Raw genomic sequence first — 51,213 nt, forward strand, 5'->3', positions numbered from 1 at the left:
CGAGGTCGAGCCGGCCGCGCAGCGCGGCTTCGAAGGGGCGCGCCGGACCCACGCCACGCGGCTGCTGCGCGGTGAGGTCGAGCTGCACGGCTGGGCCGGCGGTGAGGCGCGCCTCGGCCCTGAGCGCCTCGCCCTGCAAGCGGGCCGTGGCGGTGAGCTGGCCGGGCGGGAGTTGCGGCGCCTGGGGCGCGCGCAGCGCCTCGGCCCGCAGCGTGGCCTCAACCTGGGGCGCGGCGAGGCTGCCCGACGCTGTGGCCTGGGCGCTGGCCGTGCCGGTTACGGCGCCTTCGCTGTAGGCGGCAAGCGGCAGCGCGGACATCTCCGCCCGTCCCTGGATCTGCCCCCCCTGGAGCCCCCCCTGCAGGCTGAGCGCGCCGCCGCGCCGGCTCGCGAGCCGCGCGCTTTCGAGCGCCACATCGCCCGCCCGGGTGATGGTCAGGCGCGTGGGCGCGGCCAGCGTCAGCGCATCCTGGCCCGTGCGCGCCTCCAGCCGGTTCAGGGCGATCCGCGCCGTCTCGCCCGCCAGCGCCATTTCGCCCGCCAGGTTCAGCCCGCCTTGCGGCGCCGTGACGCCCAGGCGGAAGCCCAGCGCATCGAGGCTGCCATCGGCCTCCGCCTGGAGATCGGCGCGGAAGGCGGGCGTGCCGAGGCCCGTGCCCTCCAGACGCAGCCGGATGCCCTGTGCGGCCCATCCGCCCGCATCGGGCTGCGCGGTGGCGCTGAGTTCGGCGTCCAGGCGGCCCACGAGGCCCAATCCCCACTGGGCGAGATCGGGCGCGCCGAGCCGGATGTCGCCGCTGAAGGGGCCGGCAGGGAGGTTGCCCTGGGCGCGGCCCGTGAGGGTGGCATCGGCGAAGCGCGCCTCCAGCCGTTCCAGGCGCAGCGCATCGCCATCGCGACGGGCTTCGAGGTCGAGGCTCAGCGGGCGGTCCTGGAACCGGCCCTCCGCCGTCACGCGCGCCGCGGTGAGCGAGGCCTCCAGCGCGAGGCGGACCGCCTCCAGCGCCTGGCCCTCGGCCTCCAGCCGGTCGGCGGCAAGCTGCGCCTGGATCCGCGGCGCCTCGGGCGTTCCGGTGATGCGCCCCTGGGCGGCGATGGCACCGCCCAGGCCCGGCGGATCCTGCGCGGTGAGGCTGAAGCTGACGTCGAGCGGTGCCTGGATCGGGCCGGCGACGCGGGCGGTGAGGCGCTCGCCGGTGAGCTGCGCGTCCAGGCGCGCCGGGGTGATGGCGGCCTGGAGGTGGAGGGTTTCGCCCAGCCAGGCATCGGCCTGGCCGAGCCCGGCGGGGCCTTCCATGTGCAGCGTCATATCCAGGGCGGGCGCGGCGAGCGTGCCCGTGACGCGGCCCTCGGCGCCGAGCGCGCGCCAGCCCAGGCCGTCCGGCAGCCAGGTGGCGAAGGTGGTGGGCGGCGCGATGGTCAGCCGGAAGCTGGCCGCGAGGCGTTCATCGGCGCCGAGCCGGCCCTCGGCCTGGACCTCGCCCGCGGGCGCCGCGAGGGCCAGGCGCGGCAGGGCCAGCGCCCCATCGGCCGCGCGCGTGAGCGCCCCATCCAGCCGGAGGGTGGCGGCGAGCGGCGCGAATTCGGCGGGGAGCAACCCGGCCGGGCTGGCGGTGCCGGCCAGGGTCAGCGCGATCTCGCCCGCGGGCGTGAGGCTGGCCTCACCGCTGAAGCGCGCTCCGGCCTCGCCGAGGGTGGCATCGAGGCTCCAGGCCGCGCCGGCGGCCGGGCCATCCAGCGTCAGGTCAAGCCGGAAGGGGGCGCCGGGCAGGCCGGCCAGGGTGGCGACGAGGCCGCCCGGCGGCTCGCTGGCCGCGATGCGGGCGCTGAGCTGCCGGCCATCCAGCCCCAGGGCCACCGTCGCGCGGCCGGGTGCATCCAGCCGCTCCAGCGCGAGAGCCGCCGTGAGGCGCGCGGCCTCCAGCGCCAGATCGCCGCGCAGCGAGAGCGCGGCTTCCTGGCCCAGCAAGGGCTCGCCCAGTTCCAGCCGCGTGAGGTCCAGCCGCTCGATGCGGATGGGCAGCGGCAGATGCGGCAGTTGCGGCACGGCAAGCGGTGCCGGTTCGGACGGCGCGGCGGGCGGCAGGCGGTGGAGCGCGATGCGTTGCGCCGTCACCGCCTCCAGGCGCAGCCTCCAGGAGAGAAGCTCGCGCCAGGCGAGGCGCAGTTCGGCGCCCTCCACCTCCAGCCATGCGCCCTGTTCGTCGCTCAGGCTCAGGCGTTCGACGGCGAGGCGCGCGGGGAGCCGCCCGGCGATGCCCTCGACGCGCAGCCCCGGTACGAAGCCGGCCGCGACGCCGAGCCCCCATGAGGTGCCCCAGGGCGTCAGCAGCGTGCCCACCGCCAGCACCGGCAGCAGGAGCAGCACGAGGAGAAGGCGGAGCAAGCGGCGCATCAGAAGGCCTGCCCGATGCCGACATAGAAGCCGAAGGAGCCGCTGCCCTGCTGCTGGATCAGCGGGATGGCGAGGTCGGCACGGATCGGCCCGATGCCGGTGTAGTAGCGAAAGCCAAGCCCCACGCCGACGCGGATCTCATCCATCGAGGCGAAGGATTGCGTGCCGACGGAGCCGACATCCACGAAGGCGACGGCGCCATAGCTCTCGCCGAAGCGCTGCCGCCATTCGATCGAGCCCTCGACGAGGCTGGAGCCGCCGGCGGGCTTGCCCTGCGGTGTGCGGGGGCCGATGGACTGGTAGTCATAGCCGCGCACCGAGCCGCCGCCGCCCGCATAGAAGCGCTGGCTGGGGGGCACGTTGGGCGCGGTGGTGTTCACCAGGCTCCCAACCACGCCGCGCAGGGCCAGGATGCTGCGCCCATCGCCCGTGATGTCGAAATAGGTGGAGCCCTGCAGGCGCAGCGGCAGATAGGCCGTGCTGTCCTGGAAGGCGTAGGAGGGGATGAGGCTGGCCTGGGCCCGGAGGCCGGAGCGCGGGTCGAGCAGGCTGTCCGCGCTGTCGAAGCGCGCCTGGAAGGCCCAGCCGGCGAGCTGGTAGGGCGTGAGCGGATTGCCCGGCGCGGCGCTTTCGCCGATTTCGGCGATGGGGCCGGTGGTCAGCGTCCAGCGGTCGCCCAGGCGGCGCTCATAGCCCAGGTTGAAGACGAAGGCGTTGCGGTCGTAGCTGTCGAGACGGTCCCGCACGAGCGATGGCCCGCCCACCAGCGTGCCGTCCCAGCCGAAGGGCAAGGGCTGGCGCCAAGTGAGCGCTGCGCGGGCGTTCAGCAGGCTGGGGTCGGTGCCGATGCGGCTGGCTTCCAGGTCGAGGCGCAGATTCTCGGCGTTGCCCAGCAGGTTGCGATGCTGCCAGGAGAAGCGGACCGAGGCGCCGTAATTGGTCTCATAGGCGGCATTGGCGCTGATGACGCGGAAGGGCCGTTCGCGCACCGTCACCGTCACCGGCAGGCGGCCCTGAGCGTCGAGCGCCGTTCCCGTGTCGATCCTCACCGAGGCGAAGGGGCCGAGTGCGGCGACATCGGCCCGGGCGCGGGCGATGCGTTCGGGGCTGTAGCTGCGCTCGGCGAGGCGCAAGGCCGCCACGCGGCGCACCACCTCGGGGTTCACGCGCTCGGTGCCGGTCACCACGGGCTCGGCGAAATCGGCGCGCGGGCCGGGCTGCACCTGGAAGGCGAGGTCCATGGCCTGGGCCGGGTGGTCCACCGTGGCCTGGCGTTCGATGCGGGCCAGCGGGTGGCCCTCGCGGCGCAGGCGGGCCAGCAGCGCGGCCTCGGCCGCCAGCACATCCTCGGCGCGGGCGGGCTGGCCGGCGGCAAGGTCGGGCGCGGGCTCGCCCTCCACGGTGATGTGGCGCAGCGTATAGAGCGGGCCCGGGGTGACGCGGATCTCCACCTGCTCGCCCTGCTGCGTGATCGCGAAGCGGGCAGCCCAATAGCCCTCGGAATCCGTCACCGGGCGCAGGCGCTCGGGCTCGGCGGCGATGCGCGCGGCCAGGCCCTCGGCATCGGTGGGGGCCACTTCCTGCAGGGCGATCAGGTTGGAGGTGGCGCGCAGCAGCCCATCCAGCGCGTCATCGCCGGTGGGGATCAGGCGCGCGCGATAGGGCGTGCTGGGCGGCTCCTCCGTCGCGGCTTCGGCCGGGCCCGTCGCGGCCGCTTGCGGGAGGGGTTGCGGCCGGGAGGGCGGCGCCAGGCACAGGGCCAGGGCGAGGATGCCGCCGATCTGCCAGTGAAGTCCCCCGCGCAAGAGCTGTTTCCGTCAGTGCCGGGCCGGGCTGGCCCGCCCCACTATGCGCATGGACCGGCGGCTTTGTCTCGCGGCAGCGGTTACAGCGCCTCGCCCGCGCCGGTGCCGGTGTGGGGGGTGGGGATGCACCATTCCGTGCCGCGCTCGGTGGTGACGTATTCCGGCCAGCGGAGGTCCACCGGCGGGTCGAAATCCGCCGGCAGCAGGGGCGGCACCCAGGCGGGCGTGCCGATGCCGCTGCGCTCGCGGAATTCCGCTTGTGCGGCGGCGAGCGTGGCGGGTTCGGTCGCGAGGTCGACATAGGTGAGCGCCATGGTGCGCGCGGCGACGAACATCCCCGGATCCACCGCCTCGGGCAGGCCGCCCAGCGCCAGATAGGCCCAGTTGGGGTAGTTGAAGCCGGGCGAGGGCGGGCGCAGGCGCGGGCGGGCGGCGAGCAGGCGCACGGTGGGCGCATGCCAGCAGAATTCGACATAGTCGTCGGCGCTGAGATGCTTCTGCCAGGAGGGCAGGCCGGCGCGCAGCCGGGCCTCGTTCTCCTCGGGCGGCGTGAGCCGGCTGACGCTCGGGATGAAGGGGTCCTCCATCGGCGTGAGGCCCATTTCGCGCTGGATGGCCCGGCCGAATTCCAGCGCGGCCTCGGAATAGACCGGCGCGCCCACGGCCTGGAGGTTCTTCCAGGTCAGGTCCGTCATCACCTGGTTGGGCAGGCCGACGCGCGTCTTCGTCACCCAGCGGACGAAGGCGCGGCAGCCGGTGCTGGCCGCCGCGTGGCGGGCATTGTTCGCCAGCACGCGCCAGATCTGCTCCTGGATGCCGAGGTTCGAGGCGCGCCAGGAATACTGGATCTGCGAAAAGCGCGGCGCGAGATTGTCGGAGGTGGCACCCCCATCGCCCAGGACGAATTCGTTCAGCGTCCAGGAGCCGGCATGGGGGAACATCGCCTCCTTGGTGTATTTCGTCGTCGTGTACATCAGGCAGAGCGCATCCAGCGCGCCGGGGCAGCGGGCGTTGGCGTGCGCGCCCTCGATGGGCACGAGCGTCGGGTCGATCCAGTTCTCCGGATCGGCGGCCTCGAAGGTGATGACGCAGGACCAATAGGCGCCGAATTGCGTGTCCGAGGTGACGGTGTTGGACGGCCAGGGGTGCCAGACCACGGCGGCGTCGAGGTCGTTGTAGTAGCCCTTGGCCGCATGCACGGGCTTGGAGCCGCAGACCTTCTCCGCCGGTTCGCCGAAGAGCTTCAGCGTGCCGGGTATGCCGTGCTTCTCCATGGCCGCGCGGGCAGCGAGCATCGCGACGAGGGATGCGGTGCCGAGCACCGAATGCGGGTCGGTATGGCCGGCGGCATAGGGGTGCACGCCCTCGCGCGGGGCCTCGCGGGGGACGACCTGCTGCGAATTGCCGGGCACGGCGTCGTATTCGGAGAAGCCGGCCAGCACCGGCTTGCCGCTGCCCCAGGATGCCACGAAGGCCGTGGGCATGCCGCCGGAGCCGGCCTCGACCGTGAAGCCCTCGGCGCGGAGGAGTTCCACGTAGTCGCGCGCGGATTTGTATTCGCGCCAGGCGGGCTCGGCATGGGCCCAGATGCGCTGGCAGAATTCGGAGAAGCGGGTCTCGTTCGCGCGGATGTAGTCGAGCGCGGTGTCGCGGGGGCTGCTCATGTGCGGCGGACATTCCAGAAGGTGGAGAAGCCTTCCAGCACGCCCGTGAGGTTCGAGCGGAAGACGGTGGGCTGCATCACCTGGCCAAGCGGGTAGTAGGGCACCTCGCGCATCGCCGCGAGCTGGATGTCACGGCAGATGGCCTGTTGCGCGGCCTCATCCGGCGCGGCGAACCAGGCGTCACGCAGCGCCTCGATGCGCGGCATGTTCGCCCAGCCGGCATAGCCCTGCTCGCCATTGCCGCGCAGCGCGATATGGCCCGCGGGGCTGAGCCAGTCGGAGCCCGACCAGTTGGTGACGAAGGCGCTCCAGCCGCCCTCGCTCACCGGGCCGCGGCGGTTGCGGCGCTGGAGCATGGCGTTGAACTCGACGGCATAGACCTCGACATTCATCCCCGCCCGCTTGAGCGTATCCGCCATCACCTCGCCCTGGAGGGAGAGCGAGGAGGAGTTGGTCGGAATCATCAGCAGCACCGTCTCGCCATTGTAGCCGGCGGCGCGCAGGGCGCGCTGGACGGCGGCCATGTCGCGCGGCCCGCGCAGCGGCTCGAGCCCGGCCTCAGAGGCCATGGGTGTGTTGGGGCAGAAGAAGCCGAGCGGCACATGGTAGAGGCTGGTCTCGGAGGGGCCGACCAGCGCATGCATGCAGGCCGTCTGGTCGATGGCGCCCCAGAGCGCGCGGCGGATGGCCGGGTTGTTGAAGGGCGGCTGCAGATGGTTGACCCGCAGCATGGAGACATAGCCCGTCGGGTCCAGCGTCTGCATGCGCAGGTTGCGGGCGCGGCGCAGCAGCGGCAGGTGGTTGAGCGAGGCGTATTCCTGCCAGTCCTGCTCATTGTTCAGCATGGCGGAATTGGCGGTGGAGGCATCGGGCATCGAGTTCCACTCGACGCGGTCGAAATGCACGACCTTCGGCCCGGCGGTCCAGCTCGGCGTGCCGCCGCTGCGCGGCACATAGCGCTCGAACTTGGTGTAGACGATCTTCGCCCCCGCCACGCGCTCATCCGCCTTGAAGCGGAAGGGGCCGCTGCCGACCATCTCCGGCACCTGCTGGAAGGGGTCGGTATTGGCGAGCCGCTCGGGCATCATCGCGCAGACGGGCACCGAGGCCTTGCCGAGGGCGACGGGCAGCAGCGGGAAGGGGCGTTTCAGGCGGAAGCGGATGGTGCGGTCATCGGGGGCGGAGAGTTCGTCCGTCACCTCCATCAGCGTCGCGCCGAAAGGGTCGCGCCGAGCCCAGCGGCGGATGCTGGCGACGCAATCCTTGGCCAGCACCGGCGTGCCGTCATGGAACCAGAGATTCTCGCGCAGGCGCAGGTTCCAGAGCCGGCCGTCATTCTCGATGGTATGGCCTTCCACCATCTGCGGCGTCGCCTGGAAGCGATTGTCCATGCCGTAGAGCGTGTCGAAGACCATGTAGCCGTGGTTGCGCGTGATATAGGCCGTGGTCGTCACCGGATCGAGGACGATGAGGTCCTGCTGCGGGATGAAGCGCAGCGTGGTGGCCGATTGCGCGCGGGTGGCGGCCGGGGCGGCGAGGGATGCGGCGAGAGACGCCTGCATCAGCGAACGACGTTGCATCATGGGCCGGGCCCTCCTTGCGCGTGCGTGCAGCGCAGCATGGGCGCCCGCGCACGGCCTTGTCGAGTCTCAGGCCGGCTTGCGCATCAGCACGATGCCGACGACGAGCGCCGGCAGGCCGCAGACGGCAAAGCCCAGGCCATGGCTGCCGGTGAGCCAGAGCAGCGCGGCATAGATCAGCGGCAGCAAGAGCCCGCCCATCTGTCCGAAGGAGAGCACGCCGCCCGTGGCCCCGCCGCGCATGCCAGGGGGTGCGAGGCGCGCGGCCTCGGCCAGCAGCACGCCATGCCAGGACATGGCGGTGGCGCTGAGCACGCAGGCGACGAGGCCGATGAGGAAGAGCGGCCAGCCAGGGCCGTAGAAGCCCATCACCAGCGTGCTCGCCGCCATGCCGAGAGCGAGGCCGCCCATCATCGCGCGCGGTGTCACCACCGTGCTGCCCATCCAGCCCCAGAAGATGCGGCAGGGAACGGCCACGAACATGGCCACCGCGAAAATGAAGCCCGCCCCGCTCAGGCTGAGGCCGAGGTCCACGAGGTAGATGATGAAATAGGAGGTGAAGACCGTCTGCAGCCCGTTGAAGGCGAAGCAGGCGAAGGAGAGGTTGCGCAGCTCGCTCGTCGCCAGGACGGCGGTGATGGTCGTCTTGAAGTCGGAGAGATGGAATTGCCGGCTGGGCACGCGGTCGGCGTCGAATTCGCGGCGCGTCGGTTGCAGCATCAGGGCGAAGATCAGGCAGGCGAAGGCCGCGACATCGAGCGCCAATCGCCATCCGCCCCAATGGGTGATGGCGGGGCCGAGCAGCCCGGCCAGCAGCAGCCCCGCCGGCACCGCCGTCTGCTTCACGGAAAACACCAGCGGCGCGTATTTCGGCGGCGAATAGCGCCCCAGCAGATGCGAGCTGGCCGGCGTGGAGATGGCCGAGCCGCCGCCGCCGATGATGGCGGAGAGCGCCAGCAGCACGATCCAGCCGGAGGAAGCGGCGAAGAGGCCGAGTGCGAGCAGCACCAGCGCCACCTGGCTCATGCGCAGCGCGCCATGCCGGATGATGAAGCTGCCGCAGCCAAGCTGGAAGGCCAGCGCCGAGATCGCGATCAGGCTGACATAGACGCCGACCCAGGCCGGATCGATGCCGAGATCGGTGATGATGGCCGGCGCGATGACGCTGGGCAGGCTGCGGCCGAGCGAGGCGAAGCTCTGCTGCACGAACATGGCGCCCAGCGCCAGCAGCAGAAGATTGGTCTCGCGCCCCCAGCGCATCCGCCTCGTCCTGTGATCCGGGGCGGCCAGCATGGGCCTGTCGTGCCTGCGCCGGAAGAGGGTGCGGCGTGATTGACAGCGGGGGGCTTTGCTCTTGAAGTCCCCGACGGACCGGCCGCCAAGCGCCGGCGAGGAAGCAGCATGGCCGAGAGCCCCATCACCATCCGCGCCGAGATCGGCGCCTCCGTCTGGAAGATCTTGGCGACACCTGGCGCCGCGGTCGGCGAGGAGGAGCCCATCCTCATCCTGGAATCCATGAAGATGGAGATCCCGGTGGTGGCGCCGCATGACGGCGTGGTGGTGGAGATCCTGGTGGCGGAAGGGCAGCAGGTGGAGGAAGGCCAGGCCGTCGCCACCTTTCGGCGTTGAGCGGGCCGGTCCTCATCGCCAATCGCGGCGAGATCGCCGCCCGCATCGCGCGCAGCTGCCGGCGGATGGGCTGGCCCAGCATCGCCGTCTTTTCCGATGCGGATGCGACCGCGCTGCATGTCGGAGCGGCGGATCGCGCCGAGCCTGTCGGCGCCGCCCCTCCGCGCGAGAGTTATCTCAGCATCCCGGCGCTGATCGCGGCGGCCGAGCGCAGTGGCGCGCGCTACGTCCATCCGGGCTATGGCTTCCTCTCGGAGAATGCGGAGTTCGCCGAGGCCTGCGCGCGGGCCGGCCTGATCTTCGTCGGTCCTCCGCCCTCGGCCATCCGCGCCATGGGCGGCAAGGCCGAGGCGCGGCGGATCGCGGAGGCGGCGGGGCTGCCTTGCCTGCCTGGGGCGGATGACGCGCTGGAGGAGGCGGCCGCGCGCATCGGCTTCCCGGTGATGGTGAAGGCGGTGGGCGGCGGCGGCGGGCGCGGCATGCGGCGCGTGGGGCGCGCGGAGGATCTGCAGGGCGCGCTCGATGCTGCGCGGCGCGAAGCGGCGATCTTCGGAGATGACCGGCTGATGCTGGAAAAGCTGGTCGAGAAGGCGCGGCATATCGAGGTGCAGATCCTCGCCGATGCGCACGGAAATGTGCTGTACCTGCATGAGCGCGACTGCACGCTGCAACGCCGGCATCAGAAGTTGATCGAGGAATGCCCCGCGCCGGGCATGGATGCGGCGCTGCGTGCCGAACTGGGCCGCCGCGCCTGCGACCTCGCGCGCGCCGTCGGCTATGTCGGCGCGGGCACGGTGGAGTTCATCGCCGAGGCGCCGCTCCAGGCCGATCGCATCTGGTTCATGGAGATGAACACGCGGCTGCAGGTGGAGCATCCGGTGACGGAAATGGTCACGGGGCTGGACCTCGTCGAATGGCAGCTCCGTATCGCGGCGGGCGAGGCGCTGCCCTTCGCGCAGGCCGACATCACGCTCGATGGCCATGCGGTGGAAGCGCGGATCTGCGCCGAGGATCCGGCGCGGCAGTTCCTGCCTTCGCCCGGGCGGATCACGGCACTGCGCTGGCCCGAGGCGGGGCCGGATCTGCGGGTGGATGCGGGCTTTGGCACGGGCGATCTGCTGACGCCGCATTACGACTCGCTGCTCGGCAAGATCATCGCCCATGGCGCGACGCGCGAGGTGGCGCTGGGGCGGCTAGCCCTGGCGCTGGACCAATGCGCGGCCGAGGGGGTGCGGATCAATGCGGCCTTCCTCGCCGCGGCGCTCCGCTCGCCCGAGATGCGCGCGGCCGAGATCAACACCGGCTTCCTCGAGGCGGCGCGCAAGCGCCTGGTCGAGGCGAGCATGAAGGAACAAGCGGCATGACCTGGCAACCCGAACTGGACGAGCTGCGCGCGCGCGAGGCGGAAGCGCGCAAGCTGGGCGGCGCCGACAAGATCGCGCGGCAGCATGCGGGCGGGCGGCTCACCGTGCGCGAGCGCATCGAAGGCGTGGTGGACCCGGGCAGCTTCCATGAGGTGGGCGCCATCGCGGGCCAGGCGGAATACGCGCCGGATGGCACCCTCAAGCGCCTGACGCCGTCGAATTGCGTCATGGGCCGCGCCCAGGTGGATGGCCGCCCGGTGGTGGTGGTGGGCGACGACTTCACCGTGCGCGGCGGCTCGGCGGACGCGACCATCCGCGAGAAGCCGATCATGGCGGAGCGCATGGCGCATGATCTGCGGCTACCGATCATCCGCATCATCGAGGGTTCGGGCGGCGGCGGTTCGGTGAAGACGATCGAGACCACGGGACGCGCCAACCTGCCGGGCGGCGTGGGTGGCACGCAGCTCTATCACTACACCGGCGCCAATCTCAGCGTGGTGCCGGTGGTGGGCTTGGGCCTCGGTTCCGTCGCGGGGCTCGGCGCCGCGCGGCTTGCGGCCAGCCACTATTCGGTGATGACCAAGGAGACCTCGGCCATGTTCGTGGCCGGGCCGCCGGTGGTGAAGCGCCTGGGCGAGGATCTGACCAAGCAGGAGCTGGGCGGTTGGGAGATCCAGACCAAGGCGGGCGCCGTGGACCATGCGGTGGAGAGCGAGGCTGAGGCCTTCGACTGCGCGCGGCGCTTCCTCTCCTACCTGCCGGCCTCCGTGCATGCGCTGCCGCCCGTCACCACGCCCACGGATGACCCGGCGCGGCGCGAGGAGAAGCTCTTCACCCATATCCCGCGCGACCGGCGGCGGGTCTATCAGATGCGGCCCATCATCAACGCGGTGGTGGACCAGGGCAGCTTCTTCGAGATGGGCCGGATGTTCGGCCGCAGCATCATCACCGGCCTCGCGCGTCTCAACGGCAAACCGGTGGCGCTGATGGCGAGCGATCCCTTCTTCTATGGCGGTTCCTGGACGGCCGATGCCTGCGCCAAGATCATCCGCTTCGTGGACCTGGCGGAGACCTTCCACCTGCCGGTCGTGTATCTGCAGGACTGCCCGGGCTTCATGGTGGGCCTCGCCGCCGAGAAGGCCGCCACCATCCGCCTCGGCGTGCGGGCCATGGCGGCGGTGAACCAGACGACGGTCCCCTGGTGCACCATGATCATCCGCAATGCCTTCGGCGTCGCGGGCGTCGTGCATCAGCCGGCCAACCGCTATTCGCCGCGCTATGCCTGGCTTTCCGCGCGCTGGGGCTCGCTGCCACTGGAGGGCGGGATCGAGGCCGCCTATGCCGCCGACATGGCGGAGGCCGAAGACCCGGCGGCGAAGCTCGCCGAGATCGAGGAGCGCCTGAACCGGCTGCGCAGCCCCTTCCGCACGGCCGAGGCCTTCTGGGTGGAAGAGATCATCGACCCACGCGACACGAGGAGGTTGCTATGCGAATTCGCCGACCTGGCCTGGCCGCTGCTTACCCCCGCCCCGAGTGGATTGCGCATGCGGCCATGAGGCGCCTTCTCCTGCTGGCCGCGCTGCTGCTGGCGCCGGGCCTCGCCTTCGCGCAGCCGCGCATCCTGGTGGGCTTCGCGCCCGGCGGCACGGGCGATCTCGTCGCGCGGCTGATCGCCGAGGGCCTCAGCCAATCCGGCGGCGCGCGCGTGGTGGTGGAGAACCGCACGGGGGCGAATGGCATGATCGCGGCCGAAGCGGTGGCGCGGGGTGCGGCGGATGGCAACACGCTGCTGCTCTGCCCCATGGGCACGATGACCATCGGGCCGGAGATGCCGGGTGCCAACCTCGCCATTGATCCCCGCACGGAATTGGTGCCGGTCGCGAATGTCGCGCTCTCCAGCTACGGCGCGGTGACCGGCGCGCGCGGCCCCTATCAGAGCATGGGCGACCTCATCGCGGCTGCCCGCGCGCGACCGGGCAGCGTCACCTATGCGAGTGCCGGCGTGGGGTCGGCGCAGCATCTGACCGGCGCGCGGCTTGCGGCCATGGCGGGGCTCGATCTTGTGCATGTGCCCTATCGCGGGGCGGCGCCGGCGGCTCTCGATGTGATCGCGGGGCGGACGGATCTCCTCATCACCAATCTTGGCGACGTCATGCGGCAGATCCAGGGTGGCGAGCTGCGTTTGCTGGCGCTGGCCGATGCCGAGGGCGTGCCGGAATTCGCCAGCGCGCCGCGTCTGTCGCAAAGCGTGCCAGGGCTGGAGGTGGCGGGCTGGTTCGGCCTGTGCGGTCCGCGCGGGATGCCCGAGGCCGTGACGCGGCGCTGGGCGGAGGCGGTGGCGACCGCGTTGCGCGACCCCATGCTGCGGCAGCGCCTGCTGGAGAACGGGCTGACGCCGATCGTGGAGGGGCCGGAGGGTTTCGCCGCGCGCATGCAGCGCGACCGCGCGGGCTGGGCCGAGGCGATCCGCCGCGCCAATATTCGCGCGGATTGACCCGCCCGCCCGGCGTGGCAAAGCTTCGGCCCCCAGCCGGAGCGACCCATGCCTGACGCCAACCCCCGTATCCCCTTCCAGATGGAGAGCGACCAGCATCCGCTGCCGCCCTACAAGGGCAAGCGGGTCATCGTGAACGTCGCGGTCAATGTCGAGCATTGGCCCTTCGACCAGCCCATGCCGCGTGCCATCCTGCCGCCGCCGCACGGCATCCGTGCCGTGCCGGACGTTCCCAACTTCACCTGGGTGGAATACGGGCTGCGCGTCGGCATGCCGCGCCTGCTTGATTTGTGCGCAGGGCTCGGCATCCGAGCCTCCAACCTTTCCAACGCGCAGATCTGCACGCATTACCCGCGCCTCGCGGAGGCGATGCTGAAGGCCGATTGGGAATTCGTGGGCCACGGCCTCTACCAGAAGGCGCTGGCCACCATCGAGAACGACGCGGAGGTCGTGGCAGAGTCGCTTGGCATCATGCGCCGCTTCTCCGGGCAGAAGGTGCGCGCCTGGCTGGGGGCGGGGCTGAGCGAGAAGGCCGATACGCCCGAGGTGCTGCGGCGGAACGGCGTCGAATTCCTGCATGACTGGCTGGTGGATGACGTGCCGGCGTGGATGACCACCGAGGCCGGCCCCATGCTCTCCCTGCCTTACACGGTCGAGCTGAACGACGTGCCGATCTATGTGGTGGGGCAGCACGCCTCGGCCGCGCTGGCCAATCGCATCCGCGACAGCCTGGCCTATTTCGCGCGCGATGGATTTTCCCGCACGCGGGTGATGACGGTGGCGCTGCACCCGCATGTGATCGGCGTGCCGCACCGGATGGAGAGCTTCACCGCGGTGATGCAGGAGTTGGCGGCGCACCCGGAGGTGGCCTTCGCCACCTCCTCCGAGATCGGCGACTGGTATGCGGGGCTGGTGCCCGCGCCGGGCTAACGACCCTCGGCCAAAGCCGCGAGTTGCTCAGCCACGTGGGTCCAGCCCCTGTGGAAGCCCATGGCCTCATGCTGGGCCTGGGTCTCGGCATCCCAGAGGCGGGCGGCGGCGCGGTAGCGCGTGCCCACGCCCTCGGGCGCGAAGCTGAAGAGGCCCACCATGAAGGGCTTCTGCGGCACCCATCCCGCGGTGAAGGCGTTGGTGAAGACGATGCTGCGGTTCGGGATGAACTCCAGCACCACGCCCTCCATCTCCGAGACTGCGCCCTCTGGCCCCGTCATGCGCAGGGCGCTGCGGCCGCCGGGGCGCCACTCCTGTTCGATGATCTTCGTCCGCCAGGGCCTGGGCGCCCACCATTCGGCGAGGCGGGCCGTCCAGACCTGAAAGACGCGCTCCGGCGGGGCGGCAATGTGGCGCTCGATCGCGAGTTCGAAGCCGGTGGTCATGCCGATCCCGCGTTGATGGCCGAGGTTAGTCCAGCGTGACATTCGCCTCGCGCGTCAGGCGGCCCACCAGCTCCTGCTGCTCGCGCACATAGGTGGCGAAGGCCGCACGGGGCGAGGCGACCGGCAGCATGCCGATGGCGCCGAGGCGTTCGCGCACGGCGGGCTGGGCCAGGGCCTCGCGAATCACGGTGTTGAGGCGGTCCAGGATCGCATCGGGCGTGCCGGCGGGGGCGAAGACGCCGCCCCATTCGGTCCATTCATAGCCGGGCATGCCGCTTTCGTTCAGCGTCGGCGTGTCCGGCAATTGCGGGATGCGCTCGCGCATGGTCACCGCATAGCCCTTGAGCTGACCGTTCTGGACGAGCGCGGTGGAGGAGGCGGCGGTGCCCATGTGGAACTGCACCGTGCCCGACAGCAGCGCCTGCACGGCGGGCCCGCCGCCGCGGAAGGGCACATGCGTGGCTTCCCAGCCCGCGCGCTGGAGAAACAGCACGGCCGCATAATGCGCGGCCGAGCCATTGCCGGAGGAGGCATAGGTCAGCGGCTGCCCCGCCGCCGCCCGCGCCCTGCCGAGGGCCAGGAACTCCGCGATGGTGTTGGCCGGCACGGAAGGATGCGCCACCAGGATGAGCGGCACGGAGGTGAGCTGCGTCACCGGCGCGAAGCCGGTCGCGTAGGAGAAGTTCAGGTTGCGCACGAGATGCGGCGCGGAGGCATGCGTCGAGGCATCGAAGAGCAGCGTGTAGCCATCGGGCGCGGCGCTCGCCACCGCCGCGCCGGCGATGGTGCCGGTGGCGCCGGTGCGGTTCTCGGTGACGATGGGCTGGCCCAGGCTCTCGGAGAGGAAGGGGGCGATGAGTCGCGTCGTGGTGTCGATCGCGCCGCCGGGCGGGAAGGAGACGATGGCGCGGATCGGCCGGTTGGGCCAGGCGGGCTGGGCAAGGGCGGGCAGCGGCAGGGCGGCAGCCCCGGCCAGGAGCGTGCGTCGGGCAAGCGGCATGAGACGTCCTCTTCTCGATTGCGGGCATGATGCGGCCCGCGCCGCGCGGGGCCAAATGAAATCGCGCGCTGCGCTTGTGCGCCGCCGCGTCCGGCGGAAGGATGCGCGGCCTGGAGGAGTGCCGAATGCCGAGGATCGTCACCCGCAACCTTGGTGCGCCGCAGGGCGGCTATGATCCTGCGCGGCGCCCGGCGGATTTCGAGGGTGCGCGTGCCGCTTTCGTCGCGGGCACGGATACGCCCCGCGCCCTGCTGGAGCGCGGGCTGGAGGTGATCGCCCTGCGCGAGGCGGAGCTGCGGGCCTTCGCGCATCTCGACATCGCGGGCGCGCGAGCGGCGGCGGACGCTTCGGCGGCGCGGTATCGCGCGGGGCGGCCGCTCTCGGCGCTGGATGGCTGCCCGCTCGGCATCAAGGACACGCTCGCGGTGCGCGGCATGCCGGGCGAGATGAACAGCACTGTCTTCCGTGGGCATGTGGACACGCTGGACGCCGCCTGCGTCATGGCGCTGCGGGCTGCGGGCGGCGTGATCCTGGGCAAGACGCAGGTGCCGGAGCTGACCATCGGCCGCGCGCCGCCCACGCGGAACCCGTTTGACGCGACGCGCACGGCGGGCGCCTCCTCCAGCGGCAGCGGCGCTTCGGTGGGGGCGGGGATGGTGCCGGTGGCCATTGGCAACCAGACGGGTGGCTCGCTGATCCGGCCCTCCTCGTTCAATGGGATCTACGGCTTCAAGCCGAGCTGGGGGGCGCTGAACGTCGCGGGGATGCACGCCATCGCGCCGAGCCAGGACCATATCGGCCCGATGGCGGCCTCGCTGGCCGATGCCTGGCGCACGGCCTGGGAGATTTCGGCGCGGGCTGGCGGGCACAATGGCCATCCAGGGCTGACCGGCACGCCCGAGCCGCCGCGCGCGGTCCGGCCGCGCCGCCTCGCCTGGCTGCGCACGCAGGGTTGGGCGGAGCTGGATGCCGCCACGCGGGAGGGCTTCACGCGCGCGCTGGCGGCGATGGAGCAGGCGGGTGTCGGCATCATCGAGGCCGGCAGCGATGGCGCGATGGCGGAAGTCGAGCGCCTTCTGCTCGCGGCCGACCGCATTTCCAACGACATCATCACGTATGAGGCGCGCTGGCCCTATGCCGCCTGGATGGCGGCGCATGGCGAGGGTGCCCTGGGCGAGGCGGTGCGCGCGCGCATCGCCCATGGCCTCGCGATGACGCCGGCCGATTACCGCCGCGCGCTGGCCGAGCGCGATGCGATCCGTGCCGCCATCGCCGCGATCGGCGCTGGTGTGGATGGCTTCATCACGCTCGCGTCCTCAGGCCCGGCGCCGGTGGATGGCGCGGCGGGCGATCAGGCCGGCGCGCATATGAAGACGGGCAGCCGCAGCTTCCTCTCGCCCTGGTCCATGGTGGGCGGGCCCTCGCTCAGCCTGCCCATCCTGGTGGTGGATGGCATGCCGGTGGGCGTGCAGCTCATGGGCCTGCCGGATCGCGACGCGGCGCTCTGCGCCACGGCGGCCTGGATCGACGGGCTGTTCAGCGGGTGAAGTAAGGCGCCAGGTTCGCGCGTACGCGATCGAGCACGCGGCCCTCGCCCTCAGGCAGGGTGAAGCGCTGGCCGGTGATGGTCTCATAGGCCTCGATATAAACGGCCGCCGTGCCGAGGATGAGGTCCTGCGGGATTTCGGGGATCTCGTCGTGGTACGGGTCGCAGCGGGCGGCGACCCAGCTGCGGACGAAGTCCTTGTCGAAGCTCTCGGGCTTCTCGCCCGCCTCGAAGCGGGACTGGAAGCTGGCCGCGCGCCAGTAGCGGCTGCTGTCGGGCGTATGGACCTCATCGGCCAGGATGATGCGGCCCTCGGCATCGGTGCCGAATTCATACTTGGTGTCGGCCAGGATCAGCCCGCGCTCGGCCGCCATCTTCTGGCCGCGTGCGAAGAGCGCCAGCGCATAGGCGGAGAGCTGCTCCCATTGCGCGGGCGTCAGGAGCTTGCGCTCCAGGATCTCGGCGGGTGTGAGCGGCGCGTCATGCCCGCCGTCGAACTCCTTGCTGGTGGGCGTGATGATGGGGTGTGGCAGGCGCTGGTTGTCGCGCATGCCGTCGGGCAGCGTCACGCCATACATCTCGCGCTGACCGGCCTTGTAGAGCGTCAGGATGGAGGTGCCGGTGGTGCCGGCCAGGTAGTCGCGCACCACGATTTCGACCGGCAGGATGTCGAGCCGCTTGCCAATGACGACATTGGGGTCCGGATAGGCGATCACGTGGTTGGGGCAGATGTCGGCCGTCTGCTCGAACCAGAAGCGCGCCGTCTGAGTCAGCACCTGGCCCTTGAAGGGGATGGCGCAGAGGATGCGGTCGAAGGCGCTCAGCCGGTCGGTCGAGATCAGGATGCGGCTGCCATCGGGCAGGTCGTAATTCTCGCGCACCTTGCCGCGGTAGTGGTTCGGCAATTCCGGGATGGCGGCGTCGGTCAGGACGCGGTGGGCGTGGGGGCGGAGGGCTTCGAGATCCATAGCCCCCCTTAGCCCATCCGCCTCAGGCTGTCAGCGTGAAGCCCTCATAGCCCTTGGCTGCCACCTCGGCGCAGATCTTCGCGTAATGCGCCATGCCGCCCGCATAGGGCATGAAGACGCGCGGCTTGCCGGGCACATTGGCGCCCAGATACCAGGAGCTGGAGGCCTGGGGCAGCAGCGTGGCATCGGCGGCGCGGTTCACTTCCGCCACCCAGGCATCCGCCGCCGCCTCGCTCGCTTCCATGCGGGCGATGCCATGGGCGCGCAGATGCGCGATGCAGTCCATGATCCATTCGGCGTGCTGCTCGATGGCGACCGGCATGTTGCACAGCACCGAGGGGCTGCCCGGGCCGGTGATGGTGAACATGTTGGGGAAGCCCGGGACCTGCAGGCCCAGATGGCTGCGCGGCCCGGCGGCCCAGGCCTCGCGCAGCGGCAGGCCGTCGCGGCCCTCGATGTTGAGGCGCAGCAGCGGGCCGGTCATCGCATCGAAGCCGGTGGCGAAGACGATGATGTCCACCTCGTATTCGCGCCCGCCGGTGACGATGCCGCGCGGCGTGATGCGCTCGATGGGGGCGTTGCGGACATCCACCAGCGTCACATTGTCGCGGTTGAAGGCCTCGAAATAATGGCTGTCGATGGGCGGGCGCTTCGCGGCGTAGGGGTGGTCGATATCGGCGAGCAGCTCCGCCGTCGCGGGGTCCTTCACGATGCCGCGGATCTTGCGCTTGATGAACTCGGCCGCTGTCGCATTGGCTTCCAGGCTGGTGAGGATGTCGCCGAAGGTGGCGCGGAACTGCAGGCCGCCCTTCTCCCAGGCCTTCTCGAACAGAGCCTCGCGCTCGGCCTCGCTGACGGAGAGCGCCGAGCGGTCGGCGATGGTGAAGGGATGGCCGTTGGTGTTGCTGGTCATCACCTGGCGGAGATATTCGTAGTTGTCTCGCACCCATTGGCGGAATTCGGGCGTCAGCGGCGCATTGTGGGCGGGCACGCTGTAATTGGCGGTGCGCTGGAAGACGGTGAGGTGCTTCGCCTGCGCTGCGATGACCGGCACGGCCTGGATGCCGGTGGAGCCGGTGCCGATCTGGCCCACGCGCTTGCCCGTGAAGTCCACGCCCTCATGCGGCCACTCGCCGGTGTGGTACCAGTCGCCCTCGAAGGATTCGAGCCCGGGGATCTTCGGCACATTGGCGGTGGAGAGGCAGCCGACCGCGGTGATGAGCCAGGTGGCGGTGAAGCTCTCGCCGGCCGCCGTGCTCACGCGCCAGAGATTGGCCGCCTCATCGTAGCGCGCACCCGTGACCTTGGTGCCGAAGCGGATGCTGCGCTTGAGATCGAGCTTGTCGGCCACCCAGTTCATGTAGCGGATGATTTCGGGCTGCTGCGGATAGCGCTCGGACCATTCCCATTCCTGCTGGAGTTCCTTCGAGAACATGTAGCAGTAGGAATGGCTCTCGCTGTCGCAGCGGGCGCCGGGATAGCGGTTCCAGTACCAGGTGCCGCCCACGCCATCGCCCATTTCCAGCACGCGGACATTGAGGCCGAGTTTGTCGCGCAGCAGATGCAGCTGATACATGCCGGAGAAGCCCGCGCCGATGATGATGGCGTCCAGAGTCTCGGCGGGCATCATGGTGTCGGGCATGGTTGCGTGTCTCCTCTGGCCGCATGGTTTTGCTCATGCGGCTTGGCGTCAAGTGCGTGCAACGCAGGTCAGACCTGGAGGTAGCGCGCCTGCACCTCAGGGTCTGCGCGGAACTGTTCCACGCTGCCGCGCCAGACGATGCTGCCCTTGTCGATGACGGCGACGCGGGTGGCGACGGCCAGGCAAAAGCGGCTGTTCTGCTCCGCCAGGATGATGGTGGTACCGAGTGCACGCAGGCGGCGGATCAGCGCGCCGATCTCCTGCACGATCAGCGGCGCAAGCCCTTCCGAGGGCTCGTCCAGCAGCAGCACGGCGGGGTTGCCCATCAGGCTGCGGGCGATGGTGAGCATCTGCTGCTCGCCGCCCGAAAGCCGGCCCGCCATGCGGCGCCAGAGCGGCTGCAGGAGCGGGAACATCTCGAAGGCGCGTGCACGGTTCCATTCGCTGCCGCCGACACCGGCGCGCTCGGCGATCTCCAGGTTCTCCTCCACCGTATGCTCGGGAAAGACCTGCCGGTCCTCGGGCACATAGGCGATGCCGGCGCGGGCGATGCGATAGGGCTTCTGCCCCGCCACATCCTGCCCGCGGATGACAACGCGCCCGGCCTTGGGCGGCAACAGGCCGGCGATGGCCTTGAAGGTCGTGCTCTTGCCGGCGCCGTTGCGGCCCATGAGCGCCAGCGTCTCGCCGCGCTCCACCTCCAGCTTCACGCCGAACAGCACCTGGCTCGCGCCATAGGCGGCGTCCAGGCCGTCCACCACCAGTTCGGTCGGCCCGTTGCTGTTCATAGGGCGTGCTCCGCGCCGAGATAGGCCTCGACCACGGCGGGGTTGCGGCGCACCTCCTCGGGCGTGCCTTCCGCCAGCACGGCGCCATAGCGCAGCACGCGCACGTTCTGCGCGATCTTGAAGACGATATCCATGTCGTGCTCGATGAAGATGAGCGTGAGGCCACGCGCGGCCCAGAGGCGCTGCACGCGCTCGATCATCCGCCAGCGCTCTTCCGGCCCCATGCCGGCGGTGGGCTCATCCAGCAGCAGGACGCGCGGCTCCAACGCCAAGGCCAGCGCGATGTCGAGCAGCTTCTGGTCGCCATGGCTGAGATGTCGCGCTTCGGTGCGGGCGAGGTGGGTGAGGCCGCATAATTCCATCACCTCCTCCGCCTGGCGCTTCACGTCGGGCGGCGGGAAGCTCTGCAACAGGCTGGCCGTGCGCCCGGCATGGGCCATGAGGCCGGCGGCCAGGCTGTCCTCCACGGTGAAGGTCGGAAACAGGTTCGCGACCTGGAAGGCGCGGCCTATGCCGCGGCGCACGATCTCCCGCCGGTCGAGCCCGGTGATCGAGACGCCGTCCAGCAGCACTTGGCCCGCGGTCACGGGCAGCTTGCCGGTGATGAGGTGGAACAGCGTGGTCTTGCCCGCGCCATTGGGGCCGATGATGGCCGAAAGCGTGCCGGGCTCGAAGATCAGGCTCACATCATCGGTCGCGACCACGCCGCCGAAGGCCTTGCGCAATCCGCGCAGCTCGAGATGGCCGGTCATGGCAGGTTCCCCCGCGCGGGCGGCAGGCCGCCATAGGTGGCCCAGGAGCCGGCAACCAGCCAGCCCGCATCCACCGGCAGGTTGATGCCGGTGATGCTGCGCGCGGCGTCGGAGGCCAGGAACAGCACGGCCTCCGCGATGTCCTCCGGCGTGACCATGCGCCCCTGGGCGGCGGCGCCTTCCAGCAGGCTCGGATCGCGCTCACCCGCGGCGATGGCGTGGGCGAGCGCGGGTGTGAGCGTGAAGCCGGGCGAGACGGCGTTCACCCGCACGCCGGAGCGGCCCCATTCGGCGGCGAGGCAGCGTGTCATCTCGATCACCGCGGCCTTGGCGGGCGAATAGGCGTGCAACGGCATGGAGCGCATGCCGGCGATGGAGGCGATGGTCACGATGCTGCCCTGGCCGCGCCTTGCCATGCGCGCGCCGAAGGCGACGGCGGAGTTCCAGGTGCCGATCTGGTCGATGCGGACCACCTCCTCGACATCGGCTTCGCTCAGTTGCTCGGCGCGCAGCGGGCGTTGCAGCACGCCGGCGGAGGTGACGAGGATGTCGACCGGGCCATGCCGCGCTTCGATCTCGGCGGCAGCTTCATCATTGGCGGCGCGGCTTCCCACATCCAGCGCCATGGCCGTGCCGCCCATCTCGGCCGCGAGCGCTTCGGCGCGGGCGAGATCGCGGTCGGTGACGACGACCTTGGCGCCGCGCTCGGCCAGCATGCGCGAACAGGCCGCGCCGATGCCGCTGGCGCCGCCGGTGACGACGGCGATGCGTCCCGCGAAGTTCATGGCTGCTTCTCCTTGCGGGCGCGCCAGTGCTCGACGATCACGTCGAGCAGCCCCTTGCGCAGCCCGAGCACGATGACGAGCAGGATGGCGCCCAGGAAGAGGCCGTGATGCTCGGTCAGCGCCGTGATCCAGTCGTTCAGCATGAGGAAGATGGCGGTGCCGACGAGCGGGCCCAGGAAGACCGAGACGCCGCCCAGCATGATCATGAAGATCGCCTCGCCCGAGGTGGTCCAGAAGGCGAAGGTGGGGAAGGCGCCGGAGACGTAGAGGCTCATCAGCACGCCGGCGAGGCCCGCGAAGGTGCCTGCGATGACAAAGGCGGCGAGGCGATAGCGGAACACCGAGAGGCCGACAAAGGCCGCGCGGTCGGGATTGTCGCGCAGCATGCGGAGCGCGGCGCCGAAGGGCGAGCGCAGCACCTGCCGCAGGATGACGGCGGAGACGAGCAGGCAGAAGATGCCGAAGGCGGCCAGGTGCTCCTGCCTCGCAAGGTCGATGCCGAGGAACACGGGCTTGGGGATGCCACCCATCAGCCCCTGGTCGCCACCGGTCAGGCTGATCCAGGAGAGGATCACCGAATAGAGCAGCATCTGGAAGGCAAGCGTCAGGAAGGCGAAGTAGATTTCCGAGAGGCGCACGCAGAGCGCGCCGACCACCAGGGCCAGCAGCGCGGTGGCGGCGAGGGCGGCCAGGATCGCGGCCGGGATGGACCATTGCCCGGTCTGCATCAGCAGGCCGAAGGCATAGGCGCCCATGCCGAAATAGGCGGCATGCCCGAAGGAGACGAGGCCTGCCGTGCCGATCAGCAGGTTCAGCGAAAGCGCCAATAGGCCGAAGGTGGCGAAGCGGATCACGAAATCCACGAAGCCGGCCGAGCGAAGGCCGATGAATTCAAGCCCGATGAACACCGCCAATGCGGCCAGCGCCCATCCGGCATCACGCGCAAAGCCCATCAGCCGCGCCTCCCGCCCAGGCCGCTGGGCCGCAGGATCAGCACGAGGGCCATGATCACGAACATCGCGCCCTCGACGAAGAGCGGGAAGCCGATCGAGCCGAAGGAGCGTGTGAGACCGAGGATGATCGAGGCGGCGAGCGCACCGCCGATGGAGCCCATGCCGCCGATGACGGTGACGATGAAGCTCTCGATCAGGATGGAGACGCCGGCGCCGGCCACCACCGAGCGAATGGGGGCGGAGAGGGCACCCGCCGCGCCCGCGAGCCCCGCACCGATGGCAAAGACCGCCGCATAGATGATGGTGGTGTTGATGCCGAGCGCGCCCACCATGCCAGGATTGATCGCCGCCGCGCGGACGGTGCGGCCGAAGCGCGTGCGGCCCATGCCGTAGGCGAGGCCCGCGGCGATCAGCGCGGTGATGCCGAAGAGGATGGCGTAGAAATAGGGGATGATGCCGCCGCCGATGAGGAAAGGCGGCTGGCGAAAGGCGTCGGGCACGCCCATGCTCCGGAAGTCCGCCCCCCAGACGATCTTCACCACGTCATCCAGGATGAGGATGATGCCGTAGCAGACGAGCAGCTGCATCAGCACGTCCTGCCCGTAGATGCGGCTCAGCAGGAAGCGCTCGAACAACAGGCCGAGCAGGGCGGCGCCCAGCGTTCCGGCGAGTACCGCCATGGCGAAGCTGTTGGTCACGCCATAGGCGGCGAGCGCGAAATAGGCGCCCATCATGTAGAACGAGCCATGCGCGAAATTCACCAGGCCCAGCACGCCGAAGATGAGCGTGAGCCCGGAGGCGACGAGAAACAGCAGCATGCCGATGGTCAGCCCCGCCGCCACCTGCGTGACGACGCAGGAGAGGGAGGTGACGCATTCGGTCAGTTCGGTGAGTTCCATCAGCGGCTTCCGCGCGGAGAGAGGGGGCAGGGCGGCCGCGCGGCCGCCCCCGGTTCAGGCCGGTGGTGCTGGGCTCAGCCCCAGCCCTTGGCGCGCTTCCACTCGGCCTCGAGGCGCAGGATCATCGCCCAGTCGGCCTTCTGCATGTTCTCGACGAAGGGGTCCTGGCTGACCGTGGTGCCCCAGCCGATCGCATAGCCCACCAGCGTCTGGTCCTCGGCGCGCATGGTGACAGAGCCTTCGGCACCGAAGGGGCTCTCGATCGTCATGCCCTTCAGCTTGGCCGCGACGGCGCGCGGATCGGTGCCGCCCACCTGCCGGAGTGCCGTCGTCAGCAGGCGTACGCCCGTTGCCGCCTGCCAGGACCAGTTGGTCGGGAAGACGTTGAAGCGGCGGTTGTACTCATTGGCGAAAGCGAGGTTGCCTGGCACGTCGGGGAAGTTCTTCAGGTAGCGGTTGCCCGAATGCACGCCGCGCGGCAGGTTCCGCACCTGCTGCAGCGTCGTGTAATCGGCCATGTTCACCGCGAAGAACTGCGACTGCGCGAAGAGGCCGAAGATCGAGGCCTGCTCGACGAAGGTCACGAGGTCACCTGCCCAGAGGCAGGAATAGATGGCCTGCGGGCGGCCCTGGCTGAGGCGCGTGATGTTCTCGGTGTAGTCGGGCTGGAAGAGGCGCGGCCAGGTCTCGCCCGTCACCTGGATGTCGCTGTTGAAGCTGCGGGCGAATTCCACGAACTCGGCCGTGGTGTCGCGGCCATAGGCATAGTCGGGCGAGATGGTCATCCAGCGGCGCAGGTTCCGCTGCCGCGCGACCTGCGCGGCGTAGTGGCCGCCCGCGATGGAGTCATGCACGCCCTGGCGGGCCACGCGGAACGCGTTCCAGAAGCGCTGGCGTGGATCGGCGGTCAGCGAGGAGGTCTCGGAATTGATGTGCAGCGTGACGGTCCCCGTCTCGCGCACCACTTCATGCACGGCGAAGCCACCACCCGAGGCCTCGGCGTCCAGCAGGAATTCGCAGCCTTCGCTGGTGATCATCTCGCGCGCCAGGCGCGCGGCTTCGGCGGGCGTGCCGCGGCTGTCGCGCACGACCAGCTCGATCGGCCGCCCATCCAGGCCGCCTGCGGCGTTGAAGGCGTCCACCTCGATCTGCATCGCATTGCGGGAGGAGATGCCGAGCTGCGCCACGCGGCCCGAGAGGATGGTGGGTACGCCCACCTTGATGGGCTGCCGCGGCTGGGTGAAGCCGAGGCGCGGAAAGCCGGTGATGGCGGCGGTTGCGCCCGCCGCGCCCAAAAGCCCACGTCGGCGGAGGCCCGCCTTGGTGCTGTCACTCATGCTCGTCTCTTCCCTCTCGTTCGCGGCGTGCCGCGTTGATTTTTTGGGCCGCGCTGTCGCGTCGGTTCATGCCTTGGACGTCGAAACGCTAGGCGGGCGTTCGGCGTGATGTCAATTCGCGCGCGACGCTTTGCATGCCGGGCGAAAGCCCTGTTTACTTCCCCGTCTCCGCATCGCGGGAAAGGCCATCGCATGGATTTCGCCCTGTTCAACCTGATGTCCCTCAACCACGCGGAGGAGACGCCCGGGCAGGTGATGGCGCTGACGACCGAGGCGGTACAGATGGCCGAGGCGCTGGGCTTCGATTCCACCTGGTTCGCCGAGCACCACTTCACCAGCGCCTCGGTCTGCGCATCGCCGCTCATGATGACGGCGCATTGTGCGGCGCTGACCAGGCGCATCCGCCTGGGGCCTGCCGTGGTGGTGCTGCCGCTGCACCACCCCCTGCGTGTGGTGCAGGAAGTGGGCATGCTGCAGGTGCTGACCGGCGGGCGGCTCAACCTCGGCATCGGCACGGGGCATCAGCCCCATGAATTTCGCAGCTTCGGCGTGGATCTCTCGGCGCGGACGGAAATCCTGACTGAGGGGTGGGATATCCTGGAGCAGGGGCTCGCCACCGGCATCGTGGATCATGCCGGCACGCATTACCGGATTCCCGAGACGCCGATCTGCATCCCGGGCGCGATGCCACCGCTCTACCTCGCCGGCGGCAGTCCGGAATTGCTGGCCCGGGCCGCGCGTTGCGGGGCGACCCCGCTGATCAGCCAAGGCCTGCGCGAGGCCGAGGCCGCGCTTCCGCTGAAGGCGAAGGCGGAGGCCGGCTATCGCGCGGGCGGCTTCACGGGGCGCGACATCCCGCTCGGCATCCAACGCTATGTCTTTGTCACCGAGGATGCGGCGGAGCAGCGGCAGGCGGCGGAGGGGTTGCTCAAGCTCGCGCGCGCCACGCTTTCGCTGCGCGACGACGTGCCCCCGCGCGACGGCGTGATGATGCGCTCCGTCCCCTATGAGGGCGAGCCCAGCGTGGAATGGCTGCTGGAGCGCGCCCCGATCGGCCCCGCGGAGAAGGTGGCGCGCATCCTGGCGCATGACATGCGCGTGCTGCGGCCGTCGCATATGAGCCTCTACATGGGCTTCTCTGGCCTGCCGCAGGGCAGCGTGCTGGCGGCGCTGGAGCGGCTGGGGCGCGATGTGCTGCCGCAGCTGCGTCAGCGCGAGGCGCTGGCGCTGGCGTCCTGAAGCCTACTCCACCCGCGCGCCCACGCGCTCGACGATCGCGCGCCAGCTGACCAGATCCCGTGCGAGGCGGGCGCTGGTCGCCGCGCCATCGGCAACCGCGGGGGTGAAGCCCATGGCGATCACGCGTTCCTCGATCTCGGGCTCGCGCGCCACGCGGGTGAAGACCTCGGAGAGGCGGCGGACGATGGGGGCCGGCGTGCGGGCGGGCACCAGCAGGCTGTACCAGGTGGTGCTGTCGAAGCCCGGCAGGTCACAGGCTTCGGCGATGGTGGGGATCTCGGGCACCGCCGGCACGCGGGTCGCGGAGGTGACGCCCAGCAGGCGCACGCGGCCCTGGCGATAGGCCTCGATCACCGGGCCGGTCTGGTAGAAGAAGAGGTCCACATCGCCCTGGTAAAGCGCCGTGATGGCAAAGGGTCCGCCGCGATAGGGCACGTGCACGAGATCAAGCCCGAAGGCGACCGCGAATTGCGCGGCGGCGAGATGCGTCGAGGCGCCGATGCCGGTGCTGGCATAGTTCATCCGGCCGGGTGCGGCCCGCGCGGCGCGGATCACGGCGTGGCAATCGGTGAATTGCGGCCGGCGCTCGGGGCTCACGGTGAGGAAGTTCGGCGCCTCGAAGGTGGTGAGCAGCGGGATGAAGTCGGCCTGCGTGTCCACCGGCATGCGCGGGAAGACCGAGGGGCTGATGGAAAGCATGGCGGAAGTGGCGATCAGCACCGTATGGCCATCGGGCGCGGCGCGGGCCGCGTATTCCATGCCGATATTGCCCGAGGCGCCGGCGCGGATGTCGATCACCACCGGCACGCCCAGTTCCTGCTGCACGCGGGCCTGGATGAGGCGCCCATAGATGTCCGGCGCGGTGCCGGCGGGAAAGCCGGTGACGAGCATGAGCGGGCGTCCCGGCTGCGGGAATTCTTGCGCGTTGGATGTCGCGCCGAAGCCCAGCAGGGCGGCTGCGGCCAAGAGCATTCTGCGAAGCCCAAGTGTCATCGGGGTCATTCCCTTCCAGATGAGGACCGTGCCGGCGCCATTTGGACGGAGTGTGGGATGAATGCGCTGCCGCTTTCAAGCGCCGCCGCGCTTTGACGCTGCGCGCTGCGGCGCGATAGCCTTGCCCACACCATCAGAAGGATGTGACGGCATGATGCAGCCCCGGAGCCTCGCCCGATGAGCCGCAGCCTGATCCGCGGGCGCCACGTCATCTGCCGCGCGCTGGACCGTGACCGCGTTGAGGTCATCGAGAATGGCGCCGTCCTGCAGGAGGATGGCGTGATCCTCGAGATCGGGCCCTATGAGGATCTCGCGCGGCGGCACCAGGTGGATGAGGTGCTGGGCTCCGAGAATCATGTGGTGATTCCGGGCTTCGTGAACGCGCATCACCATGTGGGCCTGACGCCGCTGCAACTGGGCTCGCCCGACATGCCGCTGGAGCTTTGGTTCGGCACACGGCTCGCGGCCCGCAGCGTGGATCTGAGGCTCGACACCCTCTACTCGGCCTTCGAGATGGTCGAGAGCGGCATCACCACGGTGCAGCATCTGCAAGGCCGCCTCCCTGTGCCGCTGTCCAACATGATCGCGGGTGCGACGCAGACGCTGCGCGCCTACCAGGATCTTGGCATGCGCGTCTCCTACGCGCATGGCATCCGCGACCAGAACCTGCTGGTCTATGAGGCCGATCAGCAGTTCCTGGCGCGCCTTCCGGCGGATCTGGCGCGCGACCTGGCGCCCATGCTGGCGCGGCAATTGGCGCCGCTCGATGATCACTTCGCGCTCTTCGACGAGCTGCGTTCCCGTTTCGCTGACGACGGGCGCATCGCGATCCAGCTGGCACCCGCCAACCTCCACTGGTGCAGCGATGCGGCGCTGGAGCGCGTGCGCGAGGCCTGTGAGCGCACCGGCGTGCCGCACCACATCCATCTGCTGGAGACGCAGTACCAGAAGGCCTATGCCCACAAGCGCGCGGGCGTCGGCGCGCTGGAGCAGCTTGATCGCGCCGGCCTGCTGGGCCCGCATTGCACGCTGGGCCATGGCGTCTGGCTCACGGAGGCGGAGGTGGAGCGCGTGGCGGAGACGGGCACGCGCATCTGCCACAACTGCTCCTCCAACCTCCGGCTGCGCAGCGGTGTGGCTTCGCTGAATCATTGGGAAAAGCGCGGCGTGCGCGTCGCCATCGGCATTGACGAGGCTGGGCTGAACGATGACCGCGACATGCTGGTCGAGATGCGCATGGTGCTGCGCCAGCACCGCGTGCCGGGGATGAACGAGGCCGATGTGCCGACCCCCGCGCAGGTGTTCCGCATGGCAACGGAGCATGGCGCGGCCACCACCGGCTTCGGCGAGAAGATCGGGCGCCTGGTGCCGGGGGCGGCGGCGGATCTCGTGCTGCTCGACTGGCGGCAGGTGGCCTTCCCCTTCCTGGACGAGGACACGGATGTGCTCTCGGCCGTGGTGCAGCGGGCCAAGACCGGTGGCGTGGAATCCGTGATGGTCGCGGGCGAGGTGATCTACCGCGACCGCAAGTTCACCCGTGTGGACAAGGAGGCGGCGCTGGCGGCGCTCGCCGATCTTCTCAAGCGCCCGCGCACGGAGGAAGAGGAGCGGCGGCGCCTGATCTCGCGCCGCGTGCTGCCCTTCATGCGCGACTTCTATGCGGACTACCTGCCGAAGGCGGAGCCGGCGCCCTTCTACGTGACCAGTTCGCGGCGCTGAGGCGCGTCAGCTCACGCTGATGCCCGCGCTGCGCACCACCTCTCGCCAGCGGGCGAGGTCGGCGTTGATGGTGCGCGAGAGGGTGGCGGAATCCGTCGCCTGCACGGTGAAGCCGGTGGCGGCGAGGCGCGCGGCGATCTCGGGGTTGCGCAGGGTGGAGCGCAGCGTCTCCTCCATGCGGGCCTGGAGTGGCGCGGGCAGGCCACGCGGCGCGACCAGGCCGTGCCAGCTTCCGGTGGTGTAGTCGGCCAGGCCCGCTTCCGCGAAGGTGGGCACATCGGGCAGCAGCGGGTGGCGCTCGGCGCTGCCCACCGCGATGGCGCGCAGCCGCCCGCCCTGCACATGCGGCACCACGGTCGCGATGTTCAGCAGCGAGAGCTGCAGGGTGCCGGCCAGGAGATCCGTCGCGGCCGCGCCGCCACCTGGATAGGGGATATGTGTCTGCTCGGTGCCGGTGCGCAGCTTGAACAGTTCCATTCCCAGATGCTCCGACGAGCCGATGCCGGAGGAGCCGTAGGAGGCGCGCGTCGGGTTCGCCTTCAGCCAGGCGATGAGCTCGGTGAGGTTCGTGGCGGGCACGCTGGGGTTCACCACGAGCAGGTTGGGCGCGCTGATGGCGAGCGTGAGCGCAGTCAGATCCTGCTCGGGGTCGAAGGGCGGGCGCGCGTTGAGGACGGGCGTGATGGTCATGAGGCCGCTCGCCGCGATGAAGATCGTGTGGCCATCGGCCGGCTGGCGCGTGACGTATTGCACGGCGACGACGCCGTTCGCGCCGGTGCGGTTCTCCACCAGCACGCTCTGGCCGATCGCGGCCTGGAGCGGGCCGGAAAGGGAGCGCGCCAGCAGGTCCGACGGGCCGCCCGGCACGAAGGGAACGACGATGGAGACGGGCCGTGCGGGCCATGCCGCTGCCGTGGTTTGCGCCACCGCGCCGCCGGATGCGGCAAGGCCGGTGAGGATTGGAGCGGCGAGGGCGCGGCGGGTGATGCGCAAGGCTTTGGATCTCCGGCGGGCGGCGCCCCGGTGGCGCCGCGATGCGGGGCATGGCATGCAAGCGATATGCCGAGGGGTGACGCATGACCGGCGCGAAGATCCGCAATCTTGCCCTGCTGACGGGTGCGATCATGCTCGCCCCCGCGATCTGGTTCGCGGGCACGGCGGCGGTGCCGGCGCTGCTGCGCGATGGCGCCGTGACGCGCAGCGAGGCGGGCTGGCTGATCGCGGCGGTGCAGCTGGGTTTTGTGGCGGGGACGATCACCTCCGCGCTGCTGTCCCTCGCCGATCGCTGGCCGTCGCGGGCGCTGTTCTTCGGCGCGGCAAGTGTGGCGGGGCTGGGCACCATCGCGCAGGCCTTCATCGAGCCCGCGGGCCTCGGCGCCTATGCGCTGCGCTTCGTGGCCGGCGCGGCGATGGCGGGCGTCTACCCGGTCGCGATGAAGCTGGCCTCGGGCTGGGCGCGCGCGGGATCGTCCGAGGCCGACAGGCCGAAGGGCGTGAATCCCGCGCGGCGGCAGCATGGCGATCTGGGCTTGCTGATCGGCATCGTCGTCGGCGCGCTCACCATCGGCTCGGCCGCGCCGCATGCGCTGCCGGGCGTGCTGGGCTCCGTGGATTGGCGGCACATCTATCTGGCGGCGGGCGCGCTGGCGTTGGTCGGTGGCGCCTTGATCCTGCCGTTCCGCGAGGGGCCGCACACGGCGAAGCGCCCGCCCTTCAACCCGCGCGCCGTGCTGCTGGCCTGGCGCGACCCGCGGCTGCGCCTCGCCAATGCGGGGTATCTCGGCCACATGTGGGAGCTCTACGCCGTCTGGGCCTGGGTCGGGCTGTTCCTGGCGCAGCAGGGGGTGGGTGGCGATGCGGGCATCCTCACCGCACTGGTGGTGGGCTCGGGCGCCATCGGCTGCGTCGGGCTCGGACTGCTGGCGGATCGCTTCAACCGCGCGCGGATGGCGGCGATGGCGATGTTCGTCTCCGGCGCCTGCGCGCTGCTCATTGGCGGCACGGCGGGCTGGGCGCTGCCTCTGACGCTGGTGCTGGCCGCCATCTGGGGCGTTTCGGTCGTGGCGGATTCCGCGCAGTTCAGCGCCTGCACCTCGCTCTGCGCGCCGCCCGAACTGGTCGGCACCATGCTGACGGTGCAGACCTGCGCGGGCTTCCTGCTGACGGTGCCCGCCATCCAGCTCATGGCCTGGGCGGTGCCGGCCCTGGGCTGGGCGGGGGCCTTCGCCATCCTCGGCATCGGGCCGCTGCTCGGCGCGGTCGCGATGCTGAGGCTGGCGCCGCTGCTGCCTCAGCCTTCCCCCAGATAGGCTGTCGCGTCGATCTCGACGAGGCAGTCTGGCGAGCCGAGGCCGCTCACGATGCAGGAGACGCGGTGCGGCGGGTCCTCGGCGAAATTGGCGAAGTAGACCTCGTTCATCGGCGCCCAGTTTTCGCGATCCGTCACGTAGACGGTGCATTTCACCACATCCTTCAGCGTGCCGCCGGCGGCCTCGATCAGGGCGCGGATATTGTCGATGGTCTGCTGCGTCTGGGCGCGCACATCGCCGATGGCGAAGCGGCCCTCGCGGTCGCGCCCGGTGGAGCAGGCGAAGACGAAGCCGCCCGCCTTGCTCGCTTGCGCAAAGGGCAGCGCGGGCTTGAAGACCTTGTCGGTGGAGATGGCGGTTTTCGGCATGGGGCCTCCCTTGGGCTTTGACGATGCCGGACCAGTGTGGGAGCGTTTTGTCCTTGCTGCCAGGAGGCTTGGCCATGCTCACCGTGACGCGCCGCGCTGCCCTTCTCACCCCGCTCGCCACGCCTGCCTTCGCCCAGATCATCAACCGTCCCATGCGCTGGGTGGTGCCCTTCCCGCCGGGCGGTGCGGCCGATGCCATCGCGCGGATCTGGGCGGAGGCGGTGAGCAGCCGCACCGGCCAGGCCATCGTGGTGGACAATCGCGGGGGCGCGAATGGCTTGCTTGGCGTGCAGGCGGTGCTGCAGGCGCCGCCGGATGGCAGCACGCTGGGCGTGCTCAGCATTCCCTTCTTCACCGCCCTGCCGATGATGATGGCGAACCCGCCCTATGACCCGGCGCGGGACCTGGTGCCGATCATCCGGCTCGTCACCTCCACGGTGCTGTGCTGTGTCACGGCCGAGCGCGCGCGGGAGCGGGGCTGGACGGATTTCCGGGCGCTGATCAACGCGGCCAAGCGGCCTGGCGCGCGGGTGGTGAAGGGCTCGGCGGGAAATGGCTCCGCGGCGCATCTGCTGATCGCGACCATCGCGACGCGCTCGGGGGCCCATATCGAGCATGTGGCGTATCGCGGGGGGGCGCCGGCGCTGACCGATCTGCTGGGCGGGCAGATCGACATGGTGTTCGACTTCATGCCGGCCTTGATGCCGCATGTGGCCTCGGGGCGGCTGGTGCCGCTGGCGGTGGGGAGCAACGCGCGCAGCCCCTTGCTGCCGGAGGTGCCGGGGTTGGGCGAGTTCGCCGATCTGAATTTGGGTGACCTCGACATGCAGTCCTGGAACGCATTGACGGCGCCGCGGGGCACGCCGCCCGAGGTGCAGCGTGCGATTGCGGAGGGCGTGCTGTGGAGTGCGGATGCGCCGGGCCTCGCGGATCGGCTCCGGGCGAGTGGCTTGGTGCTGGCGACCAGCGCCGGCCCGGGGGAGACGGCGGCTTTGATCGCGGCGGATGCGCCGCGCTGGGCCGAAATGGTGCGCCTCTCCGGCGCGCGGATCGAGTAGCCGGGGTCTGGGGCACCATTCTTTAGACCGGGCGGCCCCAGCCGCCGGAGGCCCTTTTGTTATCCGGCATTCTGCGGGGTGATCCCCGCCGCCCGTGCCGCCGCCCCCCATTTCTCCATCTCGGCCTGCACGAAGTCGCGGCTCTGCTCCGGCGTGGTGGTGACCACCTCCGCGCCCAGGGTCTGGTGGCGCGCGAGCACATCCGGCTTGCGGAGGGCCGCGTGGATCTCGGCGGTGAGGCGCGCCGCCACCGGCGCGGGCAGGCCGGCCGGGCCGAAGATCATGCCCCAGGTGGAGGCTTCGAATCCCGGCAGGAACTCGCTCATGGTCGGCACATTGGGGAGTTGGGGCGCGCGGGTGGCGCCGGTGGTGGCGAAGGCCTTGAGCGCGCCGCCCTGGATGTGCGGCAGGGCCGCGGGCACCGTGTCGAACATGATGTTCACCCGCCCGGCGATGAGGTCGGGATGGGCGTGGGTGCTGCCGCGATAGGGCACGTAGGTGAGCTCGATTCCCGTCCGCTGGGCGAAGAGGACGGGGGCCAGGCGCACCACGCCCGCCGAGCCCGCGAAGGTGATCCGCCCGGGCGGGAGGGATTTCGCATGCGCCACCAGCTCGGCCGGCGTACTGGCCGGGAAGCTGGGCGCGGCGCAGAGCACGAGCGGCGTGCGGGTGCTCATGCTGAGGAAGGTGAAGTCCCGCACCGTGTCGAAGGGCAGGCGGTAGAGCGCCGGGTTGACCGCGTGGCCGACCGAGGTGAGGCCCAGCATGTGCCCGTCCGGCGGGGATTTCGCCACGGCATCGGTGCCGATGATCCCATCGGCACCCGGCCGAATCTCCACCGTGACCGGCTGGCCCAGGGCGGCGGACATGGGCTCGGCGATCAGCCGCGCGGTAATGTCGGAGACGCCGCCCGGCGAATAGGGGACGACGACGCGGATCGGCCGGTTGGGGAAGGCCTGGGCGCGGGAATGGGCGGCCAGGAGCAGTGCGGGGGCGGCCAGCAGGCCGGCGCGGCGCGGGATGAGCATGGGCATGGGGGACCTCCTCCGGCGGGGTTGCTCCCCGCTCCAGGGGTGATCCTGGGATATTCCGGGGGCGGGTGGAAGCGAAACCCGGCACCGCGCTTTGACTTATGGGGCTTTGGCCCTATCTCCCCCCGCATGACCGAAACGCCGCTGAACCTGATCCGCAACTTCTCCATCGTCGCCCATATCGACCACGGGAAATCCACCCTGGCCGACCGGCTGATCCAGTCCACCGGGACGGTGGCCGCGCGCGACATGAAGGAGCAGATGCTCGACAGCATGGACATCGAGCGGGAGCGCGGCATCACCATCAAGGCGCAGACCGTCCGCATCCGGTACCAGGCGAAGGACGGGCAGATCTACACGCTGAACCTGATGGACACGCCGGGCCATGTGGACTTCGCCTATGAGGTGAGCCGGTCGCTGGCGGCCTGCGAGGGGTCGCTCCTGGTGGTGGATGCCTCGCAGGGTGTGGAGGCGCAGACACTGGCCAATGTGTACCAGGCGCTGGATGCGAACCACGAGATCGTGCCGGTCCTGAACAAGATCGACCTGCCGGCCGCCGAGCCGGACCGGGTGAAGCAGCAGATCGAGGATGTGATCGGGCTGGACGCCGAGGATGCGGTGATGATCTCGGCCAAGACCGGGCTCAACATCGAGGGCGTGCTGGAAGCCATCGTGACGCGCCTGCCGGCGCCGACGGGGAATGCGGATGCGCCGACCAAGGCGCTGCTGGTGGATAGCTGGTATGACAGCTACCTCGGCGTGGTGGTGCTGGTGCGGGTGAAGGATGGCCACCTGCGCAAGGGCCAGAAGATCCGCATGATGTCCAATGGCGCCACGCACACCGTGGACCAGGTGGGCTATTTCACGCCGAAGATGGTGCCCTGCGAGAGCCTCGGGCCGGGTGAGATGGGCTTCCTGACGGCGGCCGTGAAGTCGGTGGCCGACACCAATGTGGGCGACACCATCACCGATGACCGGACGCCCGCGGCTGAGCCGCTGCCGGGCTTCAAGCCGAGCATCCCGGTGGTGTGGTGCGGGCTTTACCCCATTGATGCCGATGATTTCGACAAGCTGCGCGACGCGCTGGGCAAGCTGCGCCTGAATGACAGCAGCTTCCATTTCGAGCAGGAGACCTCGCTCGCGCTGGGATTGGGCTATCGCTGCGGCTTCCTGGGGCTGCTGCATCTCGAGATCGTGCAGGAGCGGCTCTCGCGCGAGTTCGATCTGAACCTGATCGCGACCGCGCCTTCGGTGGTCTACAAGCTGCGCAAGAAGGACGGCACGATCGAGGATCTGCACAACCCGGCCGACATGCCCGACCCCATGTCCATCGAGGGCATCGAGGAGCCCTGGATCAAGGCCACGATCATGGTGCCGGACGAGCATCTGGGCTCCATCCTGACGCTCTGCAACGAGCGGCGCGGGCAGCAGGTGGAGCTGACCTATGTCGGCACGCGCGCCATGGCGGTGTATCGCCTGCCGCTGAACGAGGTGGTGTTCGACTTCTATGACCGGCTGAAGAGCGTCTCTCGCGGCTATGCCAGCTTCGACTACCAGATGGATGGTTATGCCGAGAGCGACCTGGTGAAGATCAGCATCCTCGTGAACAACGAGCCGGTGGATGCGCTGGCCTTCATGGCGCACCGCACGGCGGCCGATAAGCGCGGGCGTTCGATCTGCGAGAAGCTGAAGGAGCTGATCCCCCGTCAGCTCTTCAAGATCCCCATCCAGGCGGCGATCGGCGGGCGCGTGATCGCGCGCGAGACCATCTCCGCCATGTCGAAGGATGTGACCGCCAAGTGCTATGGCGGCGACATCAGCCGCAAGCGCAAGCTTCTGGACAAGCAGAAGGAAGGCAAGAAGCGCATGCGGCAATTCGGCAAGGTGGAGATCCCGCAGAGCGCCTTCATCGCCGCGCTCAAGATGGATAGCTGATCAGCGCGCGAAGAGGCCGCGAAACCAGGCCCGGATCAACGACCAGAGGCCCGGCCGCGCGGCCGGCGCCTCGCCGCGCGCGGCGCGTTCCAGATTGCGCGCGAAATCGCCGGCCAGTGCGGCCACCATGCCGCGCAGCAGGGCCGGGCGCGAGAATTGCGCGAGCGGGCCGGTGAGGCGCCAGCCGAGTTCCACCTGGAGCGTGGTGCCGGCGCCGTCGGGCGTGAGGTGCCATTCCACCTCGCCCTCCGCGCCATTCGCGCCGTCACGCCCCTGGCCGCGCAGGCGGCCGGTGCGGGAGCCAGCGTCGAGCGTCAGCGTGCCGGCGCCGGCGAAGCGGGCGGAGAAGGGGCCGAGGATGACGGAGAACTCGCCCTCCACCGCCTCGCCCTCATGGCGCAGCAGCGTCATGCCCGGCACGCAGGCGGCGATGCGCGCGGGGTCGGAGAGGATGGCCCAGGCGGCGTCGGGCGAGAGCGCCAGCGTTTCGCTGTGGGTCAGGCGGTTGGGGAGGTCGGCGGAAGCCGTGGCCGCGGGCGCGGCGAGCGGCGCGGGCGGCGGCGTCAGCGGCACCTCGCGCTTCGGCAGCGGCGCTGCGGCTGGGCGTGTGGCGGCGACCTCGGCGATGGCGCGGACGATGCCGCGATAGCCGGTGCAGCGGCAGAGATTGCCGGCGAGTTCGTCGCGGATGCGGTCCTCATCCACCGCGCCGAGGCGTGTGACGATGTCGCGCGCGGTCATCATCATGCCCGGCGTGCAATAGCCGCATTGCAGGGCGTGGTGCTTGCTGAAGGCGGCGCGGAGGGCCTCGGCCACCGGGTCCTCGTCCAGGCCCTCGATGGTGGTGACCTCCATGCCCGCGGCTTCATGCGCGTAGAGCAGGCAGGAGCGGGTGGGGACGCCGTTCACCATCACGGTGCAGGCGCCGCAGACGCCCTGCTCGCAGCCGAGATGCGTGCCGGTGAGGCCGCAATGCTCGCGCAGCACATCGGCCAGGTGGGTGCGGGCGGGGGCTTCGACGCGGCGCGCCTCGCCGTTCACGGTGATCTCAATCATGCGGCTTCCGATGCGCGGAGATCTGATGCCGGGTCTCTCCGGCTGCTGGGGCCCCATCATCCATAAAGGGGGCCCCCAGACCACATTCCTTGGCGCTGACCTTGCAATGCTGCGCGGTATTGGGGTCTGGGGCCTTTCGGCCCCAGCCGCCGGAGGCGCTTTTTGCAACCGCGGCCAAGCTCAGGATTCCATCATCGCGATGGCGCGCTGCACGGCGATGCCGGCGAGGCGTTGGGCGGCGGCGTCGAGATGCGGCAGGCGGGTGGGGATGTCGTCCAGCTTCTCCAGCAGCACGGGCGGGCCTTCCACGGCGCCGGCCAGCAGGCGGCGGGGCGTCTCGATGGCGATGCCGATGGCCTTGGCGAATTCGCCGATCTTGCGGTTGATCTTGCAATAGCCCCAGCGCGCGCCGGGCGGCAGGCGCGGGACCTCGACGGCGAGGATGATCTCGCCCGGCGTCAGCGCCGTGGTGAAGGGTGCGAGGATGAAGCCCTCGGCCGGGATGCGGCGGCTTGTGCTGGTGATGATGGTGGCGCCCAAGGCCGCCATCACGCTCGGCCAATCGGCGGCGGGGTCGGCATGGGCCAGGCTGCCGCCCAGCGTGCCGCGGTTGCGCACCGCGCGATAGGCGATGCCATGCGCCACATGGGGCATGAGGCCGTTGGTGGGGTCGGGGACGATGCCGTCCTCGATCTCGGCATGGGTGGTGGCGGCGCCGAAGCGGATGTGCTCCGCCGTCGCCATGACGCCGCGCAGGCCGGGCAGGCGCTTGATGTCCACCAGCGTGGTCGGGCGCACCAGGCGCAGGTTCATCATGGGCGAGAGGGATTGCCCGCCGGAGAGCGGCTTGGCGCCGGGTTGCGCGAGGAGCTTCAGCGCGTCGTTCAGTTCCGCTGGTGCGGTGTGTTCGAAGGCGGCGGGCTTCATGCGAGGGCGGCCAAGACACGCTCGGGTGTGGCGGGCAAATCCGTCACCTCGCGCCCCAGATGCGCGATGGCGTCGTTGATGGCGTTCACGATGGCCGCCGGCGGGCCGATGGCGCCGCTCTCGCCGATGCCCTTCTGGCCGAAGCGGCTGATGGGCGAGGGCGTCTCCATGTGCAGGATCTCGATATCGGGCACGTCCGAGGCGCCGGGGAGCATGTAGTCGGCCAGCGTGGAGGCGAGCGGCTGGCCGCCCGTGTCGTAGGGCATTTCCTCGAAGAGGGCGGTGCCGATGCCCTGCGCCGTGCCGCCCAGCACCTGGCCATCGGCGATGAGCGGGTTCAGCAGCACGCCGCCATCTTCGACGATGACGTAGCGGGTCAGTGTCACATGGCCGGTCGCGGCGTCCACCTCGGCCTCCACGGCGTGGCAGGCATAGCTGAAGGTGCCGGTGTCGCGCACCGTCTTGTGGCCGACCGTGCATTCCAGGCCCTGTGCCTGCATTGCCTCGGTCAGGTTCTGGGGCGCTCGGTGGAAGGTGCGGGCGATCTCGGCGACGGTGACGCTGGCCGCCCCTGCGCGGACGGCGCCGTCCGCGAAGACGGCGTCCTTGTCCTGCAGCAGGTGGGCGCCCATGGGGATGAGGCGGCGGCGCAGTTCCATGCAGGCTTCGGCCACGGCGCCGCCGGCCATGACGGCGCAGCGGCTGCCCCAGGTGCCGGTGGAATAGGGGGTCAGCGCCGTGTCGCCATGGATGAGCTGCACGCGATCCACCGGCACGCCCAGGATCTCATGCGCCACCTGGGCGAGGGTGGTTTCCATCCCCTGGCCATGGCTGTGCACGCCGACGCGCAGCTCGAGCCCGCCATCGGGGGTGAGGCGCGCCTGGCAGGGCTCGGCGCCGGGCACGAAGGGGATGCCCCAGCCGTGATAGACGCTGGTGCCGTGCGCGCCCTGCTCGCAGAAGACGGCGAAGCCCTGGCCGATCAGGCGGCCCTCTTCGCGGGCGGCCTTCTGGCGAGCGGCGAAGCCTGGCGCATCCACCGCCTCGGCGGCGCGGCGCAGCGCCTCGGGGTAGTCGCCGCTGTCGAAGATCTTCTTCGTCACGTTGAGGTAGGGCATCTGCTCGGGGCCGGGCAGGTTGCGCAGGCGGAGTTCCACCGGGCTGATGCCGGCGGCGCGCGCCACGGCGTCCAGCGTGGTTTCCAGCGCGTAGCAGACGCCGGTCCGCGCCACGCCGCGATAGGGCAGGATGGGCGGCTTGTTGGTGGCCACACTCCAGGTCTTGCAGCGATAGCGCGGCACGACATAGGGGCCGGGCAGGATGGAGCCGATCTGCGCCGCCTCCAGGCAGGCCGAGAAGGGATAGGCCGAGTAGGCGCCGCTATCCACATGCGCCTCGCAGTCCAGCGCCAGGATGGTGCCGTCGCGATCGGCATGGACGGTGATGTCGTAATGGTGCTCGCGGCAATTGGCCTGGGCCGAGAGGCCCTCGCGCCGGTCCTCGATCCAGCGGAGCGGCGTGCCGCCCAGCTTGCGGGCGAGCCAGCCGATGGCGACCTCCTCCTGCAGCAGGATGCCCTTGTAGCCGAAGCCGCCGCCGACATCGGGGCTGATGATGCGCACCGCGGATTCCGGCAGGCCCAGGCATTCGGCGAGGCCCGTCTTCGTCACATGCACCATCTGCGAGGAGGTGTGCATTTCGAGCTGGTTGAGGCGCGAATCCCAGCGGGCGACGACGCCGCGGCCTTCGAGGGGCGCCATGTGCTGGCGCGCGGTGCGCAGGCGGCGGCGGATGATGATGGGGGCCTGCACATCGCTGATGTCGTCATCCACCAGGGCCTGGAGCACGACATTGTCGGGCCAGCCTTCGTGGATGGGTGGGCCGGCGCGGTGGGCCAGCATGTCCGTGGCGGCGGGGAGTTCCTCGATGTCGAGGGTGATGGCGTCCAGGATGTCCTCGGCCTCGGCGCGAGAGCCGGCGACCACCATGGCGATGGGCTCGCCCACCTGTCGCACACGTGTTTGCGCGAGGGGCCATTGGTCGGTGCGGCGGAAGCCTGGCAGGGCGGAGGGCGCGCGGATGGGCAGCACGCCCGTGAGATCGGCCATGGTGAAGACCATGGCGCCCTGTGGCGCGCGTACGGCGCGGATCAGTCCATGCGCGACCGGGCTGCGCAGGAAGGCAACCTCCCGCATGCCGGCGAGCTGGATATCCCCCACATACTTCCCGCGCCCCCGGAGGAACCGATCATCCTCCTTCCGGGTGATCGGTGCGCCAACGCCCTGTTTCATGGTGCGGCGGGGTCCGGGGTCCGCCACGGACCCCGGCGGAGCGCGAGGCGGAGCCTCGCCTTCATGCTGCGATAGCTGCCGGCAAAATCGGCGCCGTCGCGTCGAACTTCACGCCGCCCTTGAGGCAGAAGGCCGGTTGCAGCAGGCGGTCGGCGATGACTTCCGTGCCTTCATTGTCCGCCATCTTGAAGCGGCCGCGCAGGTCGTCGAGGACGGAGACATCGGCGAGCGCGCCCACGCGCAGCGTGCCGATGCCGTCATCGAGGCGCAGCATGGCGGCGGGCCCGGTGGTGACCATGGGGACCACCTTCTCGAAGGGCACGCCGAGCGCGATCAGCTCGCTCATGGCGAGCGTGAGCGAGAAGCGCGCCTTGCCGGTGAAGGGATGGTCCTCCTCCGGGTCCGAATGGTTGGCGGGCGTGCCGGGCGGGGCCGGGATGCGCGTGTTGTAGCCATGCATGTCCGCACCCAGCGTGTCGGGCATGATGCCGGCGTCGAGGCTGATGCGCGCCATCTTGAAGGAGAAGTGGGAGCCATGGCCCACATCCACCTTGAGGCCGGCGTCCAGTGCGGCCTGCACCATGCCATGCACCTTGCCGGTGCGCCGGTCCACGAAGCCGCCGGGGTGGCGGGTGAAGGGGTGGGCCAGGATGTCGCCGGGGCGGAGAAGGGGGATGACCAGCGGCAGGATCTCGTCCGGGTCCACGCCGTTGTTGCCGGTCTCGGGCGTCGGCCAGAGCTGGCCGAAATGGCAATAGACGGGCAGGTCCGCCTCGCGGCCGATCTGCGCGGCCTTCTTCAGCACTTCCAGGCCGTAGCGCGCCATGTTGCCGATCTCGGCATGGGCCTTCACGCCCTTCACCACATCCGGGTTGGCGCGGGCGGCCTTCACGGTGGCGTCCACATCCACATGCTCGGGGCCGTAGAGCGTCGGGTAGTAATGGCCTTCCAGGCCGCCCACGACATAGGCGCTGATGAAGCTGAAGACGCGGGAATGCGCCGGCTTCACAATGAATTCGCGAAAGCCCGGGAAGGTCATGCAGGAGGCACCGCCCTGGTCCACCAGCGCGGTCACGCCGCTATGCACGCCCGCCATGTCGGCCGGCAGGCCGAAGCGGCCGGAGACATAGGTGTAGATATGCGCGTGGGTGTCGATCATGCCGGGGAGGACGATCTTGTCCTTCACGGAGATCACTTCGCGCGCGGAACTCGCCAGGATCTCGGGCTGGATGGCGGCGATGCGGCCGCCGGTCACGGCCACGTCCATGATGCCGTCGAGGCCGGAGGCCGGGCAGACCACGCGGCCGCCCTTGAGCAGGATGTCATGTTGCATGGTGTCTCTCCTCAACATTTCAGCCGGCGCGAGCATTGAGCCAGCCTTTGGTGGCCCGGCCAAGCGGAAAGCTTGGCCGGGCGGCACTCAATGTCCGTATTTGCGCAGGATCAGCTTCTCCAGCCCCGCCACCACGCCATAGAGCACGAGGCCCACGACGCAGAGCATGCCGATGGAGGCCAGGATCAGCGCCGTCTCCGCCTGGCTCGAGGCGAAGAGGATGAGGTAGCCGAGGCCCGCCTGGGCGGTGATGAATTCGCCCACGATGACGCCGATGATGGCGAAGGTGACGGCGATCTTCAGCCCCGAGAAGATATGCGGCAGCGCATAGGGGAAGCGCACCGAGAGGAACACCTGCCAGGAGCGCGCGGTGAGCGCCTTGCAGAGGCGCAGCATGTCGGGCGGCGTGGAGTTCAGGCCCGTCAGCGTCGCGATCACCACCGGGAAGAAGGCGATGAACATCGAGAAGGCGAGGCGCGAGGAGGAGCCGATGCCGAGCCAGACGATGAAGAGGGGGGCGAGCGCGATCTTGGGGATGAGCTGGAAGAAGATCACGTTCGGATAGAGCGCCGCATAGGCCCATTTGGAATAGGAGAGCAGCACGGCGAGGCCGATGCCGAGCACGGTGGCCAGCAGGAAGCCGATGGCGGCCTCGGTCCCGGTCGGCACCGCATGCTGCACCAGGAAGGGCCAGGCCGAGACGGTGCGGGCGTAGATGTCGAGCGGCGAGGGGAGGATGACCTTCGGCACCTGGTAGAAATCCACCAGGAATTCCCAGAGGCCGAGCACGGCGAGCGCGAAGGCGATGGGCAGCAGGATCTGCACGGCCGGGTGCTTCGCGAGGTCGCGCTTCTCGACGTTCAGGGCCGCCGGGGTCTCGGCGATGATCTGATTGCCACCATCCATCACGCCGCCTCCGATCGCTGGAGGGCGCAAGCCCGGAGGCGTGAATCGGCGGCGCGCATCATGCGGCATCCTTGATGCTGTGCTCGATCATGCCGCGCAGGCGGGCCACGATGGCGGTGAATTCGGGGCTGTCCTGCACGCTCTCGTCGCGCGGGCGGGGGAAGGGAATGGTCACGTCGGCCACCACCACCGCGGGGCGCTTGGTCATCACCAGCACGCGGTCGCTCAGCAGCACCGCCTCGCGGATCGAATGGGTGATGAAGATCCCGGTCTTGCGGTGGCGGGACCAGAGGTCGAGCAGCACCAGCGCCATCTCGTCGCGCGTGATGGCGTCGAGCGCGGAGAAGGGCTCGTCCATCAGCATGATGGAGGGCGTGTGGATCAGCGAGCGGCAGAGCGCCACGCGCTGGCGCATGCCGCCCGAGAGCTCACGCGGGCGCTTGTCCATGAAGGCGCCGAGGCCGACCGAATGCAGCAGCTCTTCCGCGCGGGCCACGTATTTCTCGCGCGGCAGGCGCATCATCTTGATGGGGAAGAGCACGTTGTCGCGCGCCGAAAGCCAGGGCAGCAGCGTCGCGTCCTGGAAGACCAGGCCCGCATCGCGGCGCGGGCCGGTCATCGGCTGGCCGCCGATGGTGATGCTGCCCGCCGTGATGGATTCGAGGCCGGCCAGCATCATCAGCAGCGTGGATTTCCCGCAGCCCGAGGGGCCCAGGATGGAGACGAACTCGCCCTCGGCGATGTCCACGGAGACACCGGCCACGGCCTCGATGGGCCCGGCCGGCGAGGCATAGGTCTTGCGGACCCCGCGAAGGGAGATCATCGGGGGCGCGATCAGCCCAGCATCGCGCCGAAGGGGGCGAGGCGGGTGCGCTGCGCGGCCCATTCGGCCTCGGTCAGCTTCACCTTGCCGGCGAAGCGGTTGGAGATGATCGCCTCCGTGCTGGGGCGCTTCGCGTCGGCCGGGGCGCCGAACTCCATGACGAGGTCCGTCATCGCGTTCCACTTGGCCATGTCGGTCCAGCCCAGGCCGTTCTGGATGGCTTCGGGAGCCAGCATCGTGGCCTGCATCAGGCCCTGGGAGAGGCGCGCATTCTCACGCCCGCCCGAGGTGATGCCGATCTCGGGCACCTGACGGATGAACATGTCGAGCGCGCGCTCCGGCTCGCGCAGCTGCAGGGCCGCGGCTTCGAGCAGCGCGTCGGTCACGGCCTCGGCCTGGGCGGCGCGGTTCTGCAGCACCTCGGGGCGGGTGCAGATCACGTTGGCGTAGAAGTTCAGCCCCGCCGAGGAATAGGGGATGAAGCGGTGCGCCGCGTTCTGCGCCTGCATCACCGGGATGGTGGAGGAGCCGATGGCGGTGATGGCGTCCACCTGGCGATCGATCAGCGAACGCTCCAGCACGCGGTTGTCCATCTGCTGGATGGTGACGGTCTGCAGGTTGATGCCGGCGCGGCGGGCGAAGGCGGGCCAGAAGGGGAATTCCGCGCTGGTCGGCACGGCGCCGATGCGCTTGCCCTCGAGGTCCTTCGCGGTGCGGATCGGGCTGTCGGCGCGCAGCGCGATGCCCATGGTCATGTCGTAGTTCACGGTGGCCATGCCGACGACCGGGAGTTCGCGCGCGGCGGCGAGGATCATGGGACCGGCGCCGATGATGGCGTAGTCGAACTGGCCCTGGGCCAGGGCCTGGGCGGCGGCGACGGAGCCGAAGCCGCGCGTGACTTCCACGTTCAGGCCGCGGCGGGAGAAGGCGCCCATCTCGCGCGCGATGTAGGCATAGGCGGTCGAGCCCTGGGCCAGCCAGGGGAGCGTCAGGCGCAGCGCGGCCTGGGCGCGGACCACATTCGGCGCAGCCAGGATGGCGGTGCCCGCGGCGAGGGCGGAACGGCGGGACAGCGTGACCATGGGCGAGGCCTCCAGGCAAGAACATGAACGGGCCGTCATATGCGCGCGGCGGGCCTTCGCCGCAAGCGGTCCGTCCGGGCCCATGACGGGCGATCAGACCCGTGATGCCTGAAATCCGGGCAGGGGTGCCGGGCCGCGCCCGCTTTCACGCCAGCGCAACCAGGCTGCCCGGCCTGCGGCGGCCCAGGCGGCCATGGCGCGCGGATTGCTAGTCCGCCGCATCCTTTCCCGCCTGGAGGCCTCACGTGACCCGTTTCTCCCGCCGCAGCCTGCCCGCGCTCGCGGCCTCGTTTGTCGCCGCCGGCGAGGCTGCGCGCGCCCAGACCCTGCCGGCCGGCACCGTGCGCATCGTGGTGCCCTTCAATCCGGGCGGCATCAGCGACATCCTGGCGCGCAGCCTGGCGCAGAACATGACCACCACGCTCGGCCAGACGGTGGTGGTGGAGAACCGCGCCGGCGCCAATGGCAGCATCGGCGCCGGCGTCGTCGCACGTTCCACGCCGGATGGGCTGACGCTGCTGCTGGGTGTCACGGACACCCATGCGGTGAACCCGGCGGCGATGCGCAACATCCCCTATGACGCCAACACCGATTTCGAGCCGATCAGCCTGCTGACGCGGGTGCCGCTGGCCCTGGCCGTCGGGCCGACCCAGCGCGAGATCGCCGATCTGCGCGCCTTCATCGCCGCCGCCAAGGCGCGGCCGGGCGCGCTGACCTATTCGAGCTGGGGTGTCGGCAGCACCTCGCAGATCGCCATGCTGCGCATCGGCCTCGCGGCCGGGGCGGAGATGCTGCATGTGCCCTTCACCGGTGCCGCGCCCGCCCAGCAGGCGCTGGCGGCGGGCCAGGTGGATGCGATGGTGATGCCGGCGGGTGCGGCGGAGGCGCTGGCGCGGGATGGGCGCGTGCGCGTGCTGGCGACACTCTCGCCCGCGCGGCTGCCACTGCTGCCGAATGTTCCGACGCTGCAGGAGCAGGGTGTGCCGCTGACCACCAGCATCATCCAGGCCATCTTCGCGCCCGGGCGCACGCCGGCGCCGGTCGTCGCGCGGCTGAACCAGGCGATGGCGGCGGCGATGGCCACACCCGCCATGATCGAGGTGTTCCGCGCCCAGGCGGCGGTGCCCGAGCACACGACGCCCGCCGCCCTCGCCGCGCTGGTGCGCAGCGAGCAGGAGGCCTGGGGCAATGTGGTGCGCAGCGAGAACATCCGGCTGGACTGACGTATCCCGCTGCGAGGTCTAACCTCGCGCGGCGATGAGGGAGTGGGCGCGTGACGCATCTGGAAGCCGATGTGCTGATCATCGGCGCGGGCGGGGCCGGCATGTATGCCGCGATCGAGGCGGTGCGGCGGGGGGCGGAGCGCGTGCTCCTGCTGGACCGCAGCCTGATCGGCCGCGGGGGCGCCACGGTGATGGCGCAGATGACCGTCGCGGCCGCCGTGGGCGCGGGCGATCACTGGGAACATCACCTGGCGGATACGCTCACCGCCGCGCGCGGGCTGGCGGACCCCGCGCTCGCCGCCCTGCTCTGCGAGGCGGGTGCGGCGTGCATCCTGGAGATGGATGAGTGGCGCGTGGGCTGGGCGCGCTCCGGCGATGCGCTCGCGGCCGTGCAGGCGCCGGGGCATGACCGCGCGCGCTGCGTCTATGTGGATTTCCTCAACACCGGCCCCGCCGTCTCCCGCACGCTGCGCGCGCAGGTGCAGCGCGTGGGGCCGGCGATTCGGCGCCTCGGCGAGGTGGCGGTGACCGATCTTGTTGTCCAGGACGGCGCGGTGACGGGGGCGGTGGCTCTGCACGTGGCGAGCGGCGAGGCGCTGACCATCGCCGCACCCGCCACGATCATCGCGACGGGCGGGCTCACGCGGCTTTATGCGCGCAACAGTGCCAGCGCCAATATGTCGGGCGATGGCTATGCGCTGGCGCTGCGCGCGGGTGCGACGCTGGTGGACATGGAGTTCGTGCAGTTCTTCCCCTTCGGGCATCTGGCGCCGCGGCTGATCGGGATGGACCCGATCATGTGGGACCCCTTTCGGTACAAGCTGGGCGGGCGGCTGCTGAACGGTGCCATGGAGGATTTCCTCGACCGCTGGGGCGGCGATGCCGAACAGGGGCGATACAGCACCACGCGCGACCTCGCGACCTATGCGATCACAAAGGAAAACGAGGCGGGGCGCGGCTCGCCGCATGGCGGCGCGTGGCTGTCCTTCACGCATATTCCGGAGGCGGAGCTGCGCGCGGCCTTCGGCCCGGTGGTGGACAAGCTCGCCGCCAATGGCATCGACCTGACGCGCGATTGCATCGAGGTCTCGCCCATCGCGCATTACCACATGGGCGGCGTGCGGGTGGATCCGCGGATGCGCACCGATGTGCCGGGCCTGCTGGCGGCGGGTGAGGCGGTGGGTGGTGCGAATGGCGCGAACCGGCTCTCGGGCAATGCGATCACCGAGGCGCTGGCCTATGGCCGCACGGCGGGGCGCGAGGCGGCGTTGTTGGCGGCGAAGGGGCCGGTCCGCGGCTTCGCGGCGGGGCTGGCGCTCGAGTTGCTGCGCGCCTCCGGGCCCGCGGTGAACACGGCGGCGATGGTGGCGCGGCTGCAGCGCGTGATGTCGGAAGATGTGGGGCCGTTCCGCACGGCGGCGGGGCTGGATCGCGCCGCTGCGGCCGTGGCCGAATTGCAAGCGGAGCTGGGGCTGGCGCCGCCCGGCGTGCCGGGGCAGCCGCATGACCTGGCGCGGCTGGATTGGCTGGATCTGCGGCAGATGCTGCTGGTGGCGGCGGCGGTGATCCGCGCGGCGCGGGCGCGGGAGGAAAGCCGTGGGGCGCATCAGCGCGAGGATTTCCCGGAGATGCGGGAGGAATGGCGCGTGAACCAGTTGCTGCGCGGCGAGGGCTTGGCGCTCTCGCGCCAGGCGGTGCCGGCGTGATGCGCGCGGCCTTGCTGATCCAGCGTGGTGGCGCGGGCGAGGCGCCGCGCGAGGAGCGGTTCGAGTTGGATTTCGAGCCGGGGGAATCGGTGCTGGATGGCTTGCGGCGGCTCAGGGTGAGCGCCGATGCGACGCTGGCGTTTCGTTATGCCTGCCTGAATGCCAATGCGTGCAAGGAGTGCATGATGCTGCTGGATGGCCGCGTCATCTACGCCTGTACGGCGCGGCTGGAGCCGCGCGAAATGCGTTTGGCGCCGCTTCCCAACAAGGTGTTGCTGCGCGACCTGGCGACGGTCATCGCCCCTCCGGACGAGCGCCTGTAATTGGGGTCTGGGGCCTTTCGGCCCCAGCCGCCGGAGGCATTTACTGTTTCTGCAGCCCCAGGCTCCGCGCCACCTCACCCAGCGCATTGTATTCCGCCAGCATGGCGCGCCCCATGGCCTCACCCACGACCAGGTCGAAGATCGCGCCCTGGGCCTGCATCACCTCCTGGAAGCGTGGCGTGCGGGCGGCGTTGGTGAAGGTCTCGGTGAGCCGCGCCATGCGGTCCGCCGGGATGCCCTGGGGGGCGATCATGCCCCACCAGATGGTGATGGCCATCTCGGGCAGGCCGAGGCTGCCGACGCCCGAGCCCTCGGGTGCCGCCGGATTGCCGCCGACTGTGGTGAGGAAGTAGCAGCGCGCCGTGCCCGCGCGCACCGCCGGCATGGCGCCGACGAGAGAGCCGCCGAAGAAGGTGATGTGCCCGCCGAGGAAGGCCGGAAGGGTCTGCCCTGCGCCCTGGAAGGGCACGGTCTGCATCTGCAGGCCGAGCTGGCGGAGGATGCGTTCGACGCCGAGATGCATGACGCCGCCCAGCCCTTCGTTGCCCCAGGTGTAGGTGTTGGGCCGGGCGCGGATGGCCGCGATCATGCTCGTGAGGTCGGTGGCCGGGAAATCGGGCCGGGCGCAGAGGGCGAAGGGCGAATAGCCCACCTGGAAGACCGGCGCGATGGACTGGATGGTGTAGCGCGCGCCCAGCGTGTGCGGCGCCGAGGTGATGGGCGTGTTCCAGACGAAGCCGAGCGTATGGCCGTCGGGCCGGGATTCCAGCACCTGCTGCACGCCGATGGTGCCGCTCGCCCCCGGCCGGTTCTCGACGATGATGGGCTGGCCGAGCGAGTTGCCCACGATCTCCTGCAGGGCGCGGGCGAAGATGTCGGTGCCGCCGCCGGGATTGACCGGGACGATGATGCGGATGGGCCGGTCGGGGAAGCTTTGGGCGGCTGCGGGCAGCATGAGGCTGGGCAGCAGGGCCAGGGCCAGGAACCAGCGACGCATGGGCTCTCTCCTTCACCGTGAGGCTGTAGCTTGGCACGATCGGCGGCCTTCGCCACCTACGGGATTGTCCCATGCCATGGGAGTCGCATAGTGGCGGTTCACGATGGGGAGGATGCCATGAAACTGATCGATCTGAGCCGGGAACTGCACCACAAGGCGCAGCGCCTGCCCAACCACCCGACCATCGAGGTCTATCCGTTCAGCACGCATGACGAGAAGCGCGTGGCCGACGGCTACGAGTTCTCTTCGGCCACGATGGTGCTGCACATGGGCGACCATGGCGGGACGCATGTGGATGCGCCGGTGCATTTCGATGAGACGCCGGGTGCGATGACGATCGACCAGATGCCGCTCGAGACCTTCTTCACGGAGGCGGTGTGCCTGGACCTGACACATGTGCCGGACAGGACGGACATCACCGTGGCCCACCTGGAGGCGGCGGAGAAAGCGGCTGGGGTGAGCATCAAGCCGAAGGATACGGTGCTGCTCTACACCGGCTTCTACAAGCGTGCGGCCGGCACCGAGGGCTACATCACCGACTTCCCGGGGCTGACGAAGGAGAGTGCCACCTGGCTGGGGGCCAAGGGCATCACCGCCTTCACGGTGGAATCCGTGAGTCCGGGCCGGCCGGGGCGCAACAATTTCGAGGTGCACCATGTCTGCCGCGACATGGGCTTCACGCATTACGAAGGCGTGATCAATTGCGACAAGGTGGTGGGCAAGGGGCGCTTCCGCTTCCTCGCCATGCCGTTGAAGATCAGGGGCGGCACCGGCAGCCCGGTGCGCGCCGTCGCGATCCTCGAGGAATAGCGCCTCAGGTTCCGACGGATCGGCGGGGCAGGTTCGTGAGGTCCTGCGCCGCCATCCAGGCGGGGCCGCCATGGGCGACCCAGAGCGAAGCGGCGAGTGCGGCGAAGCCACGATGGGCGATGAGGTCCGCTTCGCCGAAGCTGTTGCGGGCGGCGTTCGCGCAGATCAGCACGCCCAGATAGTCGCCCTGCCACAGGATGGGCGCGAACATCGAGGAGCCGGCGCGGAAGCTCTGCAGGATCTTCACGAAGCTGGCATGCAGGGCCGTGTCGCGCAGCAGCATGGGCTGGCGCGTCTTCGCCACCTCGCCCGGATGCCCGAGCTTGATGTCCACCAGCTCGTGATACTGCTCGGGCGCGAAGTTCACCGGGGCCGTGATCATGTGATGCTGACGGTCGGCGGTGACCATGAAGGCGACGGCGGCAGCGCCGATCGTGGGCGGCGGAGATTCCCGGAAGGCATTGGGGCGCAATGCGGCGCCGGGGTCGCCCAGCAGGGCGGGGATGGCGCGTGTGATGGTGTAGAGCGCCTCCTCCGGGCCATGCGCCGCGGCGCCCTCGGCCGCGATACGCGCGAAGCCTGCCATCTGTTCCATAGCGTTCCTCAGATCCTGAAGCGGTTGAGTTGGGCGGGGTCTGGCGTGATGCCGATGCCGGGCCCGGGCGGAAGGCGCGCCTGGCCGGCCTCGATGAGGAGGCCGGGGATGGCGATGTCCTCGGAGAGCATGCCCTGCGTGAGGCTGACGCCCCAATCAACCTCCGGCACCAGGGCGGCCAGGTGCAGCACGGCCGCATTGCCGATGGAGGTCTCGGCGATCTTGCAGGCGAGCGTGGTCCGCATGGCGTTCTCGCGCGCCAGGGCATCGGCCGCGAGCGTGGGCAGCAGGCCGCCGAGCTTGATGGATTTCAGGCCGAAGCCGGCGGCGCTGCCGCGGCAGGCGGGGATGTCGGCGAGGCCGTGCAGGCCTTCATCCACGCAGATGGGGCAGCGCGTTGCGGCCGCGAGTTGGGCGAGGCCGGGCTTGTCGTCATCAGGCAGGGGCTGCTCGAGGTAGTCGAGCGCGCCATCCGGCAGCGCGGCCAGGAAGGCGCGGGCGGCGGGGAGCGTCCAGGCCATGTTCGCATCGCCCGAGAGATGCGCGCGGGGGCCGAGGGCTTCGCGCAGGCGCTGGATCATGGCCGCGTCGTCGAGCGGATCGGGGCGGAGGCCGAGCTTCACCTTGATGTGGCGAAAGCCGCTGGCCTGGGCGGCGAGGGCGGCTTGCAGCACGGCCTCCTCGGTCGCGCCGCCGATCATGGAGATGCAGGGGGCGGCATCGCGCTTCCGTTGACCGAGGAAGTCGCAGAGGGGGAGGCCGGCACGGCGGGCGGCCAGGTCCAGCAGGGCGGCCTCGGCCGCGCATTTCGCGCCGGTGTTGTTGCGGATGGCGCGGTCGAGCCGGTGGGTGACTTCCGCCGGTGCGGCGAAGGGGCCGGAGAGCAGGGCGGGGGCGAGATAGCGGCGCGCGACTTCGGCCATGCCGGCCAGCACCTCGCCGGTCATGGTCGGGGCGGCGGAGGCCTCGCCCCAGCCGGAGCGGCCTTCGGAATCCTGCGCCTCGATGATCAGCGTCTCGGCATGGGTGATGGTCTCGCTGGCCAGGTAGAGCGGGTGCCGCAGCGGGACGCGCAGCGGCCAGACATGGATGGCGTTGAGCGACAGGGGCCAGGGCGCGGTCATGGCGCGAGCCTAGCGGGGAATGCGGCGATGCCAATGGCGGCCCGAAAACCAAAACCCGCCGCCATGATTGGCGACGGGTCCGAAGGATCCGGCCGCAAGTGCGGCCGGCGCGCCCAGAGGAGCCGGCTGGCCCCGCGCCACTTCCGCGGCGCGAAGCCAAGCGCGCGGAGCGCGCGCCCGGCGCCTGAGGGCCCCAAAAACATCAAAACCCGCCGCCATTGCTGGCGACGGGCCTGAAGGATCCGGCCGCAAGTGCGGCCAGCGCGCCCAGAGGAGCCGGCTGGCCCCGCGCCACTTCCGCGGCGCGAAGCCAAGCGCGCGGAGCGCGCGCCCGGCGCCTGAGGGCCCCAAAAACATCAAAACCCGCCGCCATTGCTGGCGACGGGCC

The 51,213-nt window shown here is 70.3% G+C and carries 44 protein-coding genes; 15 read left to right on the top strand and 29 right to left on the bottom strand.

Annotated elements, in window-relative coordinates; translation table 11 throughout:
- From KTR66_RS22105 to KTR66_RS22125, 5 genes are all read right to left on the bottom strand, one after another.
- A partial coding sequence (locus KTR66_RS22105; RefSeq protein ID WP_213616547.1) for a hypothetical protein occupies nucleotides 1-2,386 on the bottom strand: 2,386 nt, incomplete at its 3' end.
- 8 nt (nucleotides 2,387-2,394) lie between these two features.
- Nucleotides 2,395-4,200, bottom strand: a complete 1,806-nt coding sequence (locus KTR66_RS22110; protein WP_213616549.1) for an autotransporter assembly complex family protein — start codon at nucleotides 4,198-4,200, stop codon at nucleotides 2,395-2,397.
- A gap of 80 nt (nucleotides 4,201-4,280) precedes the next feature.
- Nucleotides 4,281-5,864 carry an amidohydrolase gene (locus KTR66_RS22115; protein ID WP_213616551.1) on the bottom strand — a complete coding sequence of 528 codons (1,584 nt, stop codon included), beginning with the start codon at nucleotides 5,862-5,864 and terminating at the stop codon, nucleotides 4,281-4,283.
- Nucleotides 5,861-7,444, bottom strand: a complete 1,584-nt coding sequence (locus tag KTR66_RS22120; RefSeq protein ID WP_213616627.1) for an ABC transporter substrate-binding protein — start codon at nucleotides 7,442-7,444, stop codon at nucleotides 5,861-5,863. The genes KTR66_RS22115 and KTR66_RS22120 overlap by 4 nt, the downstream gene beginning before the upstream one ends.
- 69 nt (nucleotides 7,445-7,513) lie before the next feature.
- Nucleotides 7,514-8,704 carry an MFS transporter gene (locus tag KTR66_RS22125; protein ID WP_213616553.1) on the bottom strand — a complete coding sequence of 397 codons (1,191 nt, stop codon included), beginning with the start codon at nucleotides 8,702-8,704 and terminating at the stop codon, nucleotides 7,514-7,516.
- Nucleotides 8,705-8,845: 141 nt separating this feature from the next.
- Here KTR66_RS22125 and KTR66_RS22130 point away from each other — a divergent pair, with 141 nt between their 5' ends.
- From KTR66_RS22130 to KTR66_RS22150, 5 genes are read left to right on the top strand one after another with little or no spacing between them, the layout of a single operon-like run.
- Entirely contained in the window at nucleotides 8,846-9,073 is a 228-nt protein-coding gene (locus KTR66_RS22130) for a biotin/lipoyl-binding carrier protein (RefSeq protein ID WP_213616555.1), read from the top strand.
- Nucleotides 9,070-10,437 carry an acetyl/propionyl/methylcrotonyl-CoA carboxylase subunit alpha gene (locus tag KTR66_RS22135; protein ID WP_249732355.1) on the top strand — a complete coding sequence of 456 codons (1,368 nt, stop codon included), beginning with the start codon at nucleotides 9,070-9,072 and terminating at the stop codon, nucleotides 10,435-10,437. Before KTR66_RS22130 ends, KTR66_RS22135 begins: the two co-directional genes overlap by 4 nt.
- On the top strand, nucleotides 10,434-11,993 hold the full coding sequence (locus KTR66_RS22140) for an acyl-CoA carboxylase subunit beta (RefSeq protein WP_213616557.1): 1,560 nt from the start codon (nucleotides 10,434-10,436) through the stop codon (nucleotides 11,991-11,993). Before KTR66_RS22135 ends, KTR66_RS22140 begins: the two co-directional genes overlap by 4 nt.
- Complete coding sequence (locus tag KTR66_RS22145) at nucleotides 11,990-12,931, top strand: tripartite tricarboxylate transporter substrate binding protein (protein WP_213616559.1); 942 nt, start codon at nucleotides 11,990-11,992, stop codon at nucleotides 12,929-12,931. Before KTR66_RS22140 ends, KTR66_RS22145 begins: the two co-directional genes overlap by 4 nt.
- A 48-nt stretch (nucleotides 12,932-12,979) precedes the next feature.
- Complete coding sequence (locus KTR66_RS22150; protein WP_213616561.1) at nucleotides 12,980-13,861, top strand: polysaccharide deacetylase family protein; 882 nt, start codon at nucleotides 12,980-12,982, stop codon at nucleotides 13,859-13,861.
- On the opposite strand, the gene KTR66_RS22155 is transcribed toward KTR66_RS22150, so the two are convergent.
- The gene (locus KTR66_RS22155) at nucleotides 13,858-14,307 is read right to left on the bottom strand and encodes an SRPBCC domain-containing protein (protein ID WP_213616563.1); all 450 of its coding nucleotides are present in this window, start codon (nucleotides 14,305-14,307) and stop codon (nucleotides 13,858-13,860) included. The genes KTR66_RS22150 and KTR66_RS22155 overlap by 4 nt on opposite strands.
- 25 nt (nucleotides 14,308-14,332) lie before the next feature.
- A complete protein-coding gene (locus KTR66_RS22160) occupies nucleotides 14,333-15,307 on the bottom strand; it encodes a tripartite tricarboxylate transporter substrate binding protein (protein ID WP_213616565.1) in 975 nt (324 codons plus the stop codon).
- A 125-nt stretch (nucleotides 15,308-15,432) separates the two neighbouring features.
- Here KTR66_RS22160 and KTR66_RS22165 point away from each other — a divergent pair, with 125 nt between their 5' ends.
- Nucleotides 15,433-16,854 (top strand): amidase, encoded by a 1,422-nt coding sequence (locus tag KTR66_RS22165; protein ID WP_213616567.1) that lies wholly within the window; start codon nucleotides 15,433-15,435, stop codon nucleotides 16,852-16,854.
- Here KTR66_RS22165 and KTR66_RS22170 read toward each other — a convergent pair.
- The 8 genes from KTR66_RS22170 to KTR66_RS22205 all read right to left on the bottom strand — a co-directional run bounded on the left by KTR66_RS22170 (nucleotide 16,844) and on the right by KTR66_RS22205 (nucleotide 24,977).
- Nucleotides 16,844-17,821: a phosphoribosylaminoimidazolesuccinocarboxamide synthase gene (locus KTR66_RS22170; RefSeq protein ID WP_213616569.1), complete on the bottom strand. Its 978-nt coding sequence runs from the start codon at nucleotides 17,819-17,821 to the stop codon at nucleotides 16,844-16,846. The genes KTR66_RS22165 and KTR66_RS22170 overlap by 11 nt on opposite strands.
- A gap of 22 nt (nucleotides 17,822-17,843) precedes the next feature.
- Nucleotides 17,844-19,463 carry an NAD(P)/FAD-dependent oxidoreductase gene (locus tag KTR66_RS22175; RefSeq protein ID WP_249732356.1) on the bottom strand — a complete coding sequence of 540 codons (1,620 nt, stop codon included), beginning with the start codon at nucleotides 19,461-19,463 and terminating at the stop codon, nucleotides 17,844-17,846.
- Between the two features lie 68 nt (nucleotides 19,464-19,531).
- Nucleotides 19,532-20,251, bottom strand: coding sequence for an ABC transporter ATP-binding protein (locus KTR66_RS22180; RefSeq protein WP_213616571.1), 720 nt, complete (start codon nucleotides 20,249-20,251; stop codon nucleotides 19,532-19,534).
- The gene (locus KTR66_RS22185; protein WP_213616573.1) at nucleotides 20,248-21,003 is read right to left on the bottom strand and encodes an ABC transporter ATP-binding protein; all 756 of its coding nucleotides are present in this window, start codon (nucleotides 21,001-21,003) and stop codon (nucleotides 20,248-20,250) included. Before KTR66_RS22185 ends, KTR66_RS22180 begins: the two co-directional genes overlap by 4 nt.
- Nucleotides 21,000-21,788: an SDR family NAD(P)-dependent oxidoreductase gene (locus KTR66_RS22190; protein ID WP_213616575.1), complete on the bottom strand. Its 789-nt coding sequence runs from the start codon at nucleotides 21,786-21,788 to the stop codon at nucleotides 21,000-21,002. Before KTR66_RS22190 ends, KTR66_RS22185 begins: the two co-directional genes overlap by 4 nt.
- Nucleotides 21,785-22,741: a branched-chain amino acid ABC transporter permease gene (locus KTR66_RS22195; protein WP_213616577.1), complete on the bottom strand. Its 957-nt coding sequence runs from the start codon at nucleotides 22,739-22,741 to the stop codon at nucleotides 21,785-21,787. Before KTR66_RS22195 ends, KTR66_RS22190 begins: the two co-directional genes overlap by 4 nt.
- Nucleotides 22,741-23,640 (bottom strand): branched-chain amino acid ABC transporter permease, encoded by a 900-nt coding sequence (locus tag KTR66_RS22200; RefSeq protein WP_213616579.1) that lies wholly within the window; start codon nucleotides 23,638-23,640, stop codon nucleotides 22,741-22,743. Before KTR66_RS22200 ends, KTR66_RS22195 begins: the two co-directional genes overlap by 1 nt.
- Nucleotides 23,641-23,714: 74 nt before the next feature.
- Nucleotides 23,715-24,977, bottom strand: a complete 1,263-nt coding sequence (locus KTR66_RS22205) for an ABC transporter substrate-binding protein (RefSeq protein ID WP_213616580.1) — start codon at nucleotides 24,975-24,977, stop codon at nucleotides 23,715-23,717.
- Nucleotides 24,978-25,169: 192 nt separating this feature from the next.
- Here KTR66_RS22205 and KTR66_RS22210 point away from each other — a divergent pair, with 192 nt between their 5' ends.
- The gene (locus KTR66_RS22210) at nucleotides 25,170-26,216 is read left to right on the top strand and encodes an LLM class flavin-dependent oxidoreductase (RefSeq protein ID WP_213616582.1); all 1,047 of its coding nucleotides are present in this window, start codon (nucleotides 25,170-25,172) and stop codon (nucleotides 26,214-26,216) included.
- A 3-nt stretch (nucleotides 26,217-26,219) separates the two neighbouring features.
- Here KTR66_RS22210 and KTR66_RS22215 read toward each other — a convergent pair whose 3' ends face one another.
- Nucleotides 26,220-27,188, bottom strand: a complete 969-nt coding sequence (locus tag KTR66_RS22215) for a tripartite tricarboxylate transporter substrate binding protein (protein ID WP_213616584.1) — start codon at nucleotides 27,186-27,188, stop codon at nucleotides 26,220-26,222.
- A 198-nt stretch (nucleotides 27,189-27,386) separates the two neighbouring features.
- On the opposite strand from KTR66_RS22215, the gene KTR66_RS22220 reads away from it, so the two are divergent.
- Nucleotides 27,387-28,928 (top strand): amidohydrolase family protein, encoded by a 1,542-nt coding sequence (locus tag KTR66_RS22220; protein WP_213616586.1) that lies wholly within the window; start codon nucleotides 27,387-27,389, stop codon nucleotides 28,926-28,928.
- A 6-nt stretch (nucleotides 28,929-28,934) separates the two neighbouring features.
- On the opposite strand, the gene KTR66_RS22225 is transcribed toward KTR66_RS22220, so the two are convergent.
- Nucleotides 28,935-29,921, bottom strand: coding sequence for a tripartite tricarboxylate transporter substrate binding protein (locus KTR66_RS22225; RefSeq protein ID WP_213616588.1), 987 nt, complete (start codon nucleotides 29,919-29,921; stop codon nucleotides 28,935-28,937).
- A gap of 83 nt (nucleotides 29,922-30,004) precedes the next feature.
- Here KTR66_RS22225 and KTR66_RS22230 point away from each other — a divergent pair, with 83 nt between their 5' ends.
- Nucleotides 30,005-31,237, top strand: coding sequence for an MFS transporter (locus KTR66_RS22230; RefSeq protein ID WP_213616590.1), 1,233 nt, complete (start codon nucleotides 30,005-30,007; stop codon nucleotides 31,235-31,237).
- Here the strand turns inward: KTR66_RS22230 and KTR66_RS22235 are convergent.
- On the bottom strand, nucleotides 31,219-31,605 hold the full coding sequence (locus KTR66_RS22235) for a RidA family protein (protein WP_213616592.1): 387 nt from the start codon (nucleotides 31,603-31,605) through the stop codon (nucleotides 31,219-31,221). The two genes, KTR66_RS22230 and KTR66_RS22235, sit on opposite strands and share 19 nt — an antisense overlap.
- A 74-nt stretch (nucleotides 31,606-31,679) precedes the next feature.
- On the opposite strand from KTR66_RS22235, the gene KTR66_RS22240 reads away from it, so the two are divergent.
- Entirely contained in the window at nucleotides 31,680-32,663 is a 984-nt protein-coding gene (locus KTR66_RS22240; RefSeq protein ID WP_213616594.1) for a tripartite tricarboxylate transporter substrate binding protein, read from the top strand.
- Between the two features lie 59 nt (nucleotides 32,664-32,722).
- Here KTR66_RS22240 and KTR66_RS22245 read toward each other — a convergent pair whose 3' ends face one another.
- Nucleotides 32,723-33,697, bottom strand: coding sequence for a tripartite tricarboxylate transporter substrate binding protein (locus KTR66_RS22245; RefSeq protein WP_213616596.1), 975 nt, complete (start codon nucleotides 33,695-33,697; stop codon nucleotides 32,723-32,725).
- 126 nt (nucleotides 33,698-33,823) lie between these two features.
- Between KTR66_RS22245 and lepA the strand changes: the two genes are divergently transcribed.
- The gene (gene lepA / locus KTR66_RS22250; protein ID WP_213616598.1) at nucleotides 33,824-35,629 is read left to right on the top strand and encodes a translation elongation factor 4; all 1,806 of its coding nucleotides are present in this window, start codon (nucleotides 33,824-33,826) and stop codon (nucleotides 35,627-35,629) included.
- Here lepA and KTR66_RS25355 read toward each other — a convergent pair whose 3' ends face one another.
- From KTR66_RS25355 to KTR66_RS22285, 7 genes are all read right to left on the bottom strand, one after another.
- A complete protein-coding gene (locus KTR66_RS25355; RefSeq protein ID WP_213616600.1) occupies nucleotides 35,630-36,685 on the bottom strand; it encodes a 2Fe-2S iron-sulfur cluster-binding protein in 1,056 nt (351 codons plus the stop codon).
- A 180-nt stretch (nucleotides 36,686-36,865) separates the two neighbouring features.
- Nucleotides 36,866-37,612 (bottom strand): xanthine dehydrogenase family protein subunit M, encoded by a 747-nt coding sequence (locus KTR66_RS22260; protein ID WP_213616602.1) that lies wholly within the window; start codon nucleotides 37,610-37,612, stop codon nucleotides 36,866-36,868.
- Nucleotides 37,609-39,903: a xanthine dehydrogenase family protein molybdopterin-binding subunit gene (locus tag KTR66_RS22265; protein WP_213616605.1), complete on the bottom strand. Its 2,295-nt coding sequence runs from the start codon at nucleotides 39,901-39,903 to the stop codon at nucleotides 37,609-37,611. The genes KTR66_RS22260 and KTR66_RS22265 overlap by 4 nt, the downstream gene beginning before the upstream one ends.
- 61 nt (nucleotides 39,904-39,964) lie before the next feature.
- On the bottom strand, nucleotides 39,965-41,236 hold the full coding sequence (locus KTR66_RS22270; RefSeq protein WP_213616607.1) for an amidohydrolase/deacetylase family metallohydrolase: 1,272 nt from the start codon (nucleotides 41,234-41,236) through the stop codon (nucleotides 39,965-39,967).
- Nucleotides 41,237-41,323: 87 nt separating this feature from the next.
- Nucleotides 41,324-42,142, bottom strand: a complete 819-nt coding sequence (locus KTR66_RS22275; RefSeq protein ID WP_213616609.1) for an ABC transporter permease — start codon at nucleotides 42,140-42,142, stop codon at nucleotides 41,324-41,326.
- A 58-nt stretch (nucleotides 42,143-42,200) separates the two neighbouring features.
- Nucleotides 42,201-42,965 (bottom strand): ABC transporter ATP-binding protein, encoded by a 765-nt coding sequence (locus KTR66_RS22280; protein WP_213616611.1) that lies wholly within the window; start codon nucleotides 42,963-42,965, stop codon nucleotides 42,201-42,203.
- An 11-nt stretch (nucleotides 42,966-42,976) separates the two neighbouring features.
- Nucleotides 42,977-44,047 carry an ABC transporter substrate-binding protein gene (locus tag KTR66_RS22285; RefSeq protein ID WP_213616613.1) on the bottom strand — a complete coding sequence of 357 codons (1,071 nt, stop codon included), beginning with the start codon at nucleotides 44,045-44,047 and terminating at the stop codon, nucleotides 42,977-42,979.
- 245 nt (nucleotides 44,048-44,292) lie between these two features.
- Between KTR66_RS22285 and KTR66_RS22290 the strand changes: the two genes are divergently transcribed.
- The 3 genes from KTR66_RS22290 to KTR66_RS22300 are packed head-to-tail and all read left to right on the top strand — an operon-like array spanning nucleotide 44,293 to nucleotide 47,299.
- Nucleotides 44,293-45,270: a tripartite tricarboxylate transporter substrate binding protein gene (locus tag KTR66_RS22290; RefSeq protein ID WP_213616615.1), complete on the top strand. Its 978-nt coding sequence runs from the start codon at nucleotides 44,293-44,295 to the stop codon at nucleotides 45,268-45,270.
- A 50-nt stretch (nucleotides 45,271-45,320) separates the two neighbouring features.
- Nucleotides 45,321-46,976, top strand: coding sequence for an FAD-binding protein (locus KTR66_RS22295; RefSeq protein WP_213616617.1), 1,656 nt, complete (start codon nucleotides 45,321-45,323; stop codon nucleotides 46,974-46,976).
- Nucleotides 46,976-47,299: a 2Fe-2S iron-sulfur cluster-binding protein gene (locus tag KTR66_RS22300; protein ID WP_213616631.1), complete on the top strand. Its 324-nt coding sequence runs from the start codon at nucleotides 46,976-46,978 to the stop codon at nucleotides 47,297-47,299. The genes KTR66_RS22295 and KTR66_RS22300 overlap by 1 nt, the downstream gene beginning before the upstream one ends.
- A 40-nt stretch (nucleotides 47,300-47,339) precedes the next feature.
- Here the strand turns inward: KTR66_RS22300 and KTR66_RS22305 are convergent, their stop codons facing one another.
- Entirely contained in the window at nucleotides 47,340-48,296 is a 957-nt protein-coding gene (locus KTR66_RS22305; protein WP_213616619.1) for a tripartite tricarboxylate transporter substrate binding protein, read from the bottom strand.
- Between the two features lie 117 nt (nucleotides 48,297-48,413).
- Between KTR66_RS22305 and KTR66_RS22310 the strand changes: the two genes are divergently transcribed.
- Entirely contained in the window at nucleotides 48,414-49,106 is a 693-nt protein-coding gene (locus KTR66_RS22310) for a cyclase family protein (protein ID WP_213616621.1), read from the top strand.
- 4 nt (nucleotides 49,107-49,110) lie between these two features.
- On the opposite strand, the gene KTR66_RS22315 is transcribed toward KTR66_RS22310, so the two are convergent.
- Both KTR66_RS22315 and KTR66_RS22320 read right to left on the bottom strand, forming a co-directional pair.
- On the bottom strand, nucleotides 49,111-49,701 hold the full coding sequence (locus KTR66_RS22315; RefSeq protein ID WP_213616623.1) for a GAF domain-containing protein: 591 nt from the start codon (nucleotides 49,699-49,701) through the stop codon (nucleotides 49,111-49,113).
- Between the two features lie 8 nt (nucleotides 49,702-49,709).
- Entirely contained in the window at nucleotides 49,710-50,825 is a 1,116-nt protein-coding gene (locus KTR66_RS22320) for a mandelate racemase/muconate lactonizing enzyme family protein (protein ID WP_213616625.1), read from the bottom strand.
- Nucleotides 50,826-51,213: the final 388 nt, after the last annotated feature.

The organism is Roseococcus sp. SDR, assembly GCF_019083995.1.
Classification (GTDB): domain Bacteria; phylum Pseudomonadota; class Alphaproteobacteria; order Acetobacterales; family Acetobacteraceae; genus Roseococcus.

Excerpts from the sequence above, each read along its gene's own strand:
- KTR66_RS22300 (WP_213616631.1), top strand. The coding sequence starts at position 46,976 with ATGCGCGCGGCCTTGCTGATCCAGCGTGGTGGCGCGGGCGAGGCGCCG.
- KTR66_RS22315 (WP_213616623.1), bottom strand. The coding sequence starts at position 49,701 with ATGGAACAGATGGCAGGCTTCGCGCGTATCGCGGCCGAGGGCGCCGCG.
- KTR66_RS22205 (WP_213616580.1), bottom strand. The coding sequence starts at position 24,977 with ATGAGTGACAGCACCAAGGCGGGCCTCCGCCGACGTGGGCTTTTGGGC.
- KTR66_RS22145 (WP_213616559.1), top strand. The coding sequence starts at position 11,990 with ATGAGGCGCCTTCTCCTGCTGGCCGCGCTGCTGCTGGCGCCGGGCCTC.
- KTR66_RS22285 (WP_213616613.1), bottom strand. The coding sequence starts at position 44,047 with ATGGTCACGCTGTCCCGCCGTTCCGCCCTCGCCGCGGGCACCGCCATC.
- KTR66_RS22150 (WP_213616561.1), top strand. The coding sequence starts at position 12,980 with ATGCCTGACGCCAACCCCCGTATCCCCTTCCAGATGGAGAGCGACCAG.
- KTR66_RS22265 (WP_213616605.1), bottom strand. The coding sequence starts at position 39,903 with ATGAAACAGGGCGTTGGCGCACCGATCACCCGGAAGGAGGATGATCGG.
- KTR66_RS22120 (WP_213616627.1), bottom strand. The coding sequence starts at position 7,444 with ATGCAACGTCGTTCGCTGATGCAGGCGTCTCTCGCCGCATCCCTCGCC.
- KTR66_RS22200 (WP_213616579.1), bottom strand. The coding sequence starts at position 23,640 with ATGGAACTCACCGAACTGACCGAATGCGTCACCTCCCTCTCCTGCGTC.
- KTR66_RS22185 (WP_213616573.1), bottom strand. The coding sequence starts at position 21,003 with ATGACCGGCCATCTCGAGCTGCGCGGATTGCGCAAGGCCTTCGGCGGC.
- KTR66_RS22215 (WP_213616584.1), bottom strand. The coding sequence starts at position 27,188 with ATGCTCTTGGCCGCAGCCGCCCTGCTGGGCTTCGGCGCGACATCCAAC.
- KTR66_RS22160 (WP_213616565.1), bottom strand. The coding sequence starts at position 15,307 with ATGCCGCTTGCCCGACGCACGCTCCTGGCCGGGGCTGCCGCCCTGCCG.
- KTR66_RS25355 (WP_213616600.1), bottom strand. The coding sequence starts at position 36,685 with ATGATTGAGATCACCGTGAACGGCGAGGCGCGCCGCGTCGAAGCCCCC.
- lepA (WP_213616598.1), top strand. The coding sequence starts at position 33,824 with ATGACCGAAACGCCGCTGAACCTGATCCGCAACTTCTCCATCGTCGCC.
- KTR66_RS22130 (WP_213616555.1), top strand. The coding sequence starts at position 8,846 with ATGGCCGAGAGCCCCATCACCATCCGCGCCGAGATCGGCGCCTCCGTC.
- KTR66_RS22115 (WP_213616551.1), bottom strand. The coding sequence starts at position 5,864 with ATGAGCAGCCCCCGCGACACCGCGCTCGACTACATCCGCGCGAACGAG.
- KTR66_RS22275 (WP_213616609.1), bottom strand. The coding sequence starts at position 42,142 with ATGGATGGTGGCAATCAGATCATCGCCGAGACCCCGGCGGCCCTGAAC.
- KTR66_RS22170 (WP_213616569.1), bottom strand. The coding sequence starts at position 17,821 with ATGGATCTCGAAGCCCTCCGCCCCCACGCCCACCGCGTCCTGACCGAC.
- KTR66_RS22220 (WP_213616586.1), top strand. The coding sequence starts at position 27,387 with ATGAGCCGCAGCCTGATCCGCGGGCGCCACGTCATCTGCCGCGCGCTG.
- KTR66_RS22180 (WP_213616571.1), bottom strand. The coding sequence starts at position 20,251 with ATGAACAGCAACGGGCCGACCGAACTGGTGGTGGACGGCCTGGACGCC.
- KTR66_RS22155 (WP_213616563.1), bottom strand. The coding sequence starts at position 14,307 with ATGACCACCGGCTTCGAACTCGCGATCGAGCGCCACATTGCCGCCCCG.
- KTR66_RS22195 (WP_213616577.1), bottom strand. The coding sequence starts at position 22,741 with ATGGGCTTTGCGCGTGATGCCGGATGGGCGCTGGCCGCATTGGCGGTG.
- KTR66_RS22245 (WP_213616596.1), bottom strand. The coding sequence starts at position 33,697 with ATGCCCATGCTCATCCCGCGCCGCGCCGGCCTGCTGGCCGCCCCCGCA.
- KTR66_RS22305 (WP_213616619.1), bottom strand. The coding sequence starts at position 48,296 with ATGCGTCGCTGGTTCCTGGCCCTGGCCCTGCTGCCCAGCCTCATGCTG.
- KTR66_RS22165 (WP_213616567.1), top strand. The coding sequence starts at position 15,433 with ATGCCGAGGATCGTCACCCGCAACCTTGGTGCGCCGCAGGGCGGCTAT.
- KTR66_RS22125 (WP_213616553.1), bottom strand. The coding sequence starts at position 8,704 with ATGCGCTGGGGGCGCGAGACCAATCTTCTGCTGCTGGCGCTGGGCGCC.
- KTR66_RS22310 (WP_213616621.1), top strand. The coding sequence starts at position 48,414 with ATGAAACTGATCGATCTGAGCCGGGAACTGCACCACAAGGCGCAGCGC.
- KTR66_RS22280 (WP_213616611.1), bottom strand. The coding sequence starts at position 42,965 with ATGATCTCCCTTCGCGGGGTCCGCAAGACCTATGCCTCGCCGGCCGGG.
- KTR66_RS22175 (WP_249732356.1), bottom strand. The coding sequence starts at position 19,463 with ATGCCCGACACCATGATGCCCGCCGAGACTCTGGACGCCATCATCATC.
- KTR66_RS22210 (WP_213616582.1), top strand. The coding sequence starts at position 25,170 with ATGGATTTCGCCCTGTTCAACCTGATGTCCCTCAACCACGCGGAGGAG.
- KTR66_RS22270 (WP_213616607.1), bottom strand. The coding sequence starts at position 41,236 with ATGCAACATGACATCCTGCTCAAGGGCGGCCGCGTGGTCTGCCCGGCC.
- KTR66_RS22320 (WP_213616625.1), bottom strand. The coding sequence starts at position 50,825 with ATGACCGCGCCCTGGCCCCTGTCGCTCAACGCCATCCATGTCTGGCCG.
- KTR66_RS22190 (WP_213616575.1), bottom strand. The coding sequence starts at position 21,788 with ATGAACTTCGCGGGACGCATCGCCGTCGTCACCGGCGGCGCCAGCGGC.
- KTR66_RS22240 (WP_213616594.1), top strand. The coding sequence starts at position 31,680 with ATGCTCACCGTGACGCGCCGCGCTGCCCTTCTCACCCCGCTCGCCACG.
- KTR66_RS22260 (WP_213616602.1), bottom strand. The coding sequence starts at position 37,612 with ATGAAGCCCGCCGCCTTCGAACACACCGCACCAGCGGAACTGAACGAC.
- KTR66_RS22140 (WP_213616557.1), top strand. The coding sequence starts at position 10,434 with ATGACCTGGCAACCCGAACTGGACGAGCTGCGCGCGCGCGAGGCGGAA.
- KTR66_RS22235 (WP_213616592.1), bottom strand. The coding sequence starts at position 31,605 with ATGCCGAAAACCGCCATCTCCACCGACAAGGTCTTCAAGCCCGCGCTG.
- KTR66_RS22230 (WP_213616590.1), top strand. The coding sequence starts at position 30,005 with ATGACCGGCGCGAAGATCCGCAATCTTGCCCTGCTGACGGGTGCGATC.